This window comes from Amorphus orientalis, assembly GCF_030814015.1.
GTDB lineage: Bacteria > Pseudomonadota > Alphaproteobacteria > Rhizobiales > Amorphaceae > Amorphus > Amorphus orientalis.
The window spans coordinates 285,378-341,727 of sequence record NZ_JAUSUL010000003.1; the positions used below are offsets into that span (position 1 = coordinate 285,378).

General features: G+C 68.3%; 51 protein-coding genes and 1 riboswitch (2 of these 52 only partly in view). Of the genes, 22 read left to right on the forward strand and 29 right to left on the reverse strand.

Features of this window, described 5'->3' with window-relative positions:
* Nucleotides 1–435, forward strand: partial view of a hypothetical protein gene (locus tag J2S73_RS15790; RefSeq protein ID WP_306886583.1) — the 3' portion only. It extends 261 nt beyond the left edge of the window; the window shows 435 of its 696 coding nt (coding positions 262–696); the start codon falls outside the window, past its left edge; the stop codon is at nt 433–435.
* 138 nt (nt 436–573) lie between these two features.
* On the opposite strand, the gene J2S73_RS15795 is transcribed toward J2S73_RS15790, so the two are convergent.
* The 4 genes from J2S73_RS15795 to J2S73_RS15810 all read right to left on the reverse strand — a co-directional run bounded on the left by J2S73_RS15795 (nt 574) and on the right by J2S73_RS15810 (nt 4,032).
* Entirely contained in the window at nt 574–1,209 is a 636-nt protein-coding gene (locus J2S73_RS15795; RefSeq protein WP_306886584.1) for a peroxiredoxin, read from the reverse strand.
* Between the two features lie 209 nt (nt 1,210–1,418).
* A complete protein-coding gene (locus tag J2S73_RS15800; protein ID WP_306886585.1) occupies nt 1,419–2,360 on the reverse strand; it encodes an ABC transporter substrate-binding protein in 942 nt (313 codons plus the stop codon).
* Between the two features lie 41 nt (nt 2,361–2,401).
* The gene (locus tag J2S73_RS15805) at nt 2,402–3,145 is read right to left on the reverse strand and encodes an ABC transporter permease (RefSeq protein ID WP_306886586.1); all 744 of its coding nucleotides are present in this window, start codon (nt 3,143–3,145) and stop codon (nt 2,402–2,404) included.
* 161 nt (nt 3,146–3,306) lie between these two features.
* A riboswitch (TPP riboswitch) is annotated at nt 3,307–3,417 on the reverse strand.
* Nucleotides 3,418–3,480: 63 nt separating this feature from the next.
* Nucleotides 3,481–4,032, reverse strand: a complete 552-nt coding sequence (locus J2S73_RS15810; RefSeq protein ID WP_306886816.1) for a peroxidase-related enzyme — start codon at nt 4,030–4,032, stop codon at nt 3,481–3,483.
* 355 nt (nt 4,033–4,387) lie between these two features.
* Between J2S73_RS15810 and J2S73_RS15815 the strand changes: the two genes are divergently transcribed.
* Together J2S73_RS15815 and J2S73_RS15820 are read left to right on the forward strand one after the other, a co-directional pair.
* Nucleotides 4,388–9,220, forward strand: coding sequence for an NAD-glutamate dehydrogenase (locus tag J2S73_RS15815; RefSeq protein ID WP_306886587.1), 4,833 nt, complete (start codon nt 4,388–4,390; stop codon nt 9,218–9,220).
* Between the two features lie 212 nt (nt 9,221–9,432).
* On the forward strand, nt 9,433–10,032 hold the full coding sequence (locus tag J2S73_RS15820) for a hypothetical protein (protein WP_306886588.1): 600 nt from the start codon (nt 9,433–9,435) through the stop codon (nt 10,030–10,032).
* Between the two features lie 78 nt (nt 10,033–10,110).
* Here the strand turns inward: J2S73_RS15820 and J2S73_RS15825 are convergent, their stop codons facing one another.
* The 8 genes from J2S73_RS15825 to coxB form a co-directional block, all read right to left on the reverse strand.
* Nucleotides 10,111–10,857: an SURF1 family protein gene (locus tag J2S73_RS15825; protein WP_306886589.1), complete on the reverse strand. Its 747-nt coding sequence runs from the start codon at nt 10,855–10,857 to the stop codon at nt 10,111–10,113.
* 4 nt (nt 10,858–10,861) lie between these two features.
* Entirely contained in the window at nt 10,862–11,281 is a 420-nt protein-coding gene (locus J2S73_RS15830) for a DUF983 domain-containing protein (RefSeq protein WP_306886591.1), read from the reverse strand.
* Between the two features lie 154 nt (nt 11,282–11,435).
* Nucleotides 11,436–12,344: a cytochrome c oxidase subunit 3 gene (locus J2S73_RS15835; protein ID WP_306886592.1), complete on the reverse strand. Its 909-nt coding sequence runs from the start codon at nt 12,342–12,344 to the stop codon at nt 11,436–11,438.
* A 158-nt stretch (nt 12,345–12,502) separates the two neighbouring features.
* The gene (locus J2S73_RS15840; protein WP_306886593.1) at nt 12,503–13,120 is read right to left on the reverse strand and encodes a cytochrome c oxidase assembly protein; all 618 of its coding nucleotides are present in this window, start codon (nt 13,118–13,120) and stop codon (nt 12,503–12,505) included.
* A gap of 10 nt (nt 13,121–13,130) precedes the next feature.
* Complete coding sequence (locus J2S73_RS15845; protein WP_306886594.1) at nt 13,131–13,310, reverse strand: cytochrome c oxidase system small membrane protein; 180 nt, start codon at nt 13,308–13,310, stop codon at nt 13,131–13,133.
* Nucleotides 13,311–13,316: 6 nt separating this feature from the next.
* Entirely contained in the window at nt 13,317–14,234 is a 918-nt protein-coding gene (locus J2S73_RS15850; protein WP_306886595.1) for a heme o synthase, read from the reverse strand.
* Between the two features lie 212 nt (nt 14,235–14,446).
* Nucleotides 14,447–16,039, reverse strand: coding sequence for a cytochrome c oxidase subunit I (ctaD, locus tag J2S73_RS15855; protein ID WP_306886596.1), 1,593 nt, complete (start codon nt 16,037–16,039; stop codon nt 14,447–14,449).
* A 70-nt stretch (nt 16,040–16,109) separates the two neighbouring features.
* Entirely contained in the window at nt 16,110–17,072 is a 963-nt protein-coding gene (gene coxB / locus J2S73_RS15860; RefSeq protein ID WP_306886597.1) for a cytochrome c oxidase subunit II, read from the reverse strand.
* A gap of 494 nt (nt 17,073–17,566) precedes the next feature.
* On the opposite strand from coxB, the gene J2S73_RS15865 reads away from it, so the two are divergent.
* From J2S73_RS15865 to J2S73_RS15885, 5 genes are all read left to right on the forward strand, one after another.
* Nucleotides 17,567–18,091 carry an invasion associated locus B family protein gene (locus J2S73_RS15865; RefSeq protein WP_306886598.1) on the forward strand — a complete coding sequence of 175 codons (525 nt, stop codon included), beginning with the start codon at nt 17,567–17,569 and terminating at the stop codon, nt 18,089–18,091.
* The gene (locus J2S73_RS15870; protein ID WP_306886599.1) at nt 18,088–18,582 is read left to right on the forward strand and encodes a GNAT family N-acetyltransferase; all 495 of its coding nucleotides are present in this window, start codon (nt 18,088–18,090) and stop codon (nt 18,580–18,582) included. Before J2S73_RS15865 ends, J2S73_RS15870 begins: the two co-directional genes overlap by 4 nt.
* Before the next feature lie 130 nt (nt 18,583–18,712).
* Entirely contained in the window at nt 18,713–20,140 is a 1,428-nt protein-coding gene (tldD, locus tag J2S73_RS15875; RefSeq protein ID WP_306886600.1) for a metalloprotease TldD, read from the forward strand.
* 34 nt (nt 20,141–20,174) lie between these two features.
* On the forward strand, nt 20,175–20,600 hold the full coding sequence (locus tag J2S73_RS15880) for a VOC family protein (RefSeq protein WP_306886601.1): 426 nt from the start codon (nt 20,175–20,177) through the stop codon (nt 20,598–20,600).
* A gap of 146 nt (nt 20,601–20,746) precedes the next feature.
* A complete protein-coding gene (locus tag J2S73_RS15885) occupies nt 20,747–20,968 on the forward strand; it encodes a DUF2093 domain-containing protein (RefSeq protein ID WP_306886602.1) in 222 nt (73 codons plus the stop codon).
* Here J2S73_RS15885 and lpxK read toward each other — a convergent pair.
* Genes lpxK through J2S73_RS15915 form a run of 6 tightly spaced genes read right to left on the reverse strand, consistent with a single transcriptional unit; the run spans nt 20,952 to nt 26,472 of the window.
* Entirely contained in the window at nt 20,952–21,959 is a 1,008-nt protein-coding gene (gene lpxK, locus J2S73_RS15890) for a tetraacyldisaccharide 4'-kinase (RefSeq protein ID WP_306886603.1), read from the reverse strand. The two genes, J2S73_RS15885 and lpxK, sit on opposite strands and share 17 nt — an antisense overlap.
* Nucleotides 21,956–23,269, reverse strand: coding sequence for a 3-deoxy-D-manno-octulosonic acid transferase (locus tag J2S73_RS15895; protein ID WP_306886604.1), 1,314 nt, complete (start codon nt 23,267–23,269; stop codon nt 21,956–21,958). The genes lpxK and J2S73_RS15895 overlap by 4 nt, the downstream gene beginning before the upstream one ends.
* Entirely contained in the window at nt 23,259–23,945 is a 687-nt protein-coding gene (locus J2S73_RS15900) for a lysophospholipid acyltransferase family protein (protein WP_306886605.1), read from the reverse strand. The genes J2S73_RS15895 and J2S73_RS15900 overlap by 11 nt, the downstream gene beginning before the upstream one ends.
* A 59-nt stretch (nt 23,946–24,004) precedes the next feature.
* Entirely contained in the window at nt 24,005–24,256 is a 252-nt protein-coding gene (locus tag J2S73_RS15905) for a DUF4170 domain-containing protein (RefSeq protein WP_306886606.1), read from the reverse strand.
* Between the two features lie 52 nt (nt 24,257–24,308).
* The gene (locus J2S73_RS15910; protein WP_306886607.1) at nt 24,309–25,142 is read right to left on the reverse strand and encodes a 3'(2'),5'-bisphosphate nucleotidase CysQ; all 834 of its coding nucleotides are present in this window, start codon (nt 25,140–25,142) and stop codon (nt 24,309–24,311) included.
* Complete coding sequence (locus J2S73_RS15915) at nt 25,129–26,472, reverse strand: TldD/PmbA family protein (protein WP_306886608.1); 1,344 nt, start codon at nt 26,470–26,472, stop codon at nt 25,129–25,131. The genes J2S73_RS15910 and J2S73_RS15915 overlap by 14 nt, the downstream gene beginning before the upstream one ends.
* A 327-nt stretch (nt 26,473–26,799) precedes the next feature.
* Between J2S73_RS15915 and J2S73_RS15920 the strand changes: the two genes are divergently transcribed.
* Nucleotides 26,800–27,360 (forward strand): DUF6101 family protein, encoded by a 561-nt coding sequence (locus J2S73_RS15920; RefSeq protein WP_306886609.1) that lies wholly within the window; start codon nt 26,800–26,802, stop codon nt 27,358–27,360.
* Between the two features lie 254 nt (nt 27,361–27,614).
* On the opposite strand, the gene ubiA is transcribed toward J2S73_RS15920, so the two are convergent.
* The gene (gene ubiA / locus J2S73_RS15925) at nt 27,615–28,556 is read right to left on the reverse strand and encodes a 4-hydroxybenzoate octaprenyltransferase (protein WP_306886610.1); all 942 of its coding nucleotides are present in this window, start codon (nt 28,554–28,556) and stop codon (nt 27,615–27,617) included.
* A 149-nt stretch (nt 28,557–28,705) separates the two neighbouring features.
* Between ubiA and purD the strand changes: the two genes are divergently transcribed.
* The 5 genes from purD (at nt 28,706) to J2S73_RS15950 (ending at nt 32,599) form a co-directional block, all read left to right on the forward strand.
* Nucleotides 28,706–29,971, forward strand: a complete 1,266-nt coding sequence (gene purD, locus J2S73_RS15930) for a phosphoribosylamine--glycine ligase (protein ID WP_306886817.1) — start codon at nt 28,706–28,708, stop codon at nt 29,969–29,971.
* A gap of 170 nt (nt 29,972–30,141) precedes the next feature.
* Complete coding sequence (locus J2S73_RS15935) at nt 30,142–30,534, forward strand: DUF4345 domain-containing protein (RefSeq protein ID WP_306886818.1); 393 nt, start codon at nt 30,142–30,144, stop codon at nt 30,532–30,534.
* A gap of 234 nt (nt 30,535–30,768) precedes the next feature.
* On the forward strand, nt 30,769–31,128 hold the full coding sequence (locus tag J2S73_RS15940; RefSeq protein ID WP_306886611.1) for a YciI family protein: 360 nt from the start codon (nt 30,769–30,771) through the stop codon (nt 31,126–31,128).
* 61 nt (nt 31,129–31,189) lie between these two features.
* Nucleotides 31,190–31,573, forward strand: a complete 384-nt coding sequence (locus J2S73_RS15945) for a DUF1428 domain-containing protein (protein ID WP_306886612.1) — start codon at nt 31,190–31,192, stop codon at nt 31,571–31,573.
* Nucleotides 31,574–31,669: 96 nt separating this feature from the next.
* The gene (locus J2S73_RS15950; protein ID WP_306886613.1) at nt 31,670–32,599 is read left to right on the forward strand and encodes an alpha/beta fold hydrolase; all 930 of its coding nucleotides are present in this window, start codon (nt 31,670–31,672) and stop codon (nt 32,597–32,599) included.
* 24 nt (nt 32,600–32,623) lie between these two features.
* Here J2S73_RS15950 and J2S73_RS15955 read toward each other — a convergent pair whose 3' ends face one another.
* A complete protein-coding gene (locus J2S73_RS15955) occupies nt 32,624–33,097 on the reverse strand; it encodes a nucleoside deaminase (RefSeq protein ID WP_370874445.1) in 474 nt (157 codons plus the stop codon).
* Between J2S73_RS15955 and J2S73_RS15960 the strand changes: the two genes are divergently transcribed.
* On the forward strand, nt 33,096–34,580 hold the full coding sequence (locus J2S73_RS15960) for a pseudouridine synthase (RefSeq protein WP_306886614.1): 1,485 nt from the start codon (nt 33,096–33,098) through the stop codon (nt 34,578–34,580). The genes J2S73_RS15955 and J2S73_RS15960 overlap by 2 nt on opposite strands.
* Entirely contained in the window at nt 34,577–35,152 is a 576-nt protein-coding gene (gene rsmD / locus J2S73_RS15965; protein ID WP_306886615.1) for a 16S rRNA (guanine(966)-N(2))-methyltransferase RsmD, read from the forward strand. Before J2S73_RS15960 ends, rsmD begins: the two co-directional genes overlap by 4 nt.
* Nucleotides 35,153–35,167: 15 nt before the next feature.
* Here rsmD and J2S73_RS15970 read toward each other — a convergent pair whose 3' ends face one another.
* The 9 genes from J2S73_RS15970 to J2S73_RS16010 all read right to left on the reverse strand — a co-directional run bounded on the left by J2S73_RS15970 (nt 35,168) and on the right by J2S73_RS16010 (nt 45,845).
* Nucleotides 35,168–35,896, reverse strand: a complete 729-nt coding sequence (locus tag J2S73_RS15970) for a nucleotidyltransferase family protein (RefSeq protein WP_306886616.1) — start codon at nt 35,894–35,896, stop codon at nt 35,168–35,170.
* Between the two features lie 19 nt (nt 35,897–35,915).
* Entirely contained in the window at nt 35,916–37,433 is a 1,518-nt protein-coding gene (tsaE, locus tag J2S73_RS15975; RefSeq protein ID WP_306886617.1) for a tRNA (adenosine(37)-N6)-threonylcarbamoyltransferase complex ATPase subunit type 1 TsaE, read from the reverse strand.
* A 33-nt stretch (nt 37,434–37,466) separates the two neighbouring features.
* A complete protein-coding gene (locus J2S73_RS15980) occupies nt 37,467–39,845 on the reverse strand; it encodes a sensor histidine kinase (protein WP_306886618.1) in 2,379 nt (792 codons plus the stop codon).
* Nucleotides 39,846–40,118: 273 nt separating this feature from the next.
* Nucleotides 40,119–41,525: an adenosylhomocysteinase gene (gene ahcY / locus J2S73_RS15985; protein WP_306886619.1), complete on the reverse strand. Its 1,407-nt coding sequence runs from the start codon at nt 41,523–41,525 to the stop codon at nt 40,119–40,121.
* Nucleotides 41,526–41,905: 380 nt separating this feature from the next.
* Complete coding sequence (locus J2S73_RS15990; RefSeq protein WP_306886620.1) at nt 41,906–42,208, reverse strand: HPr family phosphocarrier protein; 303 nt, start codon at nt 42,206–42,208, stop codon at nt 41,906–41,908.
* Nucleotides 42,205–42,606, reverse strand: a complete 402-nt coding sequence (locus J2S73_RS15995) for a PTS sugar transporter subunit IIA (protein WP_306886621.1) — start codon at nt 42,604–42,606, stop codon at nt 42,205–42,207. Before J2S73_RS15995 ends, J2S73_RS15990 begins: the two co-directional genes overlap by 4 nt.
* 229 nt (nt 42,607–42,835) lie before the next feature.
* Nucleotides 42,836–43,306, reverse strand: coding sequence for an HPr kinase/phosphorylase (locus J2S73_RS16000; RefSeq protein WP_306886622.1), 471 nt, complete (start codon nt 43,304–43,306; stop codon nt 42,836–42,838).
* An 18-nt stretch (nt 43,307–43,324) separates the two neighbouring features.
* Nucleotides 43,325–45,115: a sensor histidine kinase gene (locus tag J2S73_RS16005; protein WP_306886623.1), complete on the reverse strand. Its 1,791-nt coding sequence runs from the start codon at nt 45,113–45,115 to the stop codon at nt 43,325–43,327.
* Nucleotides 45,116–45,143: 28 nt separating this feature from the next.
* Nucleotides 45,144–45,845 carry a response regulator transcription factor gene (locus J2S73_RS16010; RefSeq protein ID WP_306886624.1) on the reverse strand — a complete coding sequence of 234 codons (702 nt, stop codon included), beginning with the start codon at nt 45,843–45,845 and terminating at the stop codon, nt 45,144–45,146.
* A 255-nt stretch (nt 45,846–46,100) separates the two neighbouring features.
* Here J2S73_RS16010 and J2S73_RS16015 point away from each other — a divergent pair, with 255 nt between their 5' ends.
* The 6 genes from J2S73_RS16015 to grpE all read left to right on the forward strand — a co-directional run.
* Entirely contained in the window at nt 46,101–46,829 is a 729-nt protein-coding gene (locus J2S73_RS16015) for a HugZ family pyridoxamine 5'-phosphate oxidase (protein WP_306886625.1), read from the forward strand.
* A 238-nt stretch (nt 46,830–47,067) separates the two neighbouring features.
* A complete protein-coding gene (locus tag J2S73_RS16020) occupies nt 47,068–48,681 on the forward strand; it encodes a phosphoenolpyruvate carboxykinase (RefSeq protein WP_306886626.1) in 1,614 nt (537 codons plus the stop codon).
* Nucleotides 48,682–48,841: 160 nt separating this feature from the next.
* Entirely contained in the window at nt 48,842–51,904 is a 3,063-nt protein-coding gene (gene addB, locus J2S73_RS16025) for a double-strand break repair protein AddB (protein ID WP_306886627.1), read from the forward strand.
* Complete coding sequence (gene addA / locus J2S73_RS16030) at nt 51,901–55,437, forward strand: double-strand break repair helicase AddA (protein ID WP_306886628.1); 3,537 nt, start codon at nt 51,901–51,903, stop codon at nt 55,435–55,437. Before addB ends, addA begins: the two co-directional genes overlap by 4 nt.
* Before the next feature lie 148 nt (nt 55,438–55,585).
* Nucleotides 55,586–55,909 carry a thioredoxin gene (trxA, locus tag J2S73_RS16035; protein WP_306886629.1) on the forward strand — a complete coding sequence of 108 codons (324 nt, stop codon included), beginning with the start codon at nt 55,586–55,588 and terminating at the stop codon, nt 55,907–55,909.
* A gap of 126 nt (nt 55,910–56,035) precedes the next feature.
* Nucleotides 56,036–56,350, forward strand: the 5' portion of a protein-coding gene (gene grpE, locus J2S73_RS16040; RefSeq protein WP_306886820.1) for a nucleotide exchange factor GrpE. It continues 297 nt past the right edge of the window; the window shows 315 of its 612 coding nt (coding positions 1–315); its start codon is at nt 56,036–56,038; its stop codon lies beyond the right edge, outside the window.

Consider the following 56,350-nt stretch of genomic DNA (forward strand, 5'->3'; position numbering starts at 1 on the left):
CCGCCGTCGGGAACGGTGTGGACCAGTCTGACCCTGTCCGGATCCGGGCGCCCGCTGAGCCTGGATGCGACGGTCATTCAGGTTCAGGTCGACCCGAAGACCTCGACCCAGACCGTCAGCGTCACCGGTTCGCGCGCCTGGACCATCGGCACCGCCCTGGCAGCCAGCCTGAACGACACCTATGCGCTGCGCCAGGACCCCGACACCGACCAGCCCGACTGGGAAGCCAGCAACGCCCTCCGCCTCGACTTCAAGCCGAGCCGGACCGCGCTTGTGGCCGAGAGCATCCGCTCCGCCGACGACGGCGACTGGCACGCCAACCTTCGCGCCGAGCAGGCGCTCGGGGGCGGTCTGAGCGTTTCGGCATCCGTGGAGGATCTCACGTCCACCACGCCGACGCGGACCATTCTGGCCAGCTTCTCGCACCAGTGGTGACGCGGCCGGAAGACGGCCCTTACACGACGAAGCCCGCGACCGGACCGGCCGCGGGCTTGTGTGTTTCAGCTGATGGTCCGCATGAGCCCGTCCCGGTCGAACTGATCAGTTCGAAACGGTCACGCTCCGCGTCACCCGTCAGTCCAGCGGCTGCGGCACCAGACGCAGATACGGCTTCACCGCCTTCCAGCCGTCCGGGAACTTCTTCTTGGCGTCCTCGTCGGAAACCGAAGGCACGATGATCACGTCCTCGCCGCTCTTCCAGTTCACCGGCGTCGCAACCTGGTGCTTGGCGGTGAGCTGCAGCGAATCGATCAGCCGCAGGATCTCGTCGAAGTTCCGCCCGGTCGAGGCGGGATAGGCGAAGCTCGCCTTGATCTTCTTGTCGGGCCCGATGACGAACACCGAACGCACCGTCAGCGTGGAATCCGCGTTCGGGTGGATCATGTCGTAAAGGTCCGCCACGACCCGGCCCGGATCGGCGATCAGCGGGAAGTTCAGGGCGGTGCCCTGGGTCTCCTCGATGTCGGCCGACCAGCGCTTGTGGTCGTCGAGCGGATCCACAGACACGCCGATCACCTTGACGTTGCGCTTCTCGAAGTCCGACTTCAGCTTCGCGGTATAGCCCAGCTCCGTCGTGCAGACCGGCGTGAAGTCGGCCGGATGCGAGAACAGGACCGCCCACGAACCGTCGATATAGTCGTGGAACTTGATCGGCCCTTCCGTGGAATCGACTTCAAAGTCCGGTGCCGTATCGCCGATGAGCAATGCCATGGCTCTTACCTCCTCGATTGGTTCTCCGCCTATGTGGGCTTCGCCGACCGTCTTATCGAGCAACCGTGTCGCAATCAGACCGTCGTGCGAGAAACAAATTGCCCCCATTGGCCCCGCGGGCGCACATTAGCCGCAAATTCGTTCCCCCGACAGCGGGTCGCCGGCCGGTTTTTTCGGGCCGGCGCTCCGGGCGCCGGCCCCTCTGGAGCTCAGTCGAGCTCCACCGCATAGGTCTCCACCGGCTTCACGTCTTCGATCAGCCCCCGCTCCTTCATGAAGGACGCGAACCGCTCGTAGCGGCCGGTGTCGAGCGCGGCAGGCCGCAGGGCAAAGCGCCGGATGGTCTCGGCAAAGGCCAGACGGTTGTGCTCGTCGTCCAGATCCGGGTGGGCCGACACGAACAGCTCCAGCGCCGCCTCCGGGTGGTTGGTCTGCCACATGACCGCCCGCTCGATCGCCCGCAGAAACGCCTTGAGCGCCGGATCGTCCAGCCGGTCGGTGGCGGCGACGAAGACCAGTTCGTCATAGGCGGGCACGCCGTGTTCTTCCGGATAGAACGCCCGACCCTCGGCACCCTGCAGTGCGAGCTGGGGCAGTTCGATGTTGCGGTAGGCGCCGATCACCGCGTCGACGCGCTTCGACAAAAGCGACGGGGTCAGCGCGAAATTGACATTGACCAGGTTCACGTCGTCGAGGCTCATCCCCACCGAGCCCAGCATCGCCGCCAGGAGCGCATCCTCGAAACCGGCGACCGAATAGCCGATGGTCTTGCCCTTGAGGTCCTCCAGCCGCTCGATCGGCCCGTCCGCCAGCGCCACGAGCGTGTTGAGGGGCGTCGCCACCAGCGTGCCGATGCGCGCGAGCGGCAGCCCCTCCTCCGCCTGCTGATAGAGGCTGGGCTGGTAGGTGACCGCAATGTCGCCTTCGCCGGCGGCAACGAGCCGGGGCGGCGCGCTCGGATCGGACGGGGTGACGAGCTCGACCGCGAGACCTTCGTCGGCGAAATAACCCCGCTCCTCGGCGACCACGAGCGGGGCGTGATCGGGATTGAGGTACCAGTCGAGCAGCACGGTCAACCGCTGCTCCTGGGCGGAGGCGCTGCCCGACAGCGCCAGGACGGCAACGATCGAGGCGAAAGCCAAACGCAACATTGAAAAACTCCCTTTCATTCGTTGGCTGATCATCGGATTGGCTAGAGGGCTTCGGGCGCCCATGGCGCCATTCGGCGGGCGAGCGCATCCATCGCCAGCCGCAGGGCGACCGCCATGGCCGCCAGCAGAACGAGGGCTGCGAACAGGACATCGGACTGGAGCCGCGCGTTGGCGTGCAGCATGACGAAGCCGAGCCCGGCGGAGGAGCCGACCCACTCGCCGACCACGGCGCCGATCGGAGCGACGGCGGCCGCGACCTTGAGACCGGACAGGAGGCTCGGCAGTGCGGCTGGCACCCGGATCAGGGCGAGGGTCTGCAGCCGGCTGGCGCGGTTGAGACGCGCCAGATCCAGCAGTCCGGGATCGGTCCGGGCCAGACCGTCATAGAAGGACGAGGCGACGGGGAAATAGATGATCAGCGTCGCCATCACGATCTTCGACGCGATGCCGTAGCCGAACCAGAGCACCAGAAGCGGCGCGATCGCGAACACCGGCAGCGCCTGGGTGGCGATCACCACCGGCAGGAGAAGCCGGCGAGCCGGCGGGAACGCGCTCATGGTGAGCGCGGTGGTGACGCCGCAGGTGACGCCGATCGCGAACCCGAGCAGGATCTCGCTCAGGGTCACGAGCGCGTTTTCGAACAGATAGCCGGACCGGGTCTGGAACGCGCCGGCCACATCCAGCGGCGACGGCAGGATGAAGGGCGGCAGCGCGAACAGGCGGATCGCCCCCTCCCAGAGCAGAAGGAGCGCCGCCGTCACCAGCAGGGCGCGCAGGACGACCATCCCGTCAGATCCGGCGCATACCCGAAAGACGGCAGGGACCGCAAAACGGCCGCCGGGGCTCCGGACGCGCAGGTCCGGCCGAGAAAGGGATCGAGAAGGAAAAACAGCGCATTGGATCCACCGTCCACGTCGTTGGAATCGGAAGATCCGGGGAATGACGAGCGGTCGGTGGTGTCCGTCCCTTCGCCGGTATGACCCGGATCAGGTTCAAAGGGTTCGGTACCCGGACGGCACCATCTCAGCTCCTTGACGGAGCACCCCTCGGAACGCGGCAAGTGTTGCGCACTCGCCGCCGCGCCGCAACCCCCGCCGTCTCGTTTGCCTCGATCGCGGTGTCAGCGCCCGCGCGCGTGGTAATCCGAATTCGGCCGCATGTCGGTGGCCGTCGCGACCCGGTTGGACATGTTGAAGAAGCCGATCACCGAGGCGATGTCCCAGATGTCGCGATCACTGAAGCCGGCCTTGCGCAGCCCGTCGCGGTCCTCGTCGACCACATCGAACGGCGTAGCGGTCAGTTTCCAGGCGAAGTCGAGCATAGCCCTTTGCCGCTTGGTCAGGCGCGCGGCGCGGTAGTTCATTACCATCAGCTCGCCGAGTGCGGGATCGCCGGACAGCTCCCGCACGGCGGCCCCGTGGGCCACCTGGCAGTAGTAGCAGCGGTTGGCGCTGGACACGACCACGGCGATCATCTCGCGATCGAGCTTCGAGAGACCCGAGTCGCCCAGCATCAGGTCGTTGTACATGTCCGTGAAGGCGCGCAGCTTGGTCTCGTCGAAGGCGTAGGCCTTCAGCACGTTGGGCACCAGGCCCAGCTTTTCCTCGCACTTCGCGAAATAGGCCTCGGTCGCCTCGCTGAGCGGAGCGGCCTCCAGCGACAGCGCGATCACCGGGTTGTCGAAGTCGGCGCTCTTTGTCTTCCTGGCCACGTCTCACCTCCCTTGTTTGTCTCTTCCGCGGGCTCTCGAAGCGATCCCGCGATCCCTGCGGAAACCGCCCGCGAGCGCCGGTCGCGTCATCAGCCCATCAAGGCATGCCGGCGGCGGTGTTGCAAAGCGGCGTCTCCCAAGATCCGGCCTTCTCCGCCGGCGTCATCAAAAGGAACAAGACGGTATGGGAGAGGCATTGGTGCCGATCCCGGTCGCGTCCGGCGAACAGGACTCCGTGAACCGTGTTGTATCGGCGTTGTTGCCGCGGCCGTCTGCGCCGGATACCAACGACAGAGAGGAACGTTCGGAGGCCGAAATGCTCGATCGCTACGAAGCCGAAAAGGCCGAAAGGATTGCCGCCGCCGTGACCAGGCTCGCCGGCGACGACAGCGACGATCAGCGCAGACGGTTCGCAGAGGCCTTCTTCGCGCGCGGTTCGGCGGAGGATATCGTCGTTTACGATGATGCCGAGCTCTGCGCCCTCGCGGACCGGGCCTGGACCCTGTTCCAGAAGCGCGCCCCCGGTGCCGCCACGATCGAGATCACCGAACCGGACCTGCCCTCCACGGCGCAGGCCACGCGCGACGTCACCGTCATCGACATCGTCAACGACAACATGCCGTTCCTGTTCGATTCCCTGATGGACGAACTCATCGAGTTCGGCGTCGAGGTGCGGCTTGTTCTCCACCCCATCTTCGCCTGCAGCCGCGACGAGACGGGGCAGCTTCAGGCGTTCGTCGGCGAAGCTTCGGGCGGGGAGGCCGGCAACCGCGAAAGCTTCATCCACATCCACGTGCGCCGCATCGAAAGCCAGGAGCGGCGCGAGGAACTGCTGCATCGCCTTCGCGACACCCTGAAGGACGTCCGCGTCGCCGTGTCCGACTGGCAGGAGATGCGTGGTCGGGTGCAGGCCATCGTCGAGCGCTACAAGGCCTCCGAACCGCCGATCGAGGCCTCGGAGCTCGCCAAGGCCACGTCGTTCCTGGAGTGGCTGGTCGCCGACGAATTCATCTTCCTGGGCCTGCGCGAGTACAGGCTCGAAGGCGACGTGGACACCGGTGAACTGGAGCCCGTGTTTCAATCCGGGCTTGGCCTGTTGCGGGACCCGGAGGTCCGGGTACTGCGCCGCGGCACAGAGTTCGTGGTGATGACGCCGGAGATCCGCGAATTTCTGCGCGGAGAGCCGCCTCTCATCGTCACCAAGGCAAACGCCCGATCACGGGTCCACCGCCACGTCCATCTCGATTTCATCGGCATCAAGAACTACGCGGACGACGGCCGGTTGTCCGGCGAAACACGGCTCGTCGGCCTGTTCTCGTCGCGGGCCTACACCAGCTCGGTGCGCAACATTCCCTATGTCCGGGAGAAGGTGAACAGCGTTCTGGACCGCGCCGGCTACGCCGCGGACAGCCACTCCGGCAAGGCGCTTCTGAACGTGCTGGAATCCTATCCGCGCGACGAGCTCTTCCAGATCGACACCGACCTTCTGTACCAGTTCGCGACCGCCATCCTCGAGCTCGGCGAGCGGCCGCGCATCCGTGTCCTGGCCCGCAGCGACGCGTTCGAACGCTTCGTCTCCGTGCTCGTCTTCGTCCCGAGCGACCGCTACACCACGGAGCAGTCCGACGAGATCGGCGCCTATCTGGCCCGCATCTTCGACGGCCGCGTGTCGGCAACCTATGTCGGCTTCCCCGAAGGCCCGCTCGCCCGCATCCACTACATCATCGGCCGCTACGAAGGCGAAACGCCCCAGGCCAGCCGCGAGACCCTGGAAGCCGGCGTGGCCCAGCTTGTCCGCACCTGGACCGACGATCTGGAAGAGGCGCTGACAGCCCGGCACGGACTTTCGACCGCCCGGCGCCTGAGCGAACGTTTTGCCGAAGCTTTCGACGGCGGCTACCGGGCCACCTACAGCGCCGAGACCGCCGTCACCGACATTGCCATCATCGACCGGATGAGCGACGACCGCCCGGTGGCGATCTCCTTCTTCCGCCGGTCCGGCGACGCGGAGCACCGGGCCTCGCTCAAGCTGTTTGCCCACGAGGCGCCGATCCCGCTGTCCGACCGCGTTCCGATCATCGAGGCGATGGGCTTCCGGGTGATCAACGAGCGTACGTTCCGGGTCGAACACGGCACCGAGCACGGGCTTTACGTGCACGACATGTCGCTGGCGCGGATCGGCGGCGGATCGATCGATCTCGACGTGCTGGCCTCGCCGCTGGAAGCGATGTTCATGGCCGTGTGGACGGAACGGGCGGAAAGCGACGGGTTCAACGCGCTGCTTCTGGCCAGCGGCCTCGGCTGGCGCGACATCGCCATGCTCAGGGCGCTGTCGCGCTATCTGCGGCAGGCCAACGTGCCCTATTCCCAGGATTATATCTGGGGGGCGCTGATCCGCTACCCGGTCGTCGCCAAGCTGCTGGTCGACCTGTTCCATGTCCGCTTCGATCCGAGCGACGCCGACAAGGACCGCTCGCTCGCGGCTGCAAGGCTGCAGGAGCAGATCGACGCCGAGCTGGACACCGTCACCAACCTCGACGACGACACCATCATCCGCCGCTTCACCACCATCATCTACGCGATGCTGCGGACCAACTATTTCCGCCTGGACAAGGACGGGACCCCGCCGGATACCTTCGCCTTCAAGCTGTTTCCCGGCGCGATCGACATTCTGCCGGCGCCGCGCCCCTACCGGGAGATCTGGGTCTACAGCCCGCGCGTGGAAGGCGTGCACCTGCGCTTCGGCGAAGTCGCCCGCGGCGGCCTTCGCTGGTCCGACCGCTCCCAGGACTTCCGCACCGAGATCCTCGGCCTGGTGAAGGCCCAGCAGGTGAAGAACGCCGTCATCGTTCCCGTCGGCGCCAAGGGCGGCTTCGTGCCGAAGAAGCTCCCGGCCACAGGCGGCCGCGAGGCGGTGTTCGCGGAAGGCACCGAGGCCTACAAGATCTTCATCAACGCGCTCCTGAGCGTCACCGACAATCTGGTGGAGGGAAAACCGGTCCCGCCGACCGACGTGGTTCGCCACGACGGCGACGACCCGTACCTGGTCGTGGCCGCCGACAAGGGCACGGCCACGTTCTCCGACACCGCCAACGCGATTGCCGAGAACCGCGAATTCTGGCTCGGCGACGCCTTCGCGTCCGGCGGCTCCCAAGGCTACGACCACAAGGCCATGGGCATCACCGCCCGCGGCGCCTGGGAGGCCGTGAAGCGCCACTTCCGCGAAATGGACGTGGACATCCAGACGACCCCGTTCACCGTGATCGGCGTCGGCGACATGTCGGGCGACGTCTTCGGCAACGGCATGCTGCTGTCGAAGGCGATCCGGCTGGTCGCGGCCTTCGACCACCGCGACATCTTCATCGACCCGGATCCGGATCCGGACACCTCGTGGACCGAGCGCAAGCGCCTGTTCGACGCCCCGCGCACCAGCTGGCAGGACTACGACACCTCGCTCATCTCGAAGGGCGGCGGCGTGTTCTCCCGCTCTGCGAAGTCGGTGCCGCTGTCGCCCGAGGCACAGGCGCTGCTCGGCCTCAACAAGTCGAGCGCGACGCCGCTGGAGGTCATCCGGGCGATCCTGCGCACCGAGTCGGACCTGCTCTGGTTCGGCGGCATCGGAACCTATGTCCGTGCGGCGTCCGAGACCAATCTGGACGTGGGCGACCGTGCCAACGATTCCATCCGCATCACCGCCGAGGAACTGAGGGTCAAGGTCATCGGCGAGGGCGCCAATCTGGGCGTGACCCAGAAGGCCCGCATCGCCTTCGCCCGGGGCGGCGGACGCTGCAACTCCGATGCGATCGACAATTCGGCCGGGGTGAACACCTCCGACGTCGAGGTCAACATCAAGATCGCGCTGCGCGGCGCCGAGAGCCAGAACGTGATCGACCGGGAGAAGCGCAACGAGGTTCTGGTGGCGATGACCGACGAGGTCGCGTCCATCGTCCTGCGCAACAACTACCTCCAGACGCTCAGCATTTCGCTCACCCAGCGGCTCGGCATCGAGGATATCGGCTTCCAGTCCCGGCTCATGCAGGTGCTCGAACAGCGCGGAGTGCTGGACCGCGAGCTGGAAACCCTGCCCCCGGACCGCGAGCTCAGTGCCCGTGCGGGCAGGGGCGAGGGTCTGTGCCGGCCGGAAATCGGCGTGCTGCTCGCCTACGCCAAGATCACCCTCTACGACGCGCTCCTGTCCAGTTCCGTGCCCGACGACACTTATCTCGGCCGCGAACTCAGGCGCTATTTCCCGACCCTGATGCAGGAGGATTTCCTGGATCAGGTCGAAGGCCATCCGCTGCGGCGCGAGATCATAGCGACCGTTCTCGCCAACTCCATGATCAACCGCGGCGGGCCCACCTTCGTCACCCGGATGGCCGATCAGACCGGCGCCGACGTGGACCGCATCGCAAAAGCCTTCGCCGCCTGCCGCGACGCCTGGCAGCTCACCGCGCTAAACGGGGAAATCGACGCGCTCGATACGAGGGTGCCCGGCGACGTCCAGCTCGAGCTGTACGCCGCGGTGCAGGATCTGGTCCTCGACGCCACGGTCTGGTTCATCCGCAACGTTCGCTTCGAACAGGGAATCCAGGTCGAGGTCGAACGCTTCCGTGCCGGTCTCCAGGCGCTGGAGCCGAACCTGGAGAAGGTCGTGCCAGAGCATATCGCCGGGTCGGTCGATGAGACCGCACGGACCTGGATCGATGCCGGCGTGCCTGAGGATCTCGCCCACCGGCTGTCGCACCTGCCGGTGAGTGCGTCGATCCCGGACATCATCGTCGTGTCCGAGGCGACCGGCGCCCCGCTGGAAAAGGTGGCCGAGACCTATTTCGCCATCGACGGCCGGTTCCGCATCGGCCGGATCGAAGCTCTGGCCCGCCAGGCGACGGTCACCGACTATTATGACGGGCTTGCCCTGGACCGGGCCCGCCGGACGCTGGCCGAGGCGCACCGCCAGATCACCCGCCAGGTGATCGCGGCCGGCGGCGAAGCAGATGCGTCGCTCGCCGTGGAGAACTGGATCGCGGAGCGGGCCCAGCAGGTGGACCGCGCCCTGAAGACGGTGACCCAGCTCGGCGAGACCGACACCATCACCGTCTCCCGCTTCGCGGTGGCGGCGAGCCTGCTGGCCGACGTCGCGGGGGAATAGGAACGGCAGCAGACGGGCGGACGTCGATTTCGGCACGCAGCCCCCGGTTTTTGCCATAGCGGCGACCGGTGGCGGGTGCTATCAGCGCGCTGGCCGAGGATGCGTTGGAACGCCCAGCGCACAACGGCATTGTGTGAGGATGGACACGTTTTCGGCGCCGGCATGAGGCCGTGACCGATCGTCCCCTTCCCTCACTTCTTGGAGGACTGAGAATGCACTCTTGGTTTGCCCCGATCCGCGCCGTGGCAGCCGCCGCCGCGCTCTCCGTGGTCGCCCTTTCCCCCGTGGCTGCCCAGAATTCCACCGACACCGTGACCTATGTCGACGCCTTCGGCGACGCCCAGCTCACCGGCTTCAAGGCCCAGGTGGTCACCACCAACAAGATGGAAAGCCAGGTGGTCGTGAAGACCCCGAACCAGAACGAATACGCCGTTCCGGTTCCGGAGAGCTTCCCGCTCGATCAGGTTCGCGAGAACCAGTTCCTGACCGTCCAGCATCTGCAGGGCGTGATCCTGGACGTCGAGAAGAGCAAGGCCGACGAAGCCGGCGTGACCTACGATCTGGACGTCGACATCGACGACAGCGATTCGCAGATGCCGTCCGGCCTGGTGACCCGCAACGTCGCCCTGACCGCCAAGGTTCTCGGCGTCAGCCACAGCGACGGCACCGTCACCTTCGAGGCGCCGAGCGGCGAGAAGCAGACCGTCAAGGTTCAGCAGCCCGACCTTCTGAAGGATCTGGACATCAAGACCGGCGACTTCGTCGTCCTGACCTTCTACGACGCCGTTGGTCTGGAAATCTCCAACACCTGATCCCGGTCCGCCGGATCGGCAAATTCGAGAGGCCGGGGCTCTGCCCCGGCTTTTTCATGTCTGGCCGCCAGTCCCGGTTCAATCGCGCAGCCTGCGCCAGGCGAAGGTTCCGTAGACGAAGACGAGAACCACGGCGAGGCCGTACCACGTCACAGCATACTGAAGATGGCTGTTGGCGAAGGTCAGCGGGGTCTCGCCGGCCTGGGGCACTCCGCCTTCAGGCGTCTCGGACGCCACCAGCGAGACGTAGTAGGGCGCCGTCCGGCGCATCCCGAGCGCCTCCGCCATGGCGCCCAGTTCGCGGACCAGCCAGACATTCTTGTCCAGATCCGGATCCGGCGAGAAGAACGCCGGCATCTCGCCCGGCCGCATCAGGCCTTCGATCCGGACCTCCCCTTCCGGCGGCCCCGGCCGGGTTTCGGGATCCTTGCGATCCAGTGGCACGAAGCCCCGGTCGACGAGCAGGGTCCAGCCATCGGTCGTGGTGAAGGGCGCGAACACCAGATAGCCCTGGCCGCCCAGCGGCCCGTTCGGATCGGGCAGCGCCATGAACACGTGAATCTCGTCGTCGCCATAGCGGCCCGTCGCCTCGACGCGCTGATAGATCCAGTCGTCCATGTCGAGCGCGGGCCAGGCGTCCGGGCCCGGCGCCGGCACCGCCTCGGCCACGCTGCGGCTCTCGGCGGCAGCGATCAGGCTTTCCTTCCAGGCCAGCCGGCGAACCTGCCAGTTGCCGAGCCCGATCAGGATGACGAGGGCGATCAGGGTGACAAGCGTCGGCCAGAGCAGGCTGCGCAGTGCGGATCTCGAAGGAGCGGCGGCCAAGGGATCAGTCCTCGAGACGGCCCTCGGCCGCCCTGGTCTGGTACTGCTGCGCGATCAGCATGCCCTTGAGCGGACGGATGATCCCCAGCGACAGGCCGATGGTCAGAGGGGCCAGCACGATCAGATGCACCCAGATCGGCGGTTGCCAGAGCACTTCCATGAGAAGCGCCAGGCCGACCACCAGGAACCCGACGATCAGGATGACGAAGACGGCGGGGCCGTCGCCGGAATCGATGAAGCGGAAATCCAGCCCGCAGACCGCGCACGTCTCCCGGATCGAGAGAAAGCCATCGAACAGCTTGCCCTCGCCGCACCTCGGACAGCGTCCGGCAAGGCCTGTCTGGCTCGCCGGCAGCGGCGGATAGGAGCGTTTCCGGGACGCCGGTTTCGGCGCGGCCTGCTCGGGTTTCGCGTCTTCGCTCATGGGATCCCGTACAGACGTTGGAACGGACTGGCTCTGCTTTGCGGGCGCGAAACCTCGACCCGCCCTCCGGTCTCCCGACCGCCCCCCGGATACGATACGGGCGCCGATCGTGAAACCGGCGCCCGCTGCGAATCTTGATCCGTGATTAGCCCAGCTAGACCGGAAGCACGCCGGACCCTAGCAGGCTGCTCACCTCTTCGGTATGCGGCGAGGCGCCCCAGACATAGATGCAGGCGAACAGGAACAGCCAGACCACGTCGACGAAGTGCCAGTACCAGGCGGCCGCCTCGAAGCCGAAATGGTGCTCCTTGGTCCAGTGGCCCGACATGGCCCGGATCAGGCAGACGATCAGGAAGATCGTGCCGACGATCACGTGGAAGCCGTGGAAGCCCGTCGCCATGAAGAACGTGGAACCGTAGATCGAGCCGGCGAACGGGAAGTCCGCGTGGCTGTACTCCAGATACTGCACGTAGGTGAACGTCAGGCCGAGCAGCACGGTCAGCAGCAGGCCGAACTTCAGGCTCTGGCGATCGTCGTGCAGCAGCGCATGGTGCGCCCAGGTGACGGTCGTTCCCGACGTCAGCAGGATCAGCGTGTTGAGAAGCGGCAGATGCCAGGGATCGAAGCTCTCGATGCCCTCGGGCGGCCAGACGCCACCGGTGTGCTCCAGCCGGAGATACTCGATCGGCGCGTTGATGAAGAGCGAGGCATCGAAATAGGCCCAGAACCAGGCCACGAAGAACATCGCCTCGGAGGCGATGAACAGGATCATGCCGTAGCGCAGGTGGAGCTTCACCACCCGGGTGTGATCGCCCGCCAGCGATTCGCGGATCGTGTCCGACCACCAGCCGTACATGGTGTAGAGGACGATCAGCAGACCGATGACGAACAGGCCCCAGCCCTCGGTGCTCAGACCGAAGACGGTCAGTTCCTCGCCCTGATGCCAGCGGAACAGGCAGACCGCACCGAACGCCGTGACGAACGCGCCGATCGACCCGAGAAACGGCCAGGGGCTCGGCTCGACGAGGTGGTAGTCATGGTTCTTCTGGTGCGCCTCGGCCATCGCTTCGTCCCGATCCTTCGTCCTGTTTGTCCCGCTCTCGGGTCTCGAATTCGAACGTTTCTACAACTGCTTTGTCGGCTTCGCCAGACCAGTCTGCGGAAAAGTGGAAACCGGTTTCCCGGCCCGATCCCGCGCGGCCATACGAACTCCGATCAGGGTCATGACTTCGACCGTACCGGCCTCGTGGCGTCGTCGGTCGCGTCCTGGTCGCCCGCGTCCGCGGACTGATCCGGCGGATCCGCCGGATAGAAGGTGTAGGAGAGCGTAATCGTGCCCACGTCGCCGGCCTCGTCGTCTGTGACCATGTCCGGATCCACGTAATAGGTGACCGTGATCCGGCGTTTTTCCGACGGGCCGAGCGGCTGCTGGGTGAAGCAGAAGCAGTCGAGCTTGGAAAAATACGGTCCGGCCGCGAACGGCGTGACGTTGAACACCGCGGTCGCGTTGGTCTCGCGCTCGGAGGTGTTCTCGATGATGTACTCCGCCTCGACCACCTCGCCCATGCGCGCCGTAATGGAGCGTTCGACGGGCTTGAACGTCCAGGGCAGCCCCTTCCGGACGTTCGCGTCGAAGCGGACGGTAACCTCGCGATCGATCGGCTCCACAGGCTGCGCGCTGGCGAGCGAGGTGGTGCCGCCGTAGCCGGTCACCTGGCAGAAGATCTGATAGAGCGGGACGGCGGCATAGGCCGCACCCACCATGGCGCACACGAAGGCCAGGCAGACGACGGCGACGCGCACGTTGCCGTTCATGGATTTCCGTGTTCGCTCGCTCATGACGTCCCTCTCAAAGCGGCCGTTCGACAACGTTCCCGCCCATCTTGAAGATCGTGATCACGTAAAACAGGACGACCAGGATCGCGAGAACCACCGCGATCGCGATCGACCGCGACCGGCGGCGCCGCTTCTGCTCCGGGCTCAGCTCGACGCCGTCGGTCTGCTTGTCCGTCTCTTCGCTATCGGCCATGCGCGATCACACGCTCTGGACCAGATGCTCCGCGAGCAGGGTCGCGAAGAGAAGGAAAAGATACAGGATCGAGAACCCGAACAGCTGGCCGCAGGCGCGCCTGGCAGCCTTGCCTTCGCGGTGACGCAGCACGTTGACCGCGCCCAGCACGAACAGCCCGCCGCTCACCGCCGCGACGGCCGCGTAGACCGGTCCGGCGAAGCCCAGGAACGCCGGAGCCAGCCCGACCGGAACCAGCACGACGGCGTAGAGGAGGATCTGCCAGCGCGTGGCCTGGGGGCCGGCCACCACCGGCAGCATCGGCACGCCGGCGCGGGCGTAGTCCTCGTTCTTCAGAAGCGCGAGCGCCCAGAAATGGGGCGGGGTCCACAGGAAGATGATGGCGAACAGGACCAGCGGCGGCAGCGAAATGCTGCCGGTCATCGCCGCCCAGCCGATCACCGGCGGCAGCGCGCCGGCGGCACCGCCGATGACGATGTTCTGCGCCGTGCGCCGCTTCAGGATCATCGTGTAGAAATGGCCGTAGAACCAGATCGTGAAGGCGAGCAGTCCGGCGGCGAGCCAGTTGGCGACCAGCCCGAGCGTGACCACGGACCCGATCGACAGGGTGATCCCGAAGGCGAGCGCCGCTTCCGGAGCCACGCGTCCGGCCGGCACCGGGCGCTCCCGGGTGCGCGACATGACCGCGTCGATGTCGGCGTCCCACCACATGTTCAGCGCCGCCGAAGCCCCTGCCCCGACCGCAATCGCCAAGAGCGAGATCGCGCCCAGGACCGGATGAAGGCCCGTCGGCGCAAGCGTCATTCCGACCAGCGCGGTGAAGATCACGAGGGACATCACCCGCGGCTTCAGAAGCGCGATGTAATCGGCGACCGTCGCTTCGCCCAAGGCCACGGTGGTGGGGGAGGTGGTGGCGTGTGCCATAAAGAAGGATATCCGTCCCTTGACTGCTTCGATGTCCGATCGGACCGGTCATCCCCGGTCTGTCCGTCGGCGACCGTCGCCTTACGCGCTGCGGGACAGGCGATCCGGAGCCGCGCATCCCGCTTTCTTGGTGTTGGAAGAGCCGGCCCCGCGGGGCCGGCCCGTCGATCCTCGAGAAGAGGCCGGGCTCGAACCGCCGGCCCCGTGTCGGATCACTTGATCCGCGGCAGCGTCTCGAACTGGTGGAACGGCGGCGGCGACGACAGGGTCCACTCCAGCGTGGTCGCACCGGCGCCCCAGGGATTGTCGCCGGCGACCCGCTTCTTGGAGAACGCCTCGACGATGCCCCAGATAAAGACGAGCACGGCGATGCCCGACAGGTACGAGCCCATCGACGACACGAAGTTCCAGCCCGCGAACGCATCGGGATAGTCCGCGTAGCGGCGCGGCATGCCCGAAACGCCCAGGAAGTGCTGCGGGAAGAAGATCAGGTTCACGCCGATGAACGTCAGCCAGAAGTGCAGCTTGCCGATCGTCTCGTTGTACATGTAGCCGCTCATCTTCGGGAACCAGTAGTACCAGCCCGCGAAGATGCCGAACACGGCGCCCATCGACAGCACATAGTGGAAGTGGGCGACGACGAAGTAGGTGTCGTGCATCGCCCGGTCGAGGCCGGCATTGGCCAGCTGGACGCCGGTGACGCCGCCGAGGGTGAACAGGAAGATGAAGCCGATCGCCCACAGCATCGGCGTGCGGAAGGAGATCGAGCCGCCCCACATGGTGGCGATCCACGAGAACACCTTCACGCCGGTGGGCACCGCGATCACCATGGTGGCGAACACGAAGTAGGCCTGCGTGTCGGCCGACAGACCGACCGTGTACATGTGGTGGGCCCACACCACGAAGCCGATCACGCCGATCGCGACCATGGCATAGGCCATGCCGATATAGCCGAACACCGGCTTCTTCGCGAAGGTGGACACCACGTGGCTGACGATGCCGAAGGCCGGCAGGATCAGGATGTACACTTCCGGGTGACCGAAGAACCAGAACAGGTGCTGGAACAGGATCGGGTCACCGCCGCCGGCCGGGTCGAAGAACGAGGTTGCGAAATTGCGGTCCGTGAGCAGCATCGTGATCGCGCCGGCGAGCACCGGAAGCGACAGAAGCAGCAGGAACGCCGTCACCAGCACCGACCAGGCGAACAGCGGCATCTTGTGCAGCGTCATGCCGGGGGCGCGCATGTTCAGGATGGTGGTGATGAAGTTGATGGCGCCGAGGATGGACGACGCGCCGGCGATGTGGAGCGCGAAGATCGCGAAGTCCATGGCCGGTCCGGGGCTGCCGCTGCTGGACAGCGGCGGATAGGCGGTCCAGCCGCCGCCGAACCCGTTCGCACCGGGAGCGCCGGGGACGAACAGCGAGATCAGCAGCATGGCGAACGCCGTCGGCAGCAGCCAGAACGAGATGTTGTTCATGCGCGGGAACGCCATGTCCGGCGCCCCGATCATGATCGGCACGAACCAGTTGCCGAAGCCGCCGATCAGCGCCGGCATCACCATGAAGAAGATCATGATCAGGCCGTGCGACGTCGTGAAGACGTTGTAGACCTCGGGGTTGGAGAAGATCTGAAGCCCCGGCTCCTGCAGCTCGGCACGCATGGCGATCGACAGTGCACCACCGATCACACCCGCCACAATGGCGAAGATCAGGTACATGGTGCCGATGTCTTTGTGGTTCGTCGAGTAGACCCAGCGGCGCCAACCGGTCGGGTGGTGCGGGGCCTCTGCGGCGGTGGTTGTCATTGTCCCAATCTCCTTGTCGATCCCGCCGGGCCGTCGCGATCGCGCCAGCCCGGGCTCCCGGTCGATCTTTCTAGTCCGCCTTCACGGTCGGCTGCGCGTCGGCCTCGTCGGCAGCCGCGAGAAGCCGCTCGCGGTCTTCCTGCTGCCAGCTGATGACCATCTCGTTCGCCTTCTGGATGTCGTCCTTGGCGGCCGCGGCCCACTGTTCGAACTGGTCTTCCTCCACGACGCGAATCGCGATCGGCATGAAGGCATGGCTCTGCCCGCAGAGCTCGGAGCACTGGCCAAAATAGAGCCCCGTCTTCTCGGCCTGGAACCAGGTCTCGTTCAGTCGGCCCGGGATCGCGTCGATCTTGATCCCGAACGAGGGCATCGCGAAGGAATGGATCACGTCGCCGGAGGTAACCTGGAGCCGGACGATCTTGTTGACCGGAACCACCATGTCGGCATCGACGGCGAGCAGCCGCGGCGCCTGCTCGGCGCTCAGGTTGTGCTTCTGGCGGAACTCGCTGAGATCGTCGCCCTGGAGGATGTAGGAGGAGAAGTCGATGCCCTCGTAGTCCTCGTCAGAATAGGTGTAGCCCCAGTACCACTGGTAGCCGGTGGCCTTCACGGTCAGGTCGGCCTCCGGGATGGTGGTCTGGAAGAAGAGGAGCCGGAAGGACGGCACCGCGATCGCCACCAGGATCAGCACCGGCAGGACGGTCCAGACAACCTCGATCAGGGTGTTGTGGGACGTCCGCGACGGGGTCGGGTTGGAGCGCTCGGAGAAGCGCCACATGCAGTAGCCGAGAAGCGCCATCACCATGATGACGATCAGCGTCATGATGACGAAGGTGTAGTTCCCGAACCAGGTCACGCCGGCCATGATGTCCGTCGCAGCCGGCTGGAAGGTCATCTCCCAGGGCTTTGGTTGTGCAGCGGACGCGACACCCACCGAGCCGGCGACGGCCACAGCCGCGCCCGCGGCCCGTGCCGCCGTTCCTGCCAAGTTCGCCCACACCTTCATCGCGCTCGACCTCTTGCCACGCATTCGAATTCCGTTTCCACCCGTCCCAAGGCAACGCCGCCCGAGCGGCTCCGTCGCTGTTCCGTTCTCCCGGAGGCGATCACGCCAGCGCCAAGTTCCACAAGGGAGGCGCATTGCCGCAGCGATCGCGCCCCATCTTATGTCTCAGCCGCGCGGCGATGAAAAGCGGCCAGCGGGCCTCATTTCCGGCAACGGTCTTAAAACGGCTCCAATTTAACACAGTGCTCGTTTCGCATGCCCCGAGACGAAACGCCACGCCTCGTATTGCGCTAAATCAATGCCGGAATGCAAATCGAACCGGGTTTCGCCTTCCAGCCACGGCAGCGCTGTCCCGTTGGCGGGCGGCTGTGCTAATTTCGCCACCTTCGGGTCTCATCGGATCCCGCCATCGAGATCACAGGCTGGGCCGAACGCACCGTCTGCGCCGACTTGACGGGGCGCCCGCCCGCCGATCCTGTTACAGATGCCGCACCTCTGGCAAAGACACACAGAACGGAATGACACGCGACATGCTCACCCTCTTCAAGTCACGATGCGCCACGGCCGCGCTCGTTCTGCTCGCCGCCGCGCTTGTTCCGGGCCTTGCCCAGGCCCAGGGACAGGTCCGCTCCAGCCACGGCGACTGGCAGATCCGCTGCGACACGCCTCCCGGCGCCCAGTCCGAGCAGTGCGCGCTCATCCAGAACGTGACCGCCGAGGACCGCGAGAACGTCGGGCTGACCGTCATTATCCTGCACACCGCCGACGACGAAGGGCGGATCCTGCGCGTCCTCGCCCCGCTCGGCGTGCTGCTTCCCTCCGGTCTTGGCCTGACCATCGACGACGAGGACGTCGGCCGCGCCGGTTTCGTGCGCTGCCTGCCGAACGGGTGCGTCGCCGAGGTCGTTCTCGACGACGAACTTCTCGGCAAGCTGGAAAGCGGCACCACGGCCACCTTCATCATTTTCCAGACCCCGGAAGAAGGCATCGGCATCCCGATCTCTCTGAGCGGCTTCCAGGACGGGTATCAGGCCCTTCCGTGACATTGCCTGCCGGGTTCGTGATCCGGCCCTGCGGACCGGAGGATGCCGAATCAGCGGCGCGCCTCCTGGACGCGCTGAATGCGCAGCAGGGCGATCCGACCGGCAACCTGACCTCCGCGAAGGTCCTCGCGGACGGCGTCGGGCCGTCCGCCGTTCTGCAGATCAGGCTGGCCTGGATCGGCGCGCTGCCGGTCGGAGTGGCGGCCTGGCATGGCGCCTACGAACCGGCCTATGCGGCGCGCGGGTCCTATCTGGTCGCGCTCTGGGTCGACCCTCCGCACCGCAGGTGCGGCATCGGCCGCGCTCTGGTCGACGCGGTGGCGGCGGAAACCCGGACCGATGGCGGCGTGTTCGTCTGGTGGGTCTCCAAACCTTGGAACACCGCCGCCCACGCCACATATTCCCGGCTTGGCGCCGGTCAGATGGACACCTGCGCCCACGCGCTGGCCGGCGACGTGTTCGCAGATGCGGCCCGGCGCGGAACCGGATGACATCGTCCGGTCAGATTTTCGACCCGACCGTGCGGCTTTCTCTGGTAAGGCCCCGGCGCACCGACAGACACGAGAGCGCCCGCGTGGCCACGGGCCGGACGGCCCGACGACCGGCGCTTCAGGAGTTTTCATGACCGAGCACGATCTCGACCTCATCGCGTCCGCCGGGCTGTCCCCGGACCGTGTCGGCACGCTCGTCGGCGATGCCGTTGCCGGCAGCGACGACGGCGAGCTCTTTCTGGAGTACCGCCAGTCCGAATCGCTCGTGTTCGACAACGGCCGGCTCAAGGCGGCGAACTTCGACACCGCCCACGGCTTCGGCCTGCGCGCGGTTGCCGGAGAGGCCGTCGGCTATGCCCATTCGGGCGAGATCTCCGAAGCGGCGCTGAAGCGTGCCTCCGCTGCGGTGCAGCAGGTCAAGAAGGGCTATGCCGGCGCCAGCTACGCCGCGGCCCCTCCCGGCACCAATGCCCGGCTCTACGAGCCCGCCAATCCCCTGTCCGCACCGGGCTTCGAGGAGAAGGTGAAGCTTTTGGAGCGCATCGACGCCGCTGCCCGCGCTCGCGACCCGCGCGTGCGGCAGGTGACGGTGTCCCTCGCCGGGTCCTGGCAGGTGGTGGAAATCCTGCGCGGTGACGGCCACCGGGTCCGCGACGTCCGCCCACTGGTCCGGCTCAACGTTGCCGTGGTCGCCGGCGATGGCGACCGCCAGGAGAGCGGCAGCTACGGCATCGGCGGACGGGAAGGCTTCGGCCGCTTCATCGCCGAGGACAAGTGGCAGCACGCGATCGACGAAGCCCTGCGCCAGGCCCTGGTCAATCTCGAGGCCGTGCCCGCTCCGGCCGGCACCTTCGACGTGGTATTGGGCGCCGGCTGGCCCGGCATTCTCCTGCACGAGGCGGTCGGCCACGGCCTGGAAGGCGACTTCAACCGGCGCAAGAGTTCCGCCTTCGCCGACATGATGGGCGAGAAGGTCGCCTCGGAGGGCGTCACCATCGTCGACGACGGCACCCTTCATGCCCGGCGCGGCTCGCTCACCGTCGACGACGAGGGCACGCCCGCCCACGAGACGACGCTGATCGAGGACGGCCGCCTGGTCGGCTACATGCAGGACCGGCAGAACGCCCGGCTGATGGGCATGGTGCCGACCGGCAACGGCCGCCGCGAATCCTACGCCCACGTGCCGATGCCGCGCATGACCAACACCTACATGCGCGGCGGCGACCACGATCCGGGCGAGATCCTCGGTTCGCTGATGGACGGTCTGTACATGGTCTCCTTCGGCGGCGGACAGGTCGACATCACCTCCGGAAAGTTCGTGTTCTCCTCCACCGAGGCCTACCGGGTGCGCGACGGCAAGATCGGCGAGCCGGTCAAGGGCGCCATGCTGATCGGCAACGGTCCCGACGCCCTGACCCGGGTCCGCATGGTCGGCTCCGACATGGCGCTCGATCCCGGCATCGGCACCTGCGGCAAGCAGGGACAGGGCGTTCCGGTCGGGGTCGGCCAGCCCACGATCCGCATCGACGGCTTGACAGTCGGCGGCACAGAGGCCTGAACAGCGCTTGGACTCACACAGGACACCCCCGACGATGGTCGAACTCACGCCCTTCCATATCGCCTTCCCGGTCCACGACCTGGAGACCGCACGCGCCTTCTATACCGGCGTGCTCGGGTGCGGCACCGGCCGCGAAGACAGCACCTGGATCGATTTCGACCTCTACGGACACCAGATCGTCGCCCATCTCGACCGCGGACTGGAGCCCAAGACCATCTCCAATCCGGTCGACGGCGACGAGGTCCCGGTGCCTCACTTCGGCGTGGTGCTGACGCTGGATGCCTGGAAGGCGCTGCGCGACCGGATGGAAGCCCGCGACGACATCGACTGGGTGATCCGCCCCCGCGTGCGCTTCGCCGGCGAGCCGGGCGAACAGGCCACGATGTTCCTGCGCGACCCGTCCGGCAACGCGCTGGAATTCAAGGCGTTCGCCGATCTCGGCCACCTGTTTGCGACCTAGAGCCTTTTCCGCTCAGATGGGGACATCAGAGCGGGAAGAGACGGCTCCGGGGCGCGGTTCCGATCCGGCTGGAACCGGATGGCCTGATCCCACTGTCTGATCATTTGCGAGCGGGCCGGACCGCCCGACCATCGAACGAGGCCCACATGAACCGGCACGACCCGCACCGATCCGACGGCGAAGCCCAGATCCGCTATCTCGACGGCGATTTCCAGATCATTGCGCCGGGCACGTTCGTGCGCTGTGCCGTCACCGGCCGGTCGATCCCGCTCGACGAACTGCGCTACTGGAACGTCGATCAGCAGGAAGCCTATGTCGACGCCGATGCGGCGCTGAAGCGCCACAAGGAGCTCAGAGCCCAAGCCTGAGCGCGCCGGCATAAGCCAGCCGGAGCGCCGCGGGATCCTCGAACGCGAGTGTGACCCGGACCGCATGAGCCGCGGCGCGCAGCTCGCCGCATGGCCCCGACGCGCCCGCGAGCCGGGCGATGTCCTTTTCCGTGGTCACGAGCACGAGATCCTTCCGCGCGGCCTCCTCGAGCAGCTCGCGCGCATCGGCATCCCGATAGACATGATGATCCGGATAGGCCGCAAGCCGCACCACCTCTGCGCCGGCTTCGCGCAGCGTGGCGGCGACCTTCTCCGGCCGCCCGATGCCGGCGAACGCCAGCACTCTTTTTCCCGCAAACCGCTCCGGATCCTGGGGCGCCAGCCGCGCGCGGAAGATCGCGAGCCCGGCGGCCTCGGCCGCGGCGGCCACCGGATCGGCGCGCCGGCCGTCTCCGATCAGCACGAGCGCCTGGGCCCGGCTCAGTTGCGGCGCGAGCGGCGCCCGCAGCGGCCCGGCCGGCGTGACCCGTCCGTTGCCAACGCCGACCGAGGTGTCGACCACCAGGGCGGACCAGTCCTTGTGCAGCGCCGGGTTCTGGAAGCCGTCGTCCATGACCACCACGTCGGCGCCGATCTCTTCGGCCAGCCGGCCGCCAGCGACCCGGTCCGCCGCGACCACGGTCGGGGCGTGCGCCGCCAGAAGCAGCGCTTCGTCCCCCACATCCACCGCCGAATGACGCGCCGGATCCACCCGCACGGGTCCCTTGAGCAATCCGCCATAGCCCCGCAGCAGAAACACCGGGGCGCGGCCGTCCGCCTTGAGCAGGGCCGCGAGCGCGATGGCCGTGGGCGTCTTTCCGGCTCCCCCGACCGTCGGGTTGCCGATGCACAGGACCGGGATCGACAGCCGCGCCCGGGGGCGGTCGCCCAGGCGGCGCGCGGCAACGAAGCCGACCGGCCATCCGAGGGGCGCGAGCCATCGCCCGGCCGGCGCCTCCCGCCACCAGAACGCCGGCGCGGTCCGTTTCACCGGGCCGCTCCGATCGGCGGTCGCTCGTCCGTCGGCGCGGAAACCGGCAGATAGGCTTTCAGCGCATCCATCGTCCGGTCGACGGCGCCGGTCTGGGAGAGGGCCACCTGAGCGCCCGTCTCCGCGATCCGCTCCACCTCTTCCGGGTCGGCGAGCAGTCGCGCGACCACGGTCGCGAGTCCGTCCGGCCCGTCGACCTGGATCCCGCCGCCCGCCGACATAAGCGCCTCGTAGACGGCGGGAAAATTCCCCGTGTGCGGGCCCGCGATGACAGCACATCCCAGCCGTGCCGGTTCGATCGGGTTCTGTCCGCCCTTTTCGACCAGGGACCCGCCGACGAAGACGACCGAGACGAGACGGTAGAACAGGCCGAGCTCTGCGAGCGTGTCGGCGACGTAGATGCCGGCGCCCGCGGGCACCGGTTCACCGGCCGACCGCAGGCTGATCGCCAGGTCATCCGACCTCAGCTCGGCGGCAATATCGGCGCCCCGCTCGGGATGGCGGGGCACGATCACGGTCACCAGACCGGGAAAGTCCGCCGCGAGCCGGCGATGGACCTGCGCGATCAGTTGCTCCTCGCCCGGATGGGTGGACGAGGCGACCCATGCCGGCCGATCTCCGATCGCCGCGCGCAGCGCCTGCAGGGCGGCCGGATCGGCCGAGAGGATGGCCCCGTCATATTTCAGGTTGCCGAGATTGCCGACCTTGGGCGCGCCGAGCGCCCGGAACCGGTCCGCATCCGCGGCCGACTGGGCGAAGACCTCGGTGATGCGGGAGAAGATCGCCCGGTGGACCAGCGGAAAACGGCCCCAGCCCCGGGCCGAGCGTTCCGACATGCGGCCGTTGACGACGATCCGCGGAATGTCCCGGCGCGCCAGTTCGTCGAGTGCGACCGGCCAGAGTTCCGATTCCACGAAGATCGCCAGCGTCGGCCGCCAGTGCGACAGGAAGCGGTCCAGATAGGTGACCACGTCCAGCGGCCCGAACTGATGGAATGCCCCCTCCGGCAGCCGGTCGGCGGCAACCCGCGAGGCGGTCAGGGTGGTGGTGGTCAGAAGCACGGCCATGCCGCGGGCGGTCAGTTGCTCGATGAGCGGCAGAACGGCATTCGTCTCCCCGACGCTGGCGCAATGGACCCAGACCAGCGGCCCCTCGGGACGCGCGCGAGAGGCACGTCCCCGCCGCTCCGGAAGCCGCTCGGGATCTTCCTTGCCCCGCCGGACCCGCAGGATGAGAAGGCCTCCCAGCGCCGGCCGCAGCAGTCGGCTGAGGCCGCGCCAGGCGGCGTAGAGGAGGCCCTCAGCGCTCATGGCCGTCCACGATCGCGTAGGCGCGATCCGTGACGATGTTGAGACCCTGCTCGATCCGGTGCCGTGCCGCCTCGAACGCCTCGTCGTCCAGCTCGCGCGCGACGTAGATCGCCTCGCCGGCGACACACGCGGACCGTCCGAAGGGCAGGTTGACCGTGGCCTTGTCCCAGGAATTGAGGTTGATGCGGCGGCTGGTCGCGAACGCGATCGGGATCACCGGCCGGCCCGACCGGCTGGCGAGCTGGACGATCCCGTCGCCGGCAACCCGGGCAGGTCCCACCGGGACGTCGGCCGTCATCGCGACCACGGCGCCCTCCTCAAGCGCGGTCATCGCCTCCAGGAAGCCCCGCACCCCGCCCCGTTTGCGGATCTGGTGCGGCTTGCGTCCGCCCGACGCCCGGATCAGGCCGAGCCCGAGACGGCTGGCGGCGATCGCGTTGACGTCGCCGTCGGCGGAGCGGGAGATCATCACCCGGCAATCGGTCCACGCCTTCGGCCGGGCGAACGGGGCCATGAAATGCTGGCCGTGCCACATGGCGACGATCGCCGGCAGATGCGGCGCGGCGTCCTCGGCCATGGTTTCCGGCTCCAGACGCAGCCGGTTGGTGCGATCGACGAAGCTCAGATAGTTGGCCAGGGTCAAACCGAGCGCGCGCCGGGCACGCTCGGACCGCATCAGGCGTTTCCACATCTCGTCAGCGGGCTCTTTCGGTCACAGGCCCTTGGCGGCGGCGCTCAGACATGCGGATCGTCGCTGGACTCCGGATCGAGCAGCCGGTGCATGTGAACGATGAAATACCGCATGTGGGCGTTGTCGACGGACTCCTGCGCCTTGCCGCGCCAGGCGTCGTAGGCCGACTTGTAATTCGGATAGATCCCGACGATGTCGAGCTGAGTGAGGTCGCGGAATTCGATGCTGTCGAGATGCACCAGCTCGCCACCGAAGACGAGATGAAGCAGCTGTTTCGGCTGGTTGCCTTCGGTCATCCGATCACCCCTTAGCGAACATCAAAACCGGCCCGGATCGGGCCTCGGCCGATCAGGCGTCTGCCGTCGAACGATCCGACAACGTGGTCTTGAGCAGCGACAGCAGCGCCCCGTGGAGCGGCGCGCCCGATGCGGCGATCGGCGGATGAACCGGATGGTCCCGGTTATAGAGGACCGGATCCCCCGAAAGCTGCGACAGGCGACCACCGGCTTCGTGCACCAAAAGGTCCGCGCCCGCAAGGTCCCAATCGCTCGGTCCGCTGGTCGATGCCGCCCCGTCCAGCCGCCCGGCGGAAACCAGCGCGATCCGGTAGGCGAGCGAGGGGACCACCGGGGCCGCCTCGATGCCGGCGGACCGCGCCGCCTGATGCCCGGTGACCTTGCGCGGGCCGGCCAGCCGGGCGCCGCCGAGCCCCGCCCGGTCGGCTGTGGAAAGCCGGGTCCCGCCCAGCCAGGCGCCGCGCCCCTTGGCTGCCAGGAACATCTCGTCGCGGCGGGGGCAGTAGACGGCAGCGGCGGTCGGACGCCCCTCGGTCACCACGGCAAGCGAGATGGTCCATTCGTCGGCGCCGCGGAGAAAGGCCCGTGTGCCGTCGATCGGGTCGACCACGAACACCGAGGCCCGCGCCAGGCGCTCCGAGGTGTCGGCGGACTCTTCCGAGAGCCAGCCGTAATCCGGCCGTTCGCCGGACAGACGCGTCCGCAGAAACCGGTCGACGGCGAGATCGGCCTCGGAAACCGGCGAATTGTCGCCCTTGGTCCACTGCTTGACCGAGCCATCGAAATAGCCGAGCGCGATCCGCCCCGCCTCCCGTGCGGCGGCTTCCAGAAGGCCCGTATCGGTGCCCAGATCCGTGCCGGGAAGGGTCGCGTTATCGTCCGGCAATCGTCATTCCTTTGATCGCGATCGTCGGTGTGTTGACGACGCGGTTTTCCTCGAGGTCATCGGCAACGATCATATTGAGGAACATGTCGCCGAGATTGCCGGCGATGGTGATCTCGCTCACCGGGTAGGCAATTTCGCCGGCCTCGATCCAGAACCCGGCGGCGCCGCGTGAGTAGTCGCCGGTCACGAGATTGACGCCCTGGCCGATCAGCTCGGTCACGAACAGGCCGTCGCCGATCTCGCGCAGCAGCTCCTCCCGGGACATCTGCCCGGCCGCCAGCGTCACATTGGTGGGGCCGGGCGACGGCGCACCCACGCCCCGGCGCGCCCGGCCGTTGCTTTCCAGACCGAGTTCGCGGGCGCTCGCGCTGTCGAGCAGCCAGCTCTTGAGGACGCCGTTCTCGACCAGCTCCAGCGGGCCGCCCGCGATCCCCTCCCCGTCGAAGGGACGCGACGCCAGGCCGCGCGGCCGGAACGGATCGTCGGTGATGGTCACGCCGTCGGCGAAGATCTTCTCTCCCATCTTGGACTGCAGGAAACTGGTCTTGCGCGCCACGGCGGCGGCGTTGATCGCGCCCAGGAGATGCCCCACGAGGCTCGAGGCGATGCGCGGCTCGAACACGACCGAGCCCTTGCGGGTGGTGATCTTTTCCGGCTCCAGCCGCCGCACGGCCCGCTCGCCGGCACGGGCTCCGATCCAGTCGTCCTCGGGCATGTCGGCGAGGTGTACCCGCCCTTCGGACCAGTAATCGCGCTCCATCCGCGTGCCGTCGCCGGCGATCGCCGAGGCGCCGCGGCCGTGGCGGGTGACCCGGTAGCCGCCGGAAAACCCGTCGGAGGTCACCAGGACCACCCCGCCCGACGAGGCGGAGGCCGACGCACCGCCGGAGCGGGTCACGCCGGCGACGTCCAGCATCGCCGCCTCGACCCGGTGCGCCGCGCTGGTCAGGACGTCGGCATCCGGAAACACCGCATCTTCCAGATCCAGGGCCGCCTCGCTCTGGCCGAGCCGGTCCCGGTCCGCAAGGCCTGCGAACGGGTCTTCCGGCGCGACCTTCGCCATGGCGACGGCGCGATCGGCCAGCGTCCCCGGATCTTCCGTCATGTTAGCCGAGACCACCGCCGACCGGCGCCCGACGAAGACCCGCAGACCGAGATCCGCGCTCTCGGAGCGTTCGGTCTCTTCCACCTTGCCCTCGCGCACGTCGACCGAAAGGGCGGTGCCGTGGACGACGACCGCATCGGCAGCGTCCGCGCCGGCGCTGCGCGCGGCGGCCACGAGGCGCTCGGCGCAGTCGGCAAGCTGGGAAAGGTCGGTCTGGTCGGTCATGAAACGTCCTGCGGTCCGGAATGGAACGACACCGGGCGGCCGACGGGCGCGACCGGAACCGGGCCCGCCCGTGAGGCGGTGCAACTTGTTCGCTTGATCCGTCATGTACGGAGCGGCGCCATCCGGCGCAACCGCCGCAGCGCTTTGCCGCTGCTTTCAGCGCTGTGGGGCCTGGCCGGCCAAAGGTGGTTTAAGAAAGGTTCCCGCGATCTCCGGAATTGCGACGCCCCGTTTAATGGGGCCGAAAAGTGGCGCCCCTATAGTGGCCTCATGACGACGCGGATCGGCACGCAAGAAACCGCCGACCGCTTCAGTAGGAGAGCACACATGATCCAGGCCGTTCCAGAGACGGAGGCGCGCGCCCTTGCTGCCAACGACGATGCGCAGCCGTGCCAGCTCCCGAGCAAGCTGTGCATTCCGGGCGCCCACGAAACCCTGCACGTCCACATCGATCGCGACCGTGCGCTGCTGCGCCGGGTGAGCGCGGAAGGCACGGAGACCGCGGTGGTCCCGATGGCCGCCTATCGCGGCGTCGCGGTCAGCGCGACCTACGAAGCCGCCACCGGGCCGGTGTTCCAGGTGACGCTCTGCCACCCGGATCCGAGCCTCTCGGTGCCGCTGGCATCCGGCTCCTGCACGTCGGAAGTCGGCATCGCCTGGCGGTCGTGGGCCGCGGCCCTGGAGCGCCCGCTCCTGGTGCTGGACACCGACGGCAGCGTGTCGGCCCGGCTCGACCGGATGGGCGCCATCTTCGCGGAAAAGCCCCTGCCCCGTCGCAAGGGCTCCCCGGTCGTCGGCCGGCGCTCGCGCTTCGCCCGCCGTCGCGACTTCGGCCGCCCGACCGGCGAAGTCTGCCGCGGCGAACGCGAGATCATCGCGCGGAATTAGGGTTGTCTTTGCCGCTCACGCCAGCGCGCTACCGCCCGCGGCTGCGCTAGCGCGGCCTCCGGCCGGCGCGCGGGCGCGCGCTGTTGGTGATGTCCGGCTAGGCCTCAGATGGTCATGATTGCTGGAAACCAGATTTTGCGAGGCAACCCGTTTCGGGCTCGCAGGAATGCTCCCCAGAGCACGACGGTCCGGCGGCCGGTGAGGCCACCCAGCCGGAGCAGGTGCGCGAAGCGCATTCGGCGTGAAGATCCCGCTCAGAAAAGCCCGGCGTTGCGCACCAGCCCGTCGGCGACGATGCCGAGGAAGAAGATCCAGCCGGCATGCCAGTTGGAGCGGAACAGCTTCAGGCAGACCATCGGTTCGGCGATGTCGAGCACCTTGATCTGCCAGGCCAGATGCGCGGCGAACCCGCCCAGTCCAAGGAAGGCGAGCGGCCCCACACCGGCGAGATAGGTGGCCAGCGCGAGCACGGCGACGGTTGCGGTCGCGAACGCCGACAGGATCGGCTTGGTCCGCGGCCCGAACAGGAGCGCCGTCGACTTGATCCCGACCAGGACGTCGTCCTCCTTGTCCTGGTGCGCGTAGATCGTGTCGTAGAAGATCGTCCACAGGATCGACCCGGCATAGATCAGCAGCGCCGGCCAGGCGAGCGCGCCGAACACCGACGTCCAGCCCAGGAACGCACCCCACGAGAACGCCAGCCCGAGCACGAACTGGGGCCAGTAGGTGATCCGCTTCATGAACGGGTAGATCGCCACCACCAGCAGCGAGCACAGCCCCATGATGATCGTGAAGCGGTTGAACTGGAGCAGCACCGCGAGCCCGATCAGGGACAGGATCACCATGAACACCGCCGCCTGGCGCCGGGTCACCTGGCCGGAGGGGATCGGGCGCCCGCGGGTGCGGTAGACCTGGGCGTCGAGATCCTTGTCGACGATGTCGTTGAAGACGCAGCCCGCGCCGCGCATGGCCACCGCTCCGATCAGGAACAGCAGCCAGTGCCACGGATTGGGGATCGCATAGCCTGCCGCGTCGCTGGCCAGCGCCAGCGACCACCAGCACGGCCACAAAAGAAGCTGCCAGCCGACCGGCCGCTCCAGCCGCGCCATGCGGGCATAGGGCAGGAACCAGGCCGGCGAGTAGCGTTCGACCCAGTGGCCTTTGACGGTGTCGGGGAGCGACGCGCTTTCAGTCATCGGACGGTTCCGGCCTTGTCTGCGGTTAACCCTCCGGAAATCGCGCAGTCCCGCCTGCCGGTCAAGGCACGTCCGCTCGACCCCCGCGCGCGGCGGTGCTAGGGGAAGGCGTCCATTCCCGACATCCGAGAGACATGACCACCCGCACCATGAACATCCTGCTGATCGGCGGCGGCGGCCGCGAACATGCGCTCGCCTGGGCCCTCAAGAAGTCCCCGCGCATTCATCGCCTGATCGCCGCACCCGGCAATCCGGGCATCGCCGCGATCGCGGAAACCGCAAAGCTCGACGCCGCCGATCACGCCGCCGTTGTCGCCTTCTGCCGCGACACCGCGATCGATCTGGTGGTCATCGGGCCCGAGGCGCCCCTGGTTGCCGGCCTCGCCGACGATCTCGAGGCGGCCGGCATCCGCGTCTTCGGCCCGTCGAAGGCGGCGAGCGCGCTGGAGGGATCGAAGGCCTTCACCAAGGAACTGTGCGCCGAGGCCGGCATTCCCACCGCCGCGTTCCGGCGCGCCGCCACCCTGGAAGCCGGATTGGCCGCCCTCCAGGAGATGGGCGCGCCGATCGTCGTGAAGGCGGACGGGCTCGCGGCCGGCAAGGGTGTGGTCGTCGCCGAGACCCTCGAAGAGGCAACCAAAGCCATCGAAGCCTGCTTTTCGGGCGCCTTCGGCGACGCCGGGGCGGAAGTCGTGCTGGAGGAGAAGCTGGTCGGCGAGGAGGCGAGCTTCTTTGCCGTGACCGACGGCGAGACCGTGGTTCCGCTCGCCACCGCCCAGGACCACAAGCGCACGTTCGACGGCGACCGGGGCCCCAACACCGGCGGAATGGGCGCCTACTCGCCGGCGCCGGTCATGACCGATGACATGATCGCGCGGACCATGTCGGAAATCGTCGAGCCGACGGTGGCCGCCATGCGTGCCCGCGGCACGCCGGTGCGCGGCGTGCTCTATGCCGGCCTGATGATCACCGACGAGGGCCCGCAGCTGATCGAATACAATGTCCGCTTCGGCGATCCGGAATGCCAGGTCCTGATGATGCGGCTGACGAGCGATCTGGCCGAGCTCCTGATGGCCGCCGCCGAGGGCACCCTCGCGGAGACCGAGGTCACCTGGTCCGACGACGCGGCGCTCACCGTGGTGATGGCCACCCGGGGCTACCCCGGTCCGGTCGAGCGCGGCAGCGGGATCCGCGGCCTGGAGGCCATCGACGATCCCGATACGGTCGTGTTCCACGCCGGCACCAGCCTCGACGGAAGCAGGCTCGTCGCCAGCGGCGGCCGCGTCCTGACCGTGACCGCGACGGGCGCGACCATCGCGGAAGCGCGCGAGCGGGCCTATGCGGCCGTGGCGAAGATCGACTGGCCGGAAGGCTTTTTCCGCTCCGACATCGGCAATCGGGCGCTGGACCGGTAGGAGCTGCCGCGCAAAGCCCACCCATGTGCGCCATCGCGCCCCCATGCCCGGTGGGCACGGATCCGCCGACCCTCTCGCTGCGTAGCGGACACGAAACGACAAGCCGTCGGCGGCCTCCGCCGGCGGCTTGTCACTTTCCGGACGCGACACGCAAGAGAGGCGCCATGACCATGCCGAACAGCAAACGCCTCCTCCAGGCGATGGTGGCCGTCCTTGCACTGGTGCCGGTCTCCGCCGGGTTGGCCGGCGTCCTCCTCGGACCGTCCGCGTTTGCGCCGTCGGGCGACTGGCCGGTCGATCTCGACAGCCATTTTCATTATCTGTCCGGGATCTTTCTGGCGATCGGGCTCGCCTTCTGGGCGACGGTGCCCGCCATCGAACGCAAGACGACCCTTTTTCGGCTGGCGGCCGCGGCGGTCGTCTTAGGCGGAGCGGCCCGGCTCCTGTCGCTGGTTGTCGACGGCGTCCCCTCCCCGCCGCATCTCGTCGGGCTCTGCCTCGAACTCGTCGTGACGCCGCTTCTCGTCGTCTGGCAGGCACGCGTCGCGCGCGCCACCGACTGACGGTGACTGTTCGGCCAACGCCTATGATCCGAGCGGCGGCAGCGACCGGATGGCGGCTTCGGGCCGCCCTTGCGGCGGCTGGTCGTCAGGCACCGAGGCGACCCCTTGCCCTTCGCCGCGCTTCACGGTCATCTATGCAACAAAAAATTGCTGCGTTCGAATCCTGATCGCGGCCGTTCGGCGTTGTTATGGGCGGACGGCTTCCGGTGCCGTCGGAAATGGGAGGCGGCGGCCATGCGCGTGATGGTTCTGGTGAAGGCGACAGAGACGTCCGAGGCCGGCGTGATGCCCACGTCCGAGCTGCTCGAGGCGATGGGCGCCTTCAACGATCAGTTGAGCGCAGCGGGAATCCTGCGCGACGGGGGCGGCCTGAAGCCGACCTCGAAAGGCAAGCGCGTCGCGTTCGACGGTGAAGGCCGAACCGTGATCGACGGACCGTTCAGCGAAACCGGGGAGCTCGTCGCGGGATTCTGGATCTGGGAGGTGAAGGACCTCGAGGAGGCCGTGGCATGGGTGAAGCGCTGCCCCAACCCGATGCCCGGCCCGAGCGAGATCGAGATCCGCCCGTTCTACGAAGAAGCCGATTTCGCCTGAGCGCCGCCGGGGCAATCGGGCTGCGCCTTTCGTATTTCACCGAATGCAATCGAGGTCGGACATGTCCTACGTGGATGGATTCGTCATTGCCGTTCCTGCCGCCAACAAGCAGGCCTTCATCGACCATGCCCGCGTCGGCGACGGCGTCTTCATGGATCTCGGCGCAACGCGCGTTGTGGAATGCTGGGAAGACGACGTGCCCGACGGAACGGTGACGGATTTCCGCCGCGCCGTGCAGGCAACTGCCGACGAGAAGGTGGTGTTCTCGTGGATCGAATGGCCCGACAAGGCGACGCGCGACGCCGCCATGGCCAAGATGATGGAGATGATGTCCGATCCGTCGAAGGTCGATCCGCGGATGGATCCGGCGAAGAACCCCATGCCGTTCGACGGCAAGCGGCTCGTTTTCGGCGGCTTCGCGCCGGTCGTCAGCCTGCCCGACTGAGGAGCAGGCCGGGCCGGAGAGCCCATCCTTGCGCTCCCGCGCCTCGACCGGCATGCTCGCCGTTCTTTCCGATGGTCCCGGTCCCGCGAGGTCTCAATGCGCGAACTTCCCGAGCTCTTTTCCGGATTTCGCTCGGAGACCATCGAAGGCGACGGGACCGACATTTTCTGCCGGATCGGAGGGGAAGGGCCGCCGCTGGTCTGCCTGCACGGCTTTCCCGAGACCCACGCCATGTGGCACCGGATCGCCCCGGCGCTCGCCGCGCGCTACACGGTCGTCCTGCCCGACCTGCGCGGTTACGGCCAGAGCGGGATGGTCGGCGCGGGGGCGGACGTCACGGCCTATTCGAAGCGGGCCATGGCCAAGGACGTCGTGGCCGTCATGAACCGTCTGGGCTATTCCAGCTTCCGGGTGGCGGGTCACGACCGCGGCGGCCGGGTGGCCTATCGGCTGGCGCTTGATTTCCCCGAGGTCGTGGAAAAGCTGGCGTTGCTCGACATCATTCCGACGGCTGCCATGTGGGACGGGATCACCGTTCAGCGGGCGCTTGCCGCCTATCACTGGCTGTTCCTGGCCCAGAACGAGCCGATGCCGGAGCTGCTGATCGCCCGTGCCCCGATCCAGTATCTCGACTACACGATGGCGGCCTGGACCAAATCCGGCAACCTGACCTCGTTCGACGAGCGCGCGCTGGCCCACTATCGGGCCTTCTACAAACAGACGGAGCGGATGCACGCCACCTGCGAGGACTACCGCGCCGGCGCCACCGCCGACTGGGACGACGATCGCGCCGATCAGGAAGCCGGCCGGAAGATCGCGGCGCCCACTCTGGTGCTTTGGGGGTCCCACGGCATCCCGGGGCACGGCATCGGCCCGCTCAGGATCTGGGAAGACTGGGCGGAGAACGTCGAGGGCCACGAGATCGAGTCGGGACATTTCCTGTGCGAGGAAGCCCCCGACGAAACGCTCGCTGCCCTGCTCCTGTTCTTCGAGGAACCGGAAGCCGACGAGGATGCCCCGCAGTAGAGCCGGGGCCGGAGCGCGACGGGCTCAGCGCCGATCGCGGAAGAAGTCGCGCAGCAGCGACGCCGCCTCGGTCTCGCCGAGACCGCCATAGACCTCCGGCGCGTGATGGCAGGTCGGCTGCGAGAAGACGCGCGGGCCATGCTCCACCCCGCCGCCCTTCGGATCGGCGGCTCCGAAATAGAGCCGGCGCAGACGGGCAAACGAGATCGCGCCGGCACACATCGGGCACGGTTCAAGGGTGACATAGAGATCGCAGCCGGTGAGCCGCTCGTCGGCGAGCGCCCGGCACGCCTCCCGGATTGCCAGGATTTCGGCGTGCGCGGTCGGGTCGAACAGTTCCCGCGTGCGGTTTCCGGCGGACGCGACGAGCGTTCCGTCCTTGACGATCGCCGCGCCGACGGGCACCTCTCCCCGGGCCGCCGCGGCCCGCGCCTCGTTGAGAGCCGTGTCCATGAAGGACGATGCCGCAGGCCGCTCTTTACTGGCAGTTTCCGTCATGACCGATCCGTCCACTCCCCCGTCCCAAGACCGCATCGCCAAGGTGATCGCCCGCGCCGGCCTCTGTTCGCGCCGCGAGGCGGAAGCCTGGATTGCCGAGGGCCGCGTCGCGGTCAACGGGGTCACCCTCGTCACGCCCGCCGTCACCGTCGGCCCCCGCGACACCGTCACCGTGGACGGCCACGAACTGCCCACCAAGGAGCGCACCCGCCTGTGGCTTTACCACAAGCCGCGCGGCCTGGTGACCACCACGCGCGACCCGGAGGGCCGCCCGACGGTGTTCGAGCGCCTGCCGACCGACCTGCCGCGCGTGATCTCGGTCGGCCGCCTCGACATCAACACCGAGGGTCTGCTGCTCCTCACCAATGACGGCGGCCTCGCCCGCGTTCTCGAACTGCCGGCGACCGGCTGGCTGCGCAAATACCGGGTGCGCGCCCACGGCCAGGTGACCCAGGCGGATCTGGACAAGCTGAAGGACGGGATCGCCGTCGACGGGATCCTGTACGGGGCCATCGAGGCGACCCTCGACCAGGTCCAGGGCACCAACGTCTGGATCACGATGGGGCTTCGCGAAGGCAAGAACCGCGAAGTGAAGAACGTGCTGACGGCGCTGGGACTGCAGGTGACCCGGCTGATCCGGATCTCCTTCGGTCCGTTCCAGCTCGGCGAACTCTCGCTCGGCACCGTGACCGAAGTGCCCGGCCGCACCCTGCGCGACCAGCTCGGCCGGAAGCTGGCCGCCGAGGCCAATGCCGATTTCACCGCGCCGATCACCCACCAGACCGGGCGCTCCGAGCCGCAGGCCGGATCGGCGCAGACCGCCGGTCGCGGATCCAGGCGCGACGACGCGGGCACAAGGCCGCGCCGCGAGGGGCGCCCGATGACCAGCGACAAGCGCCGCGCCCGCAGCCGGGCCGACGAGCGCACCGGCCCGTCCGACCGCCCCCGCCACGGACGCCCGGACCGGGAGGAGCGCCCGGCGCGGTTCGAGGCCCGCGAAGGCGGACCGGAGGGACGGCGGCCGCCCCGTGGAGGCGGCACCTACGCACCCGGGGACCGCCCCCGGAGAGACGAAGGGACAGACGGGCGCGGCGAGCGGAAGGACCGGAAGGGCGGATTTTCCGGACGCGGAGAGGACGCGCGCGGCGACCGCCCGGTGCGCGGGCGACGGCCCGAAGACAGCCCGGGCGGAAAGGGCGCGGGACGCCCGCCCCGCCGGGGCGGAGACTCTCCGGCCCGCTCGACCGGAGACAGGGCCGGCCCGCGGCCGGAGCGGTCGGATCGCCCAGGGCAGGAGGCTGGCTCCGCCGGCGCCGCAAAGCGGTCTGGCCCTAGGACCGGAGGCGATGAGCGTCCGCGCGGCCGGCCGGGCGGAAAGCCCGGAGCCGGCGCACCCGCTGGCAAGAAACCGTCTCGCGGCAACGGCCGGCCACCCTCCGGCGGCCAGCGCCCGTCCGGCCCGGGCAAGGGACCCCGCCGGTGAGGATCGTCGGCGGCCGCTTTCGCGGTCAGCGGCTGTCCGCGCCGTCCGGGATGGCCACCCGGCCCACGACGGACCGCCTGCGCGAGGCCATCTTCAACATTCTGGAACACGGCTACGACGATCCGGTCGACGGCGCGCGCGTGCTCGATCTTTTCGCAGGAACCGGTGCGCTCGGTCTGGAAGCCCTCTCCCGGGGCGCGAAGTTCACGCTGTTCGTGGAACAGGCGGCGGGCGCGCGCGGCTGCCTGCGCGAAAATGCCGACGCGCTCGGGCTCACCGGCCTTGTGCGCATCTGGCGCCGCGACGCCACGAAACTGGGCCCGGTGGGGACGCTCGCCCCGTTTGACATCGCCGTCTGCGACCCGCCTTACGGACAGGGGCTGGGCACGGCGGCGCTGGCATCGGCCCTTGCCGGCGGCTGGCTGAAGCCGGGCGCGCTGTGCGTTCTGGAGGAGACGGTTCGCGAGGAGATCGACGCGCTCGACGGGTTCGACGTGCTGGAACGCCGGACCTATGGCGACACCGCCGTCACGTTCCTGAGGGCTGCATCGGCCCCGGACGAACCCGCCTGATCGGCGGGCGGCGCCTCAGGCCGCACTCTCCGCAATGGCCGCCTCGGCGTCCTTGATCGCGCGCGGCGTGCCGACGTGCAGCCACAGCCCGTCCATCCGCACGCCGTACATGCGCCCGTCGGAAATCGCCCGATCGAACAGCGTGTTGAGCGAGAAAGCGCCGTCCGGCGCGTTTTCGAACATGCGTGGCGCGAGGATCGCCGCTCCGGCGTAGGCAAACGGCGCGACAAGGCGCTCCTGACGCCGGATGATGTGGCCGTCGGTCGCCAGATCGAAATCCCCCGATCCGTCATAGCCGACCGACGTCACCGTCGGCGCCAGCATGAGCAGCCCGTCCATGCGGTCCGGATCCCACGCTTCGGCGAGCCGGATCAGGTTCGGCCGGGCCCCCTCGATCCAGAACGTGTCGGCGTTCAGGAGAAAGAAGGGCTGCTCGCCCAGATGCGGGAGCGCCTTGGCGATGCCGCCGCCGGTATCCAGCAGCGCGGCGCGCTCGTCGGAGATCACGATCTTCGGCGACGGGCGCCGGGTCAGATGCACCTCCACCAGATCGGCCAGATAGTGGACGTTGACCACCGCCTCCTCGACGCCGGCGGCCTCCAGCCGTTCCAGGCCGTAGTCGATCAGCGCCCGTCCGGCGACCTCCACGAGGGGTTTCGGCGTGGTTGCGGTGACGGGGCGCATCCGCTTGCCGAGACCGGCGGCAAGGATCATGGCGCGTTTCGGAAAATGCTCAGTCGACATGGAGGGTGCTTCGGCCCGATCAGGATTTTGGCGCGAGATCCGCAAACGCGGCATCGTAGAAGTCGGTGAGGTTGCCAAATACGGGGTCGGTGAGGGTTCGCGCAAGATAGGATGACACGCGCGGGATGTGGGCGAGATAGCCGGTCTTGCCGTCGCGCCGGGCCAGCCGGGCGAAAATGCCCAGAACCTTGGTCGCGCGCTGGGCCGCCATCAGCGCATAGGCGAGCGCGAAATCGTCCCGGTCGAAGTCCGGATCGGCCGCCGCGCGCGCCGCACAGTAGCGGTCGAACAGGCGCGCCTCCTGCTCCGGCGATACGGTCACGCGCACGTCCTGCAGGAGCGAAGCGACATCGTAGGCGCTCGGGCCGATGAGCGCGTCCTGGTAGTCGAGCAGGCCGACCTTGCCGAGACCCTTCCGCCCCTCCAGCCACATCAGGTTGGGCGAATGGAAGTCCCGCAGAAGCCAGTGCTGTTCGGCGTCCTCGACCAGCGGGAAGAGGTCGTCCCACGCCTTCAGGAACGCCTCCTGGGCGCCCGATTCCATTTCTCCTCCGGTGGCGAAGGGAATGAACCAGTCGGGATAGAGCGACAGCTCAATCAGGAACACGCCCCGGTCGAACGGCGGCAGGACATGGCGCGCGCCGCCGGGAAGCGGCACGCTCTCGATCATCGGCCGGTTGTGGAGATCGGCCAGAAGATCGACCGCCAGTGCATATCGATCTTCGTCCACCTGCCCGTCCCTGAGGATCGGATCGCGTCCGAGATCCTCCAGCAACAGGAACCCCGCCTCGAAATCGTGGGCGATGACGCGCGGCGCGGAATAGCCGTGGGCGCGCAGCCCGTCGCCGACCGCCACGAACGGCCGAACGGTTTCCGCAAGATGCGCCCGCTTGCTGTAGGGCTGGCCGCCATAGATCGCCGGACCGTCGGGCTGGGTCGGCGCGTTCATCAGGATGGCCGGCTCCCGGCCGCCGCCGATCCGTTCATAGGCGCGCGACGACGCATCGCCCTGAAGATGACGGCGCGTCGCGCGGCGGTATCCGGCGTTGACCAGAAAGCGCCGCGCCGCCCGGCTCCGGGCAAGCCGATGCGCGAAGGAGGGCGCGGCCTCCAGCGACGCCGAGCGCATTTCGGCGCCCGGCTCGGGTTCCAGCGCGATGGCAAGCGCCGGCGCCGGCAGCATCCCGTCCCCCTGTTCGGGCCACTCCACCAGCACCGCACCCTCCACCAGGAGATCGTCCAGAGCCAGTTCCGCCGCCTCTTCCGGATCGCTCAGCCGGTAGAGATCGACGTGCGCGATCTGAAGGCGCGGCAGGTCGTAGGGCTGCAGCAGCGTGAAGGTCGGGCTCGGCACCTCCAGATCGGGATCGTCGGCGATGGCCCGCAGCAGGGCCCGGGCGAAGGTCGTCTTGCCGGCGCCGAGCGGACCGGAGAGCGTGACGAGATCGCCGGGCTTGAGCACGGCGGCGATATCCTCGGCGAGACGCACCGTGTCCGTCTCGTCGGAAAGCGTGAGGGTCGAAACGGGTTCGCTCATGATCGGACCGGGAGCACTCCTGGGCCGGGCCGCCTAGGCGAGCCGCGGACGGTCGGGAAAACGGACGGTCACGGTGGTCCCGGCGCCGGGTTCGGACCGGATGTCGACCGAACCGCCGTGAAGTTCGACGAAGCTTTTCACGATGGCAAGACCCAGTCCGGCGCCCCGCCTGCGGCCGCCCGACGGATCGGAGACGAACCGGTCGAACACCGCATCGATCTTCTCCGCCTCGATGCCGCGACCCTGGTCGGAGACCGTCAGGACGATCTCCCCCGACTGGCGCCGTCCGAGGATCTCCACGGAACCGCCCTCCGGCGAGAAGGTGACGGCATTGGCCAGAAGATTGTAGATCACCTGGCGGATGCGCTTCTCGTCGCCGCTGAAGCTGCCGACCTCGTCCGGAATGTCGGCAACGACGGCGAGCCGCGCCTCCTTGATGCGATCCTGCAGGCCTTCCGTCGCGGACGCGACGACGGCGGCGAGATCCACGGTCCCCGGCTCCAGCTCCATGATGCCGGCGTCGATGGTCGTGAGATCGAGAATGTCGTTGATGATCGCCAGCAGCGCCTCGGACGAGGCGTGAATGTAGCTGGCATATTCGCGCTGCTTCTCGTTGAGCGGGCCGATGCCGCTCCCGGTCAGAAGCTGGGTGAAGCCGATGATGGTCGTGAGCGGCGAGCGCAGCTGGTACGATACGTGGCCGATGAAGGCGGTCTTGAGCCGGTCGGCCTCCTCCAGCGCCACGTTGCGCTCCTTCAGGGCGCGCTCGACCTTCACCGTGTCGGTCACATCGACGAAGGTGGCGAGCGTGGCGCCGTCGGGCAGCGGCACGGTGGCATAGTCGATCACGCTGCCGTCGGCACGCTCGAGCCGATCGGCGATCGCTTCGCGGCGGTCGTCCAGGCTGGTCACGGTGCCGGCGATCTTGACCCAGGCGGCGCGGTCGGACGGCCCCTTTGCGCAGGCCTGGCTGACCCGGGTGATGTGGGTGCGGTCGGCCCGTGCCTCCGCCGGCAGCTGCCAGAGCGCGGAGAACACCGGATTGCACAGGCGCAGCCGGCCGTCGGGGCCGAACACCGCCACGCCTTCGGCCAGATGATCCAGGGTCTCGCTCTGGACCCGGATCAGCGCGTTGTAGCGGCTTTCCAGGTCGAGCCGCTCGGTGACGTTCTCGTAGACATAGGTCACGCCGCCGTGGGGATGCGGATTGGTGATCACCCGGAGCGTCTGACCATCGGGCAGATGCCACCACTCCTCGAAGCTCTCGACGGCCTGGTAGCCCCGGGTCACGCCCTTGACCCAGGCATCGAAGTCCGCCTGCTCGGGCAGCTTGCGCTGAGCCCTCAGCGTCTTCAGAAGCGCCTCGTCGGCGGGATGGCTGTCGAGGTAGCCGGCATCCAGATCCCACAGGGCCCGGTAGGCCGGATTGTAGAACTGCAGCCGCCGGTCCGGGCCGAAAACTGCGACCGGCGTGGCCAGCTCGTCGAGGGTGCGCGCATGGAAGTCGACCGTTCGGCGCAGGGCGGCGTGGGTCTGCTCGAGCTCGCTGACGTCGATCGCCACCCCGACGCTGCCGCCCTCACCGATGATTTCGACCACGTCGAGGGTCCGGTTCTCGCCGTGAATGACGGTGGAGACACGCGCCTCCGCCCGCCCGCTTTCGGTCCGGGCCCGGGCCAGCATCTGGCGGCCGGCCGTATCCAGGAGTTCGTCGCCGGCCGCCACCGCCGATGCGGCATCCGGCTGATCGACCGCGGCGGCATAGGCGGCGTTGACCCAGGACAGCGTGCCTGCCGCCGTCCGGATCCAGAGCGGATAGGGAAGCCGGTCCATGAAGGCGTCCACCACGCCCTCCGCCACGGTCGGCGCCGGGCCCGGCGCGGTCGGTTCGCGAACCGGGGCGAATCCGACCGCAGCGGCAGCACCCGCCACGCGGCCGGCACACGAAACCCGATGGCCGGCACGCGTGCGCACCTCGCGCAGGAAGGCGGTGCCGCTGTCCTTCAGGGCGTCGACATCCGCGGCCAGACCGGCGGCGTCCTTCGCATCGACCCAGCCGGCGAAATCGGCAAGCGCGTCCGCGCTGCCGGGCGTCTCGTCGAGATCGTGTCCGCCGTAGACCTCCGGCCCGTCCCCGGACAGAGGGAAGACGAGGATCCGGCGGTCGGTCGCCGCCACCAGCGCCTCGGCCTGTTCCGCCCGCGTCGCCGCTTCCTCCGCCATTCGCGCAGCGGACCGGCTCCGCTCGTAGAGAACGGCGGCGAGCCCGCCGAGGCCCATGGCCGCAAGCAGCGCGACCCCGGCCGTGGTCGCCAGAAGGGCGCCCGCCCCGCCGGCCGGACCGGAGGCCGCATCCGCGGGACCCGCCACGAGGCAGCCGGCAACAGCAAGGACGGCGCGCGGCCGGAGCATCGGGATGATCATGGTCTTGGCGGCGGGCCGTGTCCGCGGGTTCGGGGGTGCACCTGAAGCAACCTGCGTGCAGGCCGGTCGGAAAAGCCTCCAGGCGCGAATCGCAGCCCGGCGAGTTTAGTCGATCCGGCGGCGCTTTGGGACCCGAAGCGTGCGGCCCGGTCGGTTGGGGCACGGCATGTCCCGCAAACGAAAAACGCCGGCCCGAACGGACCGGCGTCTTCCGAAATGCAGTGTCGGAGGGCGCCGGATGATCCGGCGCCGCCGCCTCGATCAGTAGCGGTACTGCTCGCCCTTGAACGGACCCTTCACCGGCACGCCGATATACTCGGCCTGCTCGTCGGACAGCTGGGTGAGTTCGGCGTTGAGCTTGCGCAGATGCAGCTCGGCGACCTTCTCGTCCAGGTGCTTCGGCAGCACGTAGACCTTGTTCTCGTACTGCTCGCCCTTGGTCCACAGCTCGATCTGGGCGAGCGTCTGGTTGGCGAACGAGGCCGACATCACGAAGCTCGGATGGCCGGTCGCGTTGCCGAGGTTCACCAGACGGCCCTCGGAGAGCAGGATCATGCGCTTGCCGTCCGGATACTCGATCAGGTCGACCTGCGGCTTGACGTTCTTCCACTTGAAGTTCTTCAGGCCGTCGACCTGAATCTCGTTGTCGAAGTGGCCGATGTTGCAGACGATCGCCATGTCCTTGAGCGACCGCATGTGATCGACGGTCAGAACGTCCTTGTTCCCGGTCGCCGTGACCACGATGTCGGCGCGCGGAGCACCCTCTTCCATCGTGACGACCTCGAAGCCGTCCATGGCGGCCTGCAGGGCGCAGATCGGGTCGATCTCGGTGACCATCACGCGGGCGCCAGCGCCCGACAGCGACTGGGCCGAGCCCTTGCCGACGTCACCGTAGCCGGCGACGATGGCGACCTTGCCGGCCATCATCACGTCGGTACCGCGACGGATCGCGTCGACCAGCGATTCACGGCAGCCGTACTTGTTGTCGAACTTCGACTTGGTGACGGAGTCGTTGACGTTGATCGCCGGGAACGGCAGCTCGCCGCGCTTCTCCATCTGGTAGAGACGCATGACGCCCGTGGTCGTCTCCTCGGAGACGCCCTTGATGGCATCGCGGCAGCGCGAATAGAAGGTCGGATCCTTCTCGAGGCGACGCTTGATGGTCGCGACGAGGGCCTTCTCTTCGTCGTTCTTCGGGTTGTTGAGGACCGACGGATCCTTCTCGGCCTTGGCGCCGAGCATGACGAGCATGGTGGCGTCGCCGCCGTCGTCCAGGATCATGTTGCAGGTCTCGCCGTCACCCCAGTCGAGGATGCGGTCGGCGTACTCCCAGTAGTCCTCGAGGCTCTCGCCCTTGACGGCGAACACCGGCGTTCCGGTGGCGGCGATGGCCGCGGCGGCCTGGTCCTGGGTCGAGAAGATGTTGCAGGAGGCCCAGCGCACGTCGGCGCCCAGGGCGACCAGCGTCTCGATGAGGACGGCGGTCTGAATCGTCATGTGGAGCGAGCCGGCGATCCGCGCGCCCTTGAGCGGCTTCGACGCCGCGTACTCCTCGCGCACGGCCATCAGGCCGGGCATCTCGGTTTCGGCGATGTCGATCTCCGTCCGACCCCAATCGGCCAGGCCGATGTCCTTGACGACGTAGTCGGATGCGGGCTTGTCGAGCATGTGTATCGCTCCTTGTCTGTGATTTCGTGCGTTCAGCGCGCGCGAAAGGGCCGCGGCGCGCCACGTGAGGGAGGGTATAGCGGTCCAGAGGCCCGGGTTCAATAAGGATATAAAGATTTCTTTATATTGAGCCGCCCGGCGCATCGGTCCCATGCGATCGGACGAGACAGCCCGTCCGATCGGCACAAACCGGTCGGACGACGAAAAACGGCTCTGGATTCAGGTATTTGGGTGGGGCGGACGCGCCCCGGGCAATCCTGCCTGAAGGCGGTGTGCCCTCGGAGCCCGTCCATTCGCAATCCGCCGGACGGAGCGAACCGGGATCGGGATCGCGCACCTTCGGGATCGCGCAGCTTATTGAATCTGGAGCCCCACGCGACCTAGGCCCCCGGCATCGCATCCTCGCCGAACCCGCTCTCGACCAGCTGGGTCAGCGCATCGATCACCGCCTCGGCTTCCGGCCCCGTCGCGGTGATGGTGATCCCGGTTCCCGGCCCGGCGGCCAGCATCAGGAGCCCCATGATGGATGTGCCGCCCACCGACTGGCCATCCCGCTCGACGGTGACGTCCGCCCGGAACTGCTCGGCGCACTTGACGAATTTCGCGGATGCGCGGGCGTGCAGCCCGCGTTGATTGACGATGACGAGCCTGGCGGACCGAACCGCATCCGCTTCGTCCGTCATCGGCCCGAAAGAACCTGGCTGGCCACGCTGATATATTTCTGGCCGGCGGTCTTGGCGTCGTCGACGGCCTGAACCAGCGGCGTGTCGGCCCGCACGCTGGCGAGCTTGACCAGCATCGGCAGATTGACGCCGGCGATCACCTCGATCGCACCGGCCCGCATGACCGAAATCGCGAGATTGGATGGGGTGCCGCCGAACATGTCGGTCAGGACCACGACGCCGCTCCCGTCATCCACGGAGTTGATCGCCTCGACGATGTCGGTCCGGCGCTGCTCCATGTCGTCGTCCGGTCCGATCGAGATCGTGGCGATGCGCTCCTGCGGACCGACCACATGCTCAAGCGCGGCCTGAAGTTCTTCGGCCAGGCGCCCATGGGTGACGAGGACGAGCCCGATCATCGAAGACAGCAGTCCGCTGACATGACCCCAGGACCACTCGCCGTGCGGCGATGCCGCACGCTGCGGAGCGAAAGACTGTTCAGCACGGTGGAAATCGCACAACCTCGCACGGATCTGACCCTGTCCGCCGGTCGCCGGCACCAGCCGGAAACGATCGGCGTCGCCGCCCGAGAGGAAGCCCCCGCGCGACGTGCCGGCCAGATTCTGTCAGCCGGCCCCCGGTTTCAAGTCAAATCGTTGGATTCTCCCGTTCGATTCCGAACCGTTCCGCCAGAATGCGCGCCCGCACGGCCGCACAGGCCTGCCATCCCGTCCCGCAGACGGGTTGCCGCGCAAGCCGCAGGCCCTCGATCGTGGTCACCAGGGCGCCCGGCTCCGGCAGCCGTTCGGCGTCCGCCAGGTCGACGATGTCAACGACGAGGCGCACCACGGCCGCGGTCTCGAAGTCGGTTGCGACGATGCCGAAGCCGCGCAGTTCCAGCCGCCCGGCGATCTCGGAGGGCGCCCGCGCGACGAGGCGCCCGTTGACCGCCGCCACGGCGACCCGGTCGTCGGAGACCAGCTGGGCGTACCGTCCGCCCGCGCGCTCCGCTTCCACGAGCTGGGCGGCAAGCGCACTCTTTCCCGCTCCCGACGGCCCGCGAACCAGCACGCCGACGGCCCCGATCAGCAGGCATGTGGCATGGATCGTGGGAGCCATCGCGTCCGCCTGGCCCCTCTAGGCCTGCGACAGGGCGGGCAGCCGGACGATGAACCGGGCGCCCGCGACCTCGCCCGGCGCGCCGTTCTCGGCGGGCCGGTTCTCGGCGGAGATCGTGCCCCGGTGCGCCTCCACGATCTGGCGCGAAATGGACAGGCCCAGCCCCGAATTGTCGCCGAACCCCTGGACCTCGGGCCGGTCGGTGTAGAAGCGCTCGAAGATGCGCTCGATCTTCTCCGCGGTGATGCCCGATCCGCAGTCGTCGATGACGACCTCCACGTCCCCGTCGATCCGGCGGGCCGTGACCGTGATGGTCCCGCCTTCCGGCGAGAACGAGCGCGCATTGTCGATCAGGTTGGTGAACACCTGGCTCAGCCGGCTGTCGTGTCCGTTCACATAGTAGGCATCGCGCGCCTTGCGGGAGCCGGCATTGGTCACGTTCAGCCGGATGGCGATCCCCTGGGGTCGGGCCAGTTCGCGCTGCAGCTCGACGACGGCTTCCAGCAGATCGGCGAGGTTCACCGGCTCCGCGTCGCGGCGTGCGAGCTCGGCATCCAGCCGCGAGGCGTCGGAAATGTCGGAGATCAGCCGGTCGAGCCGGCGCACGTCGTGCTGGATGATGCCGAGCAGGCGCTCCCGCGACTCCTCGGTCTTGGCCCGCGGAAGCGTCTCCACGGCGCTGCGCAGCGAGGTCAGCGGGTTCTTGAGTTCGTGGGCGACGTCGGCCGCGAACGCCTCAATGGCATCGATGCGGTTATGAAGGGCCGCCGTCATCTCCTTCAGGGCTCGTCCCAGATCGCCGATCTCGTCGTGGCGCTCGGCAAAGGAGGGGATCGCGTCGCGGCCGCGCACCCCGCGCCGGACCCGGTCCGCGGCGGCGGCCAGCCGGCGGATCGGACCGGCGATCGTCCCGGCCATCAGGATCGAGAGCACCGCCATCACGCCGACGGAAACCAGAAAGACGCGGACGATGGCCAGCCGCTCCGCCCGGAGAATGGAGTCGATGTCGCCGCCCTGGGTCGACAGGAGCAGCGCGCCGAGAACGGCGCGGAACCGCTGGATCGGAACCGCGACGGAGACGATCAGCTCGCCCTTGTCGTTGACCCGCACGACGCTCGCCGGAGCGCCCGAAACGGCTCGCTCGACCTCCGGATACTCCTTGCCGTTGGCGCCGCCGATCTCTTTATAGACCGGCAGGTCGCCGTGCAGCGTCCACCCCTTCAAGCGCTCCCAGATCCGCTCCAGCGGACCGGGCTCGCTCTCCTGGGGCGGCGGCAGATCGAAGCGCAGGATCTGCCCGCGCGAATAGAGATGCCGGGAATCGAGCAGCAGCAGGCCTTCCCGGTCGTAGATCCGGGCCCGGGTCTTCGTCGGAGAGATCAGGCGCCGCAGGATTGGCGCGACGCGCTCCGGATTGATCGGAAAGTCCAGCGCATGAGTGCCCTGGTCGATCGGGGCGACGCTTTCGCCCGCCTGGAGCTCGAGCAGCCGTTCCGGATCCACCGAGATCGTGTCGGTGTCCACCGTCGCGGACGCGGCGATCGCCGCGGCGATGATCTCACCCTGAATGAGCAGGCTTTCCACCCGCGCATCGATCAGGCCGGCGCGGAACTGGTTCAGATAGAGGGTGCCGGAGACCAGCGCGACGAGGCCGACCAGATTGAGCGCAAGAATGCGGCGGGTGACGCTGGAGAAGACATAGGTGGACAGCATCCTGCCCACGCCGCGCCCGACACGGCCGACGAAACGGAGCGGCCGCCGCCGCCGCTGGCCCTTCGGGGCCGCATATGTATCCGTTTCGACAGCCATGACGGGATCGGCACCGTTTTCGGGCCGACTACATTTCCTTGAACCGGTAGCCGACGCCATACAGCGTTTCGATCATGTCGAAGCTGTTGTCGACCACCTTGAACTTCTTCCTCAGCCGCTTGATGTGACTGTCGATGGTCCGGTCGTCGACATAGACCTGATCGTCATAGGCCGCGTCCATCAGCGCGTTGCGGCTCTTCACGACACCCGGCCTCTGGGCGAGAGCGAACAGGATCAGGAACTCCGTCACCGTCAGCGTGACCGGCTCGCCCTGCCAGGTGCAGGTGTGCCGCTCCTGGTCCATCTTCAGCTGGCCACGCTCCAGGATCTTGCTGGCGTCGGTCGCCTTCGGGGCCGTGCCGTCCCGCGGCTGGGCCCGGCGCATGACGGCCTTGACCCGCTCCACCAGGAGGCGCTGGGAAAACGGCTTCCGGATGAAGTCGTCGGCGCCCATCTTCAGCCCGAACAGCTCGTCGATCTCCTCGTCCTTGGAGGTGAGGAAGATCACCGGCATGTCGCTCTGCTGACGCACGCGGCGCAGAAGCTCCATGCCGTCCATGCGCGGCATCTTGATGTCCAGGATCGCCAGGTCCGGCGGATCCTGGGACAGGCCCTGCAGCGCGGACGAGCCATCGGTGTAGGTCTGGACCCGGTAGCCTTCCGATTCGAGCGCGATGGACACGGAAGCCAGGATGTTCCGGTCGTCATCGACGAGTGCAACCGTCGCCATTCAGCGTCCTTTCGTCGCGGGTTCGCGCCGCGCAAGTCTGCGATCCGGCGCTTTTTCGTCGTAAGACGGGTCAATTACGAGGAAAATATGGCCCGTCTCCGGTCCTGCGAAAGTCCCCGCTTGAGCCAAATCATTGCAGAAGCCTCGATTTTGGGGCTTTGTTGCGCGCACATGACCGTGCCGGAGTTAGGAAGACCCCGGCAAGAAAGCGGTCCGCGACCCGTCCGACTTTCAGCCAACGCCCAACCGAACGCGATGTCGAGCGAATTCGAACCCGGCCCCGCTGCCAAGCAGCTCCTGCGCACCAGTTTCCAGGGTGCGCTGGGAACCCTGGACGCCGAAACCGGCGCGCCGCACGTTTCGCTCGTCACAGTGGCAACCGCGCCGGACGGGGCCCCGATCCTGCTCCTGTCGGATCTGGCCCGGCACACGCGGAACCTGAAGGCGGACGATCGGGTCTCGCTTCTCGCAAGCGAGGCGACGACCCCGGGAGATCCGCTTGCCCTCGCCCGGGTCACGGTGATCGGGCGTATCCACCGCATCGCGTCGCCGGCGGCGGACCGCAACCGCTTCCTGGCGCGGCAGCCGGAGGCGGCCGAATACGCCGACTTCCCCGATTTCGGGTTCTATCGGCTGGAACCGGAAAGCGCCCATCTGGTCGCGGGCTTCGGCCGGATCGTGACGCTCTCCGCCGCCGACATCATGACGGATCTCTCCGACGCGCAAGCGCTCGTCGAGGCGGAGCCGGGTGCGATCGAGCACATGAACGCCGACCATGCCGATGCGGTCGCGCTCTATGCCGAAAAGCTGGCGGGCAAGGGTCCCGCCGAACGCCCCTGGCGGGTGTGCGGGATCGACCCGGAAGGCATCGATCTGGTCGCCGGCCACCACGCCGCCCGCGTCGATTTCCCCGAGCGCATCACCACGCCGGGTGCACTGCGATCCGCACTCAAGGCACTGGCCGACCAGGCGCGCGCCTCGTGAGCGTCACCGAATTGCCGGAATCCCCCCTTTTGACGGGAACAAACCCAAGTCCGCACTGTTTTGCTTGTCACGGGCACGGGGGTTTACTACGTTCGCGCGAGTTTTCGCGCGAGTTTTCGCGCGAGGGGGCGCGGAACAGCCGCAGTCGGAACTGAACCGACACATCATGAATGCTGCGGCGCAACATGGTTGCTGATGGCTCAGACCACACGCCAGCTGATTTAAGAGAGGCAGAACAGTGAAAGAATTCGGCTTGCGCAATCCAAACGCCGGGATCGAGACGATTGGTCTCGCCGGGTTGGCGTCGATCCACTGGAACCAGAGCGCCCCCAGCCTCTACGAACAGGCGATCCGCCGCAACGAAGGCCAGCTGACCGCCGCCGGGACCCTGGCGGCCGACACCGGCGTGCACACCGGACGCTCGCCGAAAGACAAGTTCGTGGTGCGTGATTCCGGCACCGAGGACCAGATCTGGTGGGATAACAACAAGGCGATGGAGCCTGCCGCGTTCGACCGCCTTCTGGAGGACATGCGCGACCACGCCAAGGGCATGAACCTGTTCGGCCAGGACCTTTATGGCGGCGCCGACCCCGACTACCGGATCAACGTCCGCGTCTACACCGAATACGCCTGGCATTCGCTGTTCATCCGCAATCTGCTGATCCGGCCGGATCGCGACGCGCTGACGAGCTTCGTACCGGATCTGACGATCATCGACCTGCCGAGCTTCTCCGCCGATCCGGAGCGGCACGGCTGCCGCAGCGAGACGGTCATCGCCTGCGACTTCACCCGCAAGATCATCCTGATCGCGGGCACCTCCTATGCGGGCGAGATGAAGAAATCGGTCTTCACCCTGCTCAACTACCTGCTTCCGCCCAAGAACGTCATGCCGATGCACTGCTCGGCCAATCTCGGCGCGAACGGCGACACGGCCGTCTTCTTCGGTCTGTCGGGCACCGGCAAGACGACGCTGTCCGCCGATCCCAAGCGCAAGCTGATCGGCGACGACGAGCACGGCTGGAGCGAGAACGGCGTCTTCAACTTCGAAGGCGGCTCCTACGCCAAGATGATCAAGCTGTCCCAGGAGGCCGAACCGCAGATCTGGGCCGCCACCCATCGCTTCGGCGTCATCTACGAGAACGTCACCATCGATCCGGACACCCGCGAGCCCAATTTCGACGACGGGTCGAAGACCGAGAACACCCGCGGCGCCTACCCGATCGAGTTCATGCCCAACATCGCGACGGGCAGTGTCGGGCCGAACCCGAAGAACATCATCATGCTGACCGCCGATGCGTTCGGCGTGATGCCGCCGATCGCCAAGCTGACTCCGGCCCAGGCGATGTACCATTTCCTGTCGGGCTACACCGCCAAGATCGCCGGCACGGAAAAGGGCGTCACCGATCCCGAAGCGACCTTCTCCACCTGCTTCGGCGCGCCGTTCCTGCCGCGCCACCCGGTCGAGTACGGCAACCTTCTGCGCGAGCTGATCGCCCGCCACGAGGTGGACTGCTGGCTCCTGAACACCGGCTGGACCGGCGGCGCCCACGGCGTCGGCCACCGCATGCCGATTTCCGCGACCCGGACCCTGCTGGACGCGGCGCTCGACGGCTCGCTGCATTCCGCCGACTACCGCACCGATCCGAACTTCGGCTTCGCGGTTCCGGTCTCGGTGCCGGGCGTGGACAGCAAGATCCTCGATCCCCGCTCCACCTGGGACGACAAGGCCGGCTACGACCGGCAGGCGGCGCGTCTGGTGGGTATGTTCGTCGACAATTTCGCCCGCTTTGCCGACCACGTGGACGCCAGCGTGCTGCAGGCCGCGCCCGAACTCTCAAACGCGGCCGAATAAGCCGACTTTCCGCTTTCGAACGTGTCACGACGCGCTCCGGGAAACCGGGGCGCGTTTTTCTTGTGGAGCCGGGGCGATCGCTGGTGGAAGGGCCAACGGCGGTCTCGCGTCCCTGGGACGGGACAGGCTAGATTGGTCGCCAAACGTCGGACCGAGCCCCATGCCCCGCGTCTATTCCATCGCGCCGTCGACACCCTTCCTTCCGACCCTCGTCGCCGCACTTCGCGACGGCTCGCTGTGGCCGGACGGTCGCGTGCCGGACGATCCCCTCGCCCTTGCCGATGCCACGATCTATCTGCCCACCCGGCGCGCGGCGCGGGTGCTGGAGGCCGCCTTTCTCGCCGATGCCGGGTCCCCCAGCGTGGTGCTGCCGGACATCCGCGCGATCGGCGACGTGGCGGAGGATCTCCTCGCCCTGGACGAGACGCGCGCCGCCGACCTCGGCCAGCCGGTGCTTCCGCCGCTGACGCGCCGGGTCGCCATGGCCGGTCTGGTCCGGAGCTGGGCCACACGGCTTCATGCGGAGACGCTGGACCTCCTGCCCGGCGAGACCGTCTCCGTTCCGACCTCCCCGGCCGACGCCGCCCGGCTCGCCACCGACCTCCTCGACCTGATGGACCAGGTGGAGACCCAGGAGGCCGACTGGGCCGCGCTCGCGCAGCTGGTTCCGGAGGAACTGGCGGCCTACTGGCAGGTGACGACCACCTTTCTTGAGGTCGCCGTCACCGCCTGGCCGGACTTTCTCGCCGAACAGGGCATGATGGAGCCCGCCCAGCGGCGCCGTCTCCTGGTCGAGGCGGAGGCGGACCGGCTCGCGGCGTCGCGGCCGAAGGGGCCTGTGATTGCCGCCGGCTCGACCGGCTCGATCCCGGCCACCGCCCGGCTGATCGCAACCATCGCCGGGCTTCCGACCGGCGCCGTCGTGCTGCCCGGCCTTGATTTCGATCTCGACGACGCGGCCTGGACGGCCATCGACGATCCGGCGGACCCGGCCTTCAGCCATCCCCAGTACGGGCTCAAGCAGCTTCTGCGGCGCATCGGCATCGAGCGGTCCGACGTCCGCGCTCTCGGACCGGTCCCGACCGGTGCCTCCGCCGCGCGGACCACCCTCATCTCGTCCGCCTTCCGGCCGGCGGCAACCACGGAGGCCTGGGCGGCCCCCGAGGCCAACGCGGAGGCGGCGATCGCGGGGCTCGCCCTGATCGAGGCGGAGACCTCTCGGGAAGAGGCCACCGCCATTGCACTCGCCCTGCGCGAGACCCTGGAAACGCCGGGCGCCACAGCGGCTCTGGTCACGCCGGACCGGGCCATCGCCCGGCGCGTGGCCGCCGAGATGAAGCGCTGGGAGATCGCCGTCGACGATTCCGCCGGCCGGCCGCTCGGCACCACCACCGCCGGCCTGTTCGCCCGGCTCGCCGCCGCGACCGCCACCGGCGGCGACGCGCACACGCTCATTGCCCTCCTCAAGCACCACCAGTGCCGGATCGGGCTGGATCACGACGTCTACCGGGAGGGCGTGGACGCGCTGGAGCGCCACGTTCTGCGCGGACACCGGGTCCGGCCCGGCTCGGACGGACTGCGCGCGGCGATCGCGCACCGCCGGTCCGAATGGGCCGACAAGGCGAAGAACCTCGCGCCCCTGGATGCCGCGGAGACCCTGGTGGACGCCCTGTCCGCCGCCCTGGCACCGCTGGAGGATCTCACGCGGGCCGCCGAACAGGTCGCCATCTCCGCCTTCGCCGCCGCGCATCTGGCCGTCGTGGAGGCGCTGGCGCACGACCCGGCGCGCCCGGATGCGCTCGCCCGGACGGCCGACGGCCGGGCGCTTCTCACCGCGCTGGACGGGCTCGCCCAGACCGGCGGGGTCTATTTCGACGTTCTCCCCGCCGACTGGCCCTCCCTGTTCGAGGCGCTGGCCGGAGATGCCGCCGTGCGCGGGCCCGTGCCGACCGACGACCGTCTGTTCGTCTGGGGTCCGCTGGAGGCCCGTCTCCAGTCGGTCGACCGGCTCGTGGTCGCCGGCCTCAACGAGGGCAGTTGGCCGGCCGCCGTGGAGATCGGACCGTGGATGTCGCGGCCGATGATGACCGCCTTCGGCCTGGAGCCGCCGGAGCGGCGCATCGGCCTTGCCGCCCACGACGTGGCCCAGGCACTCGGCGCGCGCGACGTCGTGCTGACCCGCGCCCGGCGCGTGTCCGGAACGCCCACGGTCGCCTCGCGCTGGCTGCAGCGCCTGCGCACGGTCGCCGGACCCACGGCGTCCGAGGCGATCGCCGCACGCGGGCGCACCTATCTCGACTGGGCGTCCGCCCTCGATGCGCCCTCCGGCCCGCCCGTGCCGGCACCCCGACCCGCTCCCGCTCCCCCGGTGGTCGACCGACCGGACCGGCTGAGCGTCACCGAGATCGCCACCCTGATCCGCGATCCCTACGCCATCTACGCCCGGCATCTCCTGCGGCTGAAGCCCCTCGATCCGATCGCACCGCCTCTGGAGGCGTCCGAACGCGGCACGCTGATCCACGACGTGCTCGCCCGGTTCGTCGCCGAATGGACCGGTCCGTTCGACGCCACCGCCGTCGCAGCGCTGGTCGAGATGGGCCGCGAAGCCTTCACGAAGCTCGACGAGGCGGAGGTCGCCGCCCTCTGGCTGCCCCGGTTCGCCCGGATCGCGGAGGCGTTCGTTGCCCGCGAGGCCACCCTTGCGACCAGGATCCGGTCCCGTCTGGTGGAAATCCGCGGCCGGCTGGAGCGCCCCACGCCGGCCGGACCAGTCACGGTCGCCGGGCGCGCCGACCGGGTCGACCTTCTGAGCGACGGAACCGTCGCGCTCTATGACTACAAGACCGGCTCCTCGCCGTCCGCCCAGGAGGTCGCGGCCCACCTGGAGCCGCAGCTCACGCTGGAAGCGCTGATGCTGCGCGAAGGCGGTCTCGAATCCGTTCCGGCCGATCAGACCGTGTCCGACATCGCCTATATCGAGCTGAAGGGGGCCCGCGAGCCGCTGACGGTGCGCTCGATCCTGGACAACAAGGCCGGGAAGGACGCCGCGACCCTCGTCGCGGAGGTCGATCAGAAGCTCCGGGCCCTTCTCTCCGCCTACGCGATGGACGGCAGCGTCTATCTCTCCCGCGCGCGGATCCAGCGCGAGAAGAGCTTCGGCGGCGACTATGACCACCTCGCCCGGGCCCGGGAGTGGGCGCTCTCGGTGGAGGGCGGCGAATGACCCGGCGCGAAATCCCCGAAGCGACCCAGGTCGCCCAGGCGCGGGCCGCAGCGCCCGGCGCGTCCGCCTGGGTGTCGGCCAATGCCGGGTCCGGCAAGACCCATGTCCTAGTCGAGCGGGTGGTGAACCTGCTCCTGTCGGGCGTCGCGCCGGGACGCATCCTCTGCCTGACCTTCACCAACGCGGCCGCCGCCCAGATGTCGCAGCGGGTGTTCGACCGGCTGGCCGCCTTCGCGCGGGCCGACGACGCCGCCCTCGACACGCTGCTGGAAGGTCGGCTCGACGGTCCGGCCGGTCCCGATGACCGGACCCGCGCGCGGCGCCTGTTCGCCGCCGCCCTGGAGACGCCCGGCGGGCTGAAGATCCAGACGATCCACGCCTTCTGCGCCATGCTGCTGCACCAGTTCCCGCTGGAGGCGAACCTGGCCGCCCGCTTCACGGTCCTGGACGACACGGCGGCCAACGAACTCGTCGACGCCGCCATCGCCCAGACGCTGGCCGAGGCGGCGGCGGACCCGCAGGGCCCGCTGGCCGACGCGATCGCGGCCATCCTGCCGCTTTCGGCCGATCTCACCCTGATCCAGTCGATCCGGGCGATGGTCACCGAGCGCGAGGCCTTCCGGCTGTGGATCCGCCACGCCGGCGATCTCGAAGACGCCATCGGCGACCTCAAGGCAGCCCTGGGGCTCGACCCATCCGATACGCCGGACAGCCTCGCCGACGAGATGTTGGCCTCCCCTCATTTCGATGACGGCTTCCGGTCCGCCTATGCCGGCGCGCTGGCCCGGGGCGGCGCCAACGACATCAAGCAGGCGGACCGGATCGCGATTGCGGCCGACCCCATGCGCGATCCCGCCGAACGCGCGGAAGCCTGGCTCGACATCTTCCTGACCGCCAAGCGCGAACCGCGCAGCGACAAGGGGGCCGGCAGCAAGGGCGTTCGGTCGGCCCTGCCGGATCTGGACGACCGCTTCGCGGCCGAACAGGCCCGCCTGATCGCGCTTCTCGACAAGGCCAGAGCCCACCGTGCCGTCTCCGCGACCGCCGCGCTCGCCCGTCTCGCCGACCGGGTGATCGCCCTCGTGGAAGCGGAGAAGGCGCGCGAAGGCTTCGTCGACTACGACGACCAGATTGCCCGAACGGCCGCACTCCTGTCCCGTTCGGAAGCGGCGGACTGGATCCAGTACAAGCTCGATCAGGGCATCGACCACATCCTGGTCGACGAGGCCCAGGACACGAGCCCGCGCCAATGGGAGATCGTGAACGCCCTCGCAAGGGAATTCTTTGCCGGCAAAGGAGCGCGATCGGGACCCCGGACCGTGTTCGCCGTGGGCGACGAAAAACAGTCCATCTACGGTTTCCAGGGCGCGGCCCCGGCGACCTTCGGCGAGCAGCTGAGGCACTTCAGGAGCCTGGCGGAGCGCGCCGAGAGCACCTTCAACGCGGTGCGGCTCACCCTTTCCTTCCGCTCGACCCCGGACGTGCTCGGCGCGGTCGACGCCGTCTTCGCCGACCCAAATCTGCACCGGCGAATCGAGAGCGCCGGCGAGGGCCTCGTGCACGAGCCGATCCGCGCCAACGACCCCGGCAAGGTCACGCTCTGGCCGCTCACGGAAACCCAGGACAGCACGATCCCGGACGACTGGACGCTGCCCCTCGATCATGAGGCCGCCGCATCCGGCGAATGGCAGCTCGCCGAACGGATCGCCGCGACGATCCGCGGCTGGCTCGACAGCGGCGCGCGGCGGCCCAACGGGGCCCGGATTAAAGCGGGCGACGTCCTCATTCTGGTGCGCAAGCGCAAGCCGTTCGCGGACGTGGTCATCCGCTCCCTGAAGGCGGCGGGCGTACCGGTGGCCGGCGCCGACCGGCTGACGGTCACCGAGCACATCGCGATCGAGGACCTGATCGCGCTCGGCCGCTTTCTTTTGACCCCGGCCGACGACCTGTCACTGGCCGCCGTTCTCAAGAGTCCCCTGTTCGGCCTCTCCGAAGAGGAGCTTTATCGGTTGGCGTCCGGGCGCGAGGGTACCCTGGAAGCCGCCCTCTTCGCGCGCCGCGATGACCCGGTGCTCGCCGCCGTGGCGGAGCGGATCGCCCGCTGGCGGCGGATCGCACTGTCGGGACGACCGTTCGACCTGTTCGCGACGGTGCTCGGGGCGGACGACGGACGCCGGCTGTTCCGCTCCCGGCTCGGCACCGAGGTCGACGACGTGCTCGATGCGTTCCTCGATCTGGCCCTCGATTACGAGCATACCGGCATCCCGACCCTGGAAGGCTTTCTGACCCGGGTGACGGCCAGTGCCAGCGAGCTCAAGCGCGAGAGCGACACCGCGCCGGAAGCCGTCCGGGTGATGACCGTCCACGGCGCCAAGGGCCTGGAGGCGCCGATCGTCTTTCTGGCTGACGGCTGCGCGGCCCCTGTCCACGGAAGCCACGCCCGCAAGATCGTGCCGCTGCCGCCGATCAGCCATCCCAATGCGGCCCGCCCGCTCGTTTGGGCGCCGAACCCCGACCACAAACCCTCCCGGGTGGCGGACGTGATCGAGGCGGAACAGGCGAGCCAGAAGGACGAATACGCCCGGCTGCTCTATGTCGCCATGACCCGGGCGGAAGACCAGCTGATCGTCTGCGGCTGGAGCCCGAAGCGCGGTCCCCACGAGGAATGCTGGTACCGGCTGATCGAAACCGGGCTGGCGCCGGACCTCGTCGACGTCACCGATGACGAGGCAAACGTCGTCGCCCGCGAATGGCACGGCGTGCGTACTGAGCGCACTGCCCCTCCCGAGCAGGACGAGCCGGCCGCCGCACGGACCCGCACGCCGCTGCCGGACTGGGCGCGAACCCCGGCGCCCCCGCCGGTCGTGCGCGCGCCGGCGCTCAGCCCGTCCGGCGCCCTGCCCCATGATGCAGGCTCCGTCCGCCGTGCCGGGGAGACTGATCGGGCCGATCCATCCATGGACCCGGAAACCGTCCGCCGGACCGCGCTCCTGCGCGGCGACCTGACCCATCGCCTGCTCGAACTCCTGCCCGATGCGCCACCGGACGAGCGGCCGGCGGCGGGCCGTCGGATTCTGGCCGTGCATCCGGGCGCCCAGAGCCTCGACGGCGAGGCGATTATCGCCTCAGTCCTCGCCATTCTCGATGACCCGCAGTTCGCCCCAGTGTTCGGCCCCGGAAGCCGGCCCGAAGTCGCCGTCGCCGGCCGGCTTCCGATCGGCGGCGTGGAGCGGCTTGTGACCGGACGCATCGACCGGATGGTGCAGGCCGGCGGCCGGGTCCTGATCGTCGATTTCAAGTCGGACCGGCCGGCGCCGGCCACCGTGGATGACGTGCCCCAATCCTACATCGCCCAGCTCGCCCTCTACCGCGACGTGCTGCGGCCGCTGGTCGGCGACGCCGCCCTCGAGGCCGCGCTCGTGTGGACCGACAGTGGCCGTCTGATGAAGGTGCCGCCGGCCGACCTCGATCGGGCGCGGGCCGCCGTCGACGCCCAGGCAGCGGAAGAGCCCGGCGGGTTTCCCGTTGCTTGACGGTCCCGGTCGGCGTGCCTACGTTCCATCCAACCGAAAGGCGGTGCGCTGGAGCCCGAAAGCCCCGTCCGCCCTGCTTTTCCTCCGACCGAAATGCCTTGCCTTCCGTCCCTGACGGTCCTGGCCGGGCCCTTATCGAGGTGATGCCATGAGCAACCCTTCCAACGTGACCGACGCCTCCTTCCAGAGCGACGTTCTGGAGTCCAGCGAGCCGGTCGTCGTCGACTTCTGGGCCGAGTGGTGCGGCCCCTGCAAGATGATCGCCCCGGCGCTCGAGGAGATCGCCCAGGAGATGAACGGCAAGGTCAAGATCGCCAAGCTCAACGTCGACGAGAACCAGGAAACCGCCATCAAGTACGGTGTCCGCTCGATCCCGACGCTGATCCTGTTCAAGGACGGGGCCCCGGCCGCCACCCAGATCGGTGCGGCGCCCAAGGGCCGTCTGTCCGACTGGATCAACTCGTCGATCTGATCCGCCGTCATGGCGCTGCGCCTGCGACGAGCCCGACCGCCACTGGCCGGGCTCGTATTCTTGTGCGCGGACGCTTACATACGACGCGACCGATACCGGCCTGAACCAGACTGAAGACGAGCGATGATGAGCAACGAAACGGCGAACAAGACCAACCCGGACGAGATCGAAGGCGATCCGTCCGAAGACATTGAGGCTGCCGCCGTCGAAACGGACGAGGACGGCGTCGACGATCCGGTCGTCCGCCTGGAGCGCGAAGCGGCCGAGCTGAAGGACCAGCTCCTGCGGGCCCTCGCCGATGCGGAGAACACGCGCCGGCGGGCCGAGAAGGATCTGGCCGATGCGCGCCGCTACGCCGTGGCCGGCTTTGCCCGGGACATGCTGTCGGTGAGCGACAATTTCCGGCGCGCGCTGGACTCCAAGCCGGAGGGCGAGATTGCC

Excerpts from the sequence above, each read along its gene's own strand:
- J2S73_RS15795 (WP_306886584.1), bottom strand. The coding sequence starts at position 1,209 with ATGGCATTGCTCATCGGCGATACGGCACCGGACTTTGAAGTCGATTCC.
- J2S73_RS15800 (WP_306886585.1), bottom strand. The coding sequence starts at position 2,360 with ATGTTGCGTTTGGCTTTCGCCTCGATCGTTGCCGTCCTGGCGCTGTCG.
- J2S73_RS15805 (WP_306886586.1), bottom strand. The coding sequence starts at position 3,145 with ATGGTCGTCCTGCGCGCCCTGCTGGTGACGGCGGCGCTCCTTCTGCTC.
- J2S73_RS15815 (WP_306886587.1), top strand. The coding sequence starts at position 4,388 with ATGCTCGATCGCTACGAAGCCGAAAAGGCCGAAAGGATTGCCGCCGCC.
- J2S73_RS15820 (WP_306886588.1), top strand. The coding sequence starts at position 9,433 with ATGCACTCTTGGTTTGCCCCGATCCGCGCCGTGGCAGCCGCCGCCGCG.
- J2S73_RS15830 (WP_306886591.1), bottom strand. The coding sequence starts at position 11,281 with ATGAGCGAAGACGCGAAACCCGAGCAGGCCGCGCCGAAACCGGCGTCC.
- J2S73_RS15835 (WP_306886592.1), bottom strand. The coding sequence starts at position 12,344 with ATGGCCGAGGCGCACCAGAAGAACCATGACTACCACCTCGTCGAGCCG.
- J2S73_RS15840 (WP_306886593.1), bottom strand. The coding sequence starts at position 13,120 with ATGAGCGAGCGAACACGGAAATCCATGAACGGCAACGTGCGCGTCGCC.
- J2S73_RS15845 (WP_306886594.1), bottom strand. The coding sequence starts at position 13,310 with ATGGCCGATAGCGAAGAGACGGACAAGCAGACCGACGGCGTCGAGCTG.
- J2S73_RS15850 (WP_306886595.1), bottom strand. The coding sequence starts at position 14,234 with ATGGCACACGCCACCACCTCCCCCACCACCGTGGCCTTGGGCGAAGCG.
- ctaD (WP_306886596.1), bottom strand. The coding sequence starts at position 16,039 with ATGACAACCACCGCCGCAGAGGCCCCGCACCACCCGACCGGTTGGCGC.
- coxB (WP_306886597.1), bottom strand. The coding sequence starts at position 17,072 with ATGCGTGGCAAGAGGTCGAGCGCGATGAAGGTGTGGGCGAACTTGGCA.
- J2S73_RS15865 (WP_306886598.1), top strand. The coding sequence starts at position 17,567 with ATGACACGCGACATGCTCACCCTCTTCAAGTCACGATGCGCCACGGCC.
- tldD (WP_306886600.1), top strand. The coding sequence starts at position 18,713 with ATGACCGAGCACGATCTCGACCTCATCGCGTCCGCCGGGCTGTCCCCG.
- J2S73_RS15880 (WP_306886601.1), top strand. The coding sequence starts at position 20,175 with ATGGTCGAACTCACGCCCTTCCATATCGCCTTCCCGGTCCACGACCTG.
- J2S73_RS15885 (WP_306886602.1), top strand. The coding sequence starts at position 20,747 with ATGAACCGGCACGACCCGCACCGATCCGACGGCGAAGCCCAGATCCGC.
- J2S73_RS15895 (WP_306886604.1), bottom strand. The coding sequence starts at position 23,269 with ATGAGCGCTGAGGGCCTCCTCTACGCCGCCTGGCGCGGCCTCAGCCGA.
- J2S73_RS15900 (WP_306886605.1), bottom strand. The coding sequence starts at position 23,945 with ATGCGGTCCGAGCGTGCCCGGCGCGCGCTCGGTTTGACCCTGGCCAAC.
- J2S73_RS15905 (WP_306886606.1), bottom strand. The coding sequence starts at position 24,256 with ATGACCGAAGGCAACCAGCCGAAACAGCTGCTTCATCTCGTCTTCGGT.
- J2S73_RS15915 (WP_306886608.1), bottom strand. The coding sequence starts at position 26,472 with ATGACCGACCAGACCGACCTTTCCCAGCTTGCCGACTGCGCCGAGCGC.
- J2S73_RS15920 (WP_306886609.1), top strand. The coding sequence starts at position 26,800 with ATGATCCAGGCCGTTCCAGAGACGGAGGCGCGCGCCCTTGCTGCCAAC.
- ubiA (WP_306886610.1), bottom strand. The coding sequence starts at position 28,556 with ATGACTGAAAGCGCGTCGCTCCCCGACACCGTCAAAGGCCACTGGGTC.
- purD (WP_306886817.1), top strand. The coding sequence starts at position 28,706 with ATGAACATCCTGCTGATCGGCGGCGGCGGCCGCGAACATGCGCTCGCC.
- J2S73_RS15935 (WP_306886818.1), top strand. The coding sequence starts at position 30,142 with ATGCCGAACAGCAAACGCCTCCTCCAGGCGATGGTGGCCGTCCTTGCA.
- J2S73_RS15940 (WP_306886611.1), top strand. The coding sequence starts at position 30,769 with ATGCGCGTGATGGTTCTGGTGAAGGCGACAGAGACGTCCGAGGCCGGC.
- J2S73_RS15945 (WP_306886612.1), top strand. The coding sequence starts at position 31,190 with ATGTCCTACGTGGATGGATTCGTCATTGCCGTTCCTGCCGCCAACAAG.
- J2S73_RS15950 (WP_306886613.1), top strand. The coding sequence starts at position 31,670 with ATGCGCGAACTTCCCGAGCTCTTTTCCGGATTTCGCTCGGAGACCATC.
- J2S73_RS15960 (WP_306886614.1), top strand. The coding sequence starts at position 33,096 with ATGACCGATCCGTCCACTCCCCCGTCCCAAGACCGCATCGCCAAGGTG.
- J2S73_RS15955 (WP_370874445.1), bottom strand. The coding sequence starts at position 33,097 with ATGACGGAAACTGCCAGTAAAGAGCGGCCTGCGGCATCGTCCTTCATG.
- J2S73_RS15970 (WP_306886616.1), bottom strand. The coding sequence starts at position 35,896 with ATGTCGACTGAGCATTTTCCGAAACGCGCCATGATCCTTGCCGCCGGT.
- tsaE (WP_306886617.1), bottom strand. The coding sequence starts at position 37,433 with ATGAGCGAACCCGTTTCGACCCTCACGCTTTCCGACGAGACGGACACG.
- J2S73_RS15980 (WP_306886618.1), bottom strand. The coding sequence starts at position 39,845 with ATGCTCCGGCCGCGCGCCGTCCTTGCTGTTGCCGGCTGCCTCGTGGCG.
- ahcY (WP_306886619.1), bottom strand. The coding sequence starts at position 41,525 with ATGCTCGACAAGCCCGCATCCGACTACGTCGTCAAGGACATCGGCCTG.
- J2S73_RS15990 (WP_306886620.1), bottom strand. The coding sequence starts at position 42,208 with ATGACGGACGAAGCGGATGCGGTTCGGTCCGCCAGGCTCGTCATCGTC.
- J2S73_RS15995 (WP_306886621.1), bottom strand. The coding sequence starts at position 42,606 with ATGATCGGGCTCGTCCTCGTCACCCATGGGCGCCTGGCCGAAGAACTT.
- J2S73_RS16000 (WP_306886622.1), bottom strand. The coding sequence starts at position 43,306 with ATGGCTCCCACGATCCATGCCACATGCCTGCTGATCGGGGCCGTCGGC.
- J2S73_RS16005 (WP_306886623.1), bottom strand. The coding sequence starts at position 45,115 with ATGGCTGTCGAAACGGATACATATGCGGCCCCGAAGGGCCAGCGGCGG.
- J2S73_RS16010 (WP_306886624.1), bottom strand. The coding sequence starts at position 45,845 with ATGGCGACGGTTGCACTCGTCGATGACGACCGGAACATCCTGGCTTCC.
- J2S73_RS16015 (WP_306886625.1), top strand. The coding sequence starts at position 46,101 with ATGTCGAGCGAATTCGAACCCGGCCCCGCTGCCAAGCAGCTCCTGCGC.
- addB (WP_306886627.1), top strand. The coding sequence starts at position 48,842 with ATGCCCCGCGTCTATTCCATCGCGCCGTCGACACCCTTCCTTCCGACC.
- addA (WP_306886628.1), top strand. The coding sequence starts at position 51,901 with ATGACCCGGCGCGAAATCCCCGAAGCGACCCAGGTCGCCCAGGCGCGG.
- trxA (WP_306886629.1), top strand. The coding sequence starts at position 55,586 with ATGAGCAACCCTTCCAACGTGACCGACGCCTCCTTCCAGAGCGACGTT.